The organism is Streptomyces albipurpureus (genome assembly GCF_023701525.1).
GTDB classification, from domain to species: Bacteria; Actinomycetota; Actinomycetes; order Streptomycetales; family Streptomycetaceae; genus Streptomyces; species Streptomyces albipurpureus.
In genome coordinates this window covers 65,850-115,862 of sequence record NZ_JAMQAW010000057.1, presented here as the reverse complement: position 1 = coordinate 115,862, position 50,013 = coordinate 65,850, and the positions used below count along the sequence as shown (strand labels likewise).

Annotated in this window: 58 protein-coding genes and 1 pseudogene; 8 read left to right on the top strand and 51 right to left on the bottom strand. The window is 65.8% G+C overall.

The features are described 5' to 3' along the window. Positions 1 to 579 precede the first annotated feature (579 nt). The 4 genes from glmM to NBG84_RS33610 form a co-directional block, all read right to left on the bottom strand. Complete coding sequence (gene glmM, locus NBG84_RS33625) at positions 580 to 1,938, bottom strand: phosphoglucosamine mutase (RefSeq protein ID WP_250923461.1); 1,359 nt, start codon at positions 1,936 to 1,938, stop codon at positions 580 to 582. 162 nt (positions 1,939 to 2,100) lie between these two features. After that, positions 2,101 to 2,619 (bottom strand): 30S ribosomal protein S9, encoded by a 519-nt coding sequence (gene rpsI / locus NBG84_RS33620; RefSeq protein WP_250923460.1) that lies wholly within the window; start codon positions 2,617 to 2,619, stop codon positions 2,101 to 2,103. Positions 2,620 to 2,660: 41 nt separating this feature from the next. Further along, positions 2,661 to 3,104 (bottom strand): 50S ribosomal protein L13, encoded by a 444-nt coding sequence (rplM, locus tag NBG84_RS33615; RefSeq protein ID WP_250923459.1) that lies wholly within the window; start codon positions 3,102 to 3,104, stop codon positions 2,661 to 2,663. Positions 3,105 to 3,679: 575 nt separating this feature from the next. Next, the gene (locus tag NBG84_RS33610; protein ID WP_250923458.1) at positions 3,680 to 5,302 is read right to left on the bottom strand and encodes an ABC-F family ATP-binding cassette domain-containing protein; all 1,623 of its coding nucleotides are present in this window, start codon (positions 5,300 to 5,302) and stop codon (positions 3,680 to 3,682) included. Between the two features lie 55 nt (positions 5,303 to 5,357). Between NBG84_RS33610 and NBG84_RS33605 the strand changes: the two genes are divergently transcribed. Beyond that, a complete protein-coding gene (locus NBG84_RS33605; RefSeq protein WP_250923457.1) occupies positions 5,358 to 6,299 on the top strand; it encodes a hypothetical protein in 942 nt (313 codons plus the stop codon). On the opposite strand, the gene truA is transcribed toward NBG84_RS33605, so the two are convergent. From truA to NBG84_RS33430, 35 genes are all read right to left on the bottom strand, one after another. Beyond that, positions 6,270 to 7,139 (bottom strand): tRNA pseudouridine(38-40) synthase TruA, encoded by an 870-nt coding sequence (gene truA / locus NBG84_RS33600; RefSeq protein ID WP_250923456.1) that lies wholly within the window; start codon positions 7,137 to 7,139, stop codon positions 6,270 to 6,272. The two genes, NBG84_RS33605 and truA, sit on opposite strands and share 30 nt — an antisense overlap. Positions 7,140 to 7,238: 99 nt before the next feature. Beyond that, positions 7,239 to 7,733 (bottom strand): 50S ribosomal protein L17, encoded by a 495-nt coding sequence (gene rplQ / locus NBG84_RS33595; RefSeq protein ID WP_250923455.1) that lies wholly within the window; start codon positions 7,731 to 7,733, stop codon positions 7,239 to 7,241. Between the two features lie 138 nt (positions 7,734 to 7,871). Then, positions 7,872 to 8,894: a DNA-directed RNA polymerase subunit alpha gene (locus NBG84_RS33590; protein WP_003956430.1), complete on the bottom strand. Its 1,023-nt coding sequence runs from the start codon at positions 8,892 to 8,894 to the stop codon at positions 7,872 to 7,874. 125 nt (positions 8,895 to 9,019) lie between these two features. Continuing rightward, complete coding sequence (gene rpsK / locus NBG84_RS33585; RefSeq protein ID WP_003956432.1) at positions 9,020 to 9,424, bottom strand: 30S ribosomal protein S11; 405 nt, start codon at positions 9,422 to 9,424, stop codon at positions 9,020 to 9,022. Positions 9,425 to 9,523: 99 nt separating this feature from the next. Further along, positions 9,524 to 9,904 (bottom strand): 30S ribosomal protein S13, encoded by a 381-nt coding sequence (gene rpsM, locus NBG84_RS33580; RefSeq protein WP_250923454.1) that lies wholly within the window; start codon positions 9,902 to 9,904, stop codon positions 9,524 to 9,526. Between the two features lie 196 nt (positions 9,905 to 10,100). Further along, the gene (gene rpmJ / locus NBG84_RS33575) at positions 10,101 to 10,214 is read right to left on the bottom strand and encodes a 50S ribosomal protein L36 (protein WP_003956441.1); all 114 of its coding nucleotides are present in this window, start codon (positions 10,212 to 10,214) and stop codon (positions 10,101 to 10,103) included. A 55-nt stretch (positions 10,215 to 10,269) separates the two neighbouring features. Continuing rightward, complete coding sequence (gene infA, locus NBG84_RS33570) at positions 10,270 to 10,491, bottom strand: translation initiation factor IF-1 (protein ID WP_003956442.1); 222 nt, start codon at positions 10,489 to 10,491, stop codon at positions 10,270 to 10,272. A gap of 349 nt (positions 10,492 to 10,840) precedes the next feature. Further along, positions 10,841 to 11,677 (bottom strand): type I methionyl aminopeptidase, encoded by an 837-nt coding sequence (gene map / locus NBG84_RS33565; protein WP_250923469.1) that lies wholly within the window; start codon positions 11,675 to 11,677, stop codon positions 10,841 to 10,843. A 115-nt stretch (positions 11,678 to 11,792) separates the two neighbouring features. Next, complete coding sequence (locus NBG84_RS33560) at positions 11,793 to 12,461, bottom strand: adenylate kinase (RefSeq protein WP_250923453.1); 669 nt, start codon at positions 12,459 to 12,461, stop codon at positions 11,793 to 11,795. After that, on the bottom strand, positions 12,461 to 13,780 hold the full coding sequence (gene secY / locus NBG84_RS33555) for a preprotein translocase subunit SecY (RefSeq protein WP_250923452.1): 1,320 nt from the start codon (positions 13,778 to 13,780) through the stop codon (positions 12,461 to 12,463). The genes NBG84_RS33560 and secY overlap by 1 nt, the downstream gene beginning before the upstream one ends. Before the next feature lie 232 nt (positions 13,781 to 14,012). After that, entirely contained in the window at positions 14,013 to 14,468 is a 456-nt protein-coding gene (rplO, locus tag NBG84_RS33550) for a 50S ribosomal protein L15 (RefSeq protein ID WP_250923451.1), read from the bottom strand. 1 nt (position 14,469) lies between these two features. Further along, the gene (gene rpmD / locus NBG84_RS33545; protein WP_250923450.1) at positions 14,470 to 14,652 is read right to left on the bottom strand and encodes a 50S ribosomal protein L30; all 183 of its coding nucleotides are present in this window, start codon (positions 14,650 to 14,652) and stop codon (positions 14,470 to 14,472) included. Beyond that, the gene (rpsE, locus tag NBG84_RS33540; protein WP_005313527.1) at positions 14,652 to 15,257 is read right to left on the bottom strand and encodes a 30S ribosomal protein S5; all 606 of its coding nucleotides are present in this window, start codon (positions 15,255 to 15,257) and stop codon (positions 14,652 to 14,654) included. Before rpsE ends, rpmD begins: the two co-directional genes overlap by 1 nt. 46 nt (positions 15,258 to 15,303) lie before the next feature. After that, positions 15,304 to 15,687, bottom strand: a complete 384-nt coding sequence (rplR, locus tag NBG84_RS33535; RefSeq protein ID WP_250923449.1) for a 50S ribosomal protein L18 — start codon at positions 15,685 to 15,687, stop codon at positions 15,304 to 15,306. Positions 15,688 to 15,690: 3 nt separating this feature from the next. Further along, positions 15,691 to 16,230, bottom strand: coding sequence for a 50S ribosomal protein L6 (rplF, locus tag NBG84_RS33530; protein WP_250923448.1), 540 nt, complete (start codon positions 16,228 to 16,230; stop codon positions 15,691 to 15,693). A 20-nt stretch (positions 16,231 to 16,250) separates the two neighbouring features. Continuing rightward, positions 16,251 to 16,649: a 30S ribosomal protein S8 gene (rpsH, locus tag NBG84_RS33525; RefSeq protein WP_250923447.1), complete on the bottom strand. Its 399-nt coding sequence runs from the start codon at positions 16,647 to 16,649 to the stop codon at positions 16,251 to 16,253. A gap of 266 nt (positions 16,650 to 16,915) precedes the next feature. Then, positions 16,916 to 17,101, bottom strand: coding sequence for a type Z 30S ribosomal protein S14 (locus tag NBG84_RS33520; protein ID WP_003948630.1), 186 nt, complete (start codon positions 17,099 to 17,101; stop codon positions 16,916 to 16,918). Between the two features lie 3 nt (positions 17,102 to 17,104). Then, a complete protein-coding gene (gene rplE / locus NBG84_RS33515) occupies positions 17,105 to 17,662 on the bottom strand; it encodes a 50S ribosomal protein L5 (RefSeq protein WP_250923446.1) in 558 nt (185 codons plus the stop codon). Then, positions 17,662 to 17,985, bottom strand: coding sequence for a 50S ribosomal protein L24 (gene rplX, locus NBG84_RS33510; protein WP_250923445.1), 324 nt, complete (start codon positions 17,983 to 17,985; stop codon positions 17,662 to 17,664). Before rplX ends, rplE begins: the two co-directional genes overlap by 1 nt. Before the next feature lie 2 nt (positions 17,986 to 17,987). After that, positions 17,988 to 18,356, bottom strand: coding sequence for a 50S ribosomal protein L14 (gene rplN / locus NBG84_RS33505; protein WP_023539336.1), 369 nt, complete (start codon positions 18,354 to 18,356; stop codon positions 17,988 to 17,990). Between the two features lie 96 nt (positions 18,357 to 18,452). After that, a complete protein-coding gene (rpsQ, locus tag NBG84_RS33500; protein ID WP_250923444.1) occupies positions 18,453 to 18,737 on the bottom strand; it encodes a 30S ribosomal protein S17 in 285 nt (94 codons plus the stop codon). Next, positions 18,737 to 18,961 (bottom strand): 50S ribosomal protein L29, encoded by a 225-nt coding sequence (gene rpmC, locus NBG84_RS33495; protein ID WP_250923443.1) that lies wholly within the window; start codon positions 18,959 to 18,961, stop codon positions 18,737 to 18,739. The genes rpsQ and rpmC overlap by 1 nt, the downstream gene beginning before the upstream one ends. Beyond that, positions 18,961 to 19,380, bottom strand: a complete 420-nt coding sequence (gene rplP / locus NBG84_RS33490) for a 50S ribosomal protein L16 (RefSeq protein ID WP_072485538.1) — start codon at positions 19,378 to 19,380, stop codon at positions 18,961 to 18,963. The genes rpmC and rplP overlap by 1 nt, the downstream gene beginning before the upstream one ends. A gap of 5 nt (positions 19,381 to 19,385) precedes the next feature. After that, positions 19,386 to 20,216: a 30S ribosomal protein S3 gene (gene rpsC, locus NBG84_RS33485; RefSeq protein WP_250923442.1), complete on the bottom strand. Its 831-nt coding sequence runs from the start codon at positions 20,214 to 20,216 to the stop codon at positions 19,386 to 19,388. Next, complete coding sequence (gene rplV / locus NBG84_RS33480; protein ID WP_016645177.1) at positions 20,216 to 20,563, bottom strand: 50S ribosomal protein L22; 348 nt, start codon at positions 20,561 to 20,563, stop codon at positions 20,216 to 20,218. Before rplV ends, rpsC begins: the two co-directional genes overlap by 1 nt. 51 nt (positions 20,564 to 20,614) lie before the next feature. Continuing rightward, on the bottom strand, positions 20,615 to 20,896 hold the full coding sequence (gene rpsS, locus NBG84_RS33475) for a 30S ribosomal protein S19 (RefSeq protein WP_030351437.1): 282 nt from the start codon (positions 20,894 to 20,896) through the stop codon (positions 20,615 to 20,617). A 12-nt stretch (positions 20,897 to 20,908) separates the two neighbouring features. Further along, positions 20,909 to 21,745 carry a 50S ribosomal protein L2 gene (gene rplB, locus NBG84_RS33470; protein ID WP_250923441.1) on the bottom strand — a complete coding sequence of 279 codons (837 nt, stop codon included), beginning with the start codon at positions 21,743 to 21,745 and terminating at the stop codon, positions 20,909 to 20,911. Between the two features lie 39 nt (positions 21,746 to 21,784). Further along, entirely contained in the window at positions 21,785 to 22,123 is a 339-nt protein-coding gene (rplW, locus tag NBG84_RS33465; RefSeq protein WP_250923440.1) for a 50S ribosomal protein L23, read from the bottom strand. Beyond that, entirely contained in the window at positions 22,123 to 22,776 is a 654-nt protein-coding gene (gene rplD / locus NBG84_RS33460; protein ID WP_250923439.1) for a 50S ribosomal protein L4, read from the bottom strand. Before rplD ends, rplW begins: the two co-directional genes overlap by 1 nt. 5 nt (positions 22,777 to 22,781) lie before the next feature. After that, positions 22,782 to 23,426: a 50S ribosomal protein L3 gene (gene rplC, locus NBG84_RS33455; RefSeq protein WP_250923438.1), complete on the bottom strand. Its 645-nt coding sequence runs from the start codon at positions 23,424 to 23,426 to the stop codon at positions 22,782 to 22,784. Positions 23,427 to 23,440: 14 nt separating this feature from the next. Continuing rightward, positions 23,441 to 23,749: a 30S ribosomal protein S10 gene (gene rpsJ, locus NBG84_RS33450; RefSeq protein ID WP_003948644.1), complete on the bottom strand. Its 309-nt coding sequence runs from the start codon at positions 23,747 to 23,749 to the stop codon at positions 23,441 to 23,443. Positions 23,750 to 24,178: 429 nt separating this feature from the next. Further along, positions 24,179 to 24,697: a hypothetical protein gene (locus tag NBG84_RS33445; RefSeq protein ID WP_250923437.1), complete on the bottom strand. Its 519-nt coding sequence runs from the start codon at positions 24,695 to 24,697 to the stop codon at positions 24,179 to 24,181. Between the two features lie 98 nt (positions 24,698 to 24,795). After that, a complete protein-coding gene (locus NBG84_RS33440) occupies positions 24,796 to 26,619 on the bottom strand; it encodes an alpha/beta hydrolase (protein ID WP_250923436.1) in 1,824 nt (607 codons plus the stop codon). After that, complete coding sequence (locus NBG84_RS33435) at positions 26,616 to 27,083, bottom strand: hypothetical protein (protein WP_250923435.1); 468 nt, start codon at positions 27,081 to 27,083, stop codon at positions 26,616 to 26,618. The genes NBG84_RS33440 and NBG84_RS33435 overlap by 4 nt, the downstream gene beginning before the upstream one ends. A gap of 704 nt (positions 27,084 to 27,787) precedes the next feature. Then, positions 27,788 to 28,258 carry a Uma2 family endonuclease gene (locus tag NBG84_RS33430; protein ID WP_250923434.1) on the bottom strand — a complete coding sequence of 157 codons (471 nt, stop codon included), beginning with the start codon at positions 28,256 to 28,258 and terminating at the stop codon, positions 27,788 to 27,790. Between the two features lie 241 nt (positions 28,259 to 28,499). Here NBG84_RS33430 and NBG84_RS33425 point away from each other — a divergent pair, with 241 nt between their 5' ends. The 3 genes from NBG84_RS33425 (at position 28,500) to NBG84_RS33415 (ending at position 33,480) form a co-directional block, all read left to right on the top strand. Next, a complete protein-coding gene (locus tag NBG84_RS33425; RefSeq protein ID WP_250923433.1) occupies positions 28,500 to 30,176 on the top strand; it encodes an RNA ligase family protein in 1,677 nt (558 codons plus the stop codon). Next, complete coding sequence (locus NBG84_RS33420) at positions 30,163 to 32,316, top strand: RNA repair domain-containing protein (protein WP_250923432.1); 2,154 nt, start codon at positions 30,163 to 30,165, stop codon at positions 32,314 to 32,316. Before NBG84_RS33425 ends, NBG84_RS33420 begins: the two co-directional genes overlap by 14 nt. 153 nt (positions 32,317 to 32,469) lie before the next feature. Continuing rightward, positions 32,470 to 33,480, top strand: coding sequence for an RpnC/YadD family protein (locus NBG84_RS33415; RefSeq protein WP_250923431.1), 1,011 nt, complete (start codon positions 32,470 to 32,472; stop codon positions 33,478 to 33,480). 254 nt (positions 33,481 to 33,734) lie between these two features. On the opposite strand, the gene NBG84_RS33410 is transcribed toward NBG84_RS33415, so the two are convergent. The 8 genes from NBG84_RS33410 to NBG84_RS33375 all read right to left on the bottom strand — a co-directional run bounded on the left by NBG84_RS33410 (position 33,735) and on the right by NBG84_RS33375 (position 42,032). Then, positions 33,735 to 34,322, bottom strand: coding sequence for a hypothetical protein (locus tag NBG84_RS33410; RefSeq protein WP_250923430.1), 588 nt, complete (start codon positions 34,320 to 34,322; stop codon positions 33,735 to 33,737). 141 nt (positions 34,323 to 34,463) lie between these two features. Further along, positions 34,464 to 34,898 carry a DUF7919 family protein gene (locus NBG84_RS33405; RefSeq protein ID WP_250923429.1) on the bottom strand — a complete coding sequence of 145 codons (435 nt, stop codon included), beginning with the start codon at positions 34,896 to 34,898 and terminating at the stop codon, positions 34,464 to 34,466. 11 nt (positions 34,899 to 34,909) lie between these two features. Beyond that, positions 34,910 to 39,673, bottom strand: a complete 4,764-nt coding sequence (locus NBG84_RS33400; protein WP_250923428.1) for a putative T7SS-secreted protein — start codon at positions 39,671 to 39,673, stop codon at positions 34,910 to 34,912. Next, positions 39,673 to 40,311, bottom strand: a complete 639-nt coding sequence (locus NBG84_RS33395) for a hypothetical protein (protein WP_250923427.1) — start codon at positions 40,309 to 40,311, stop codon at positions 39,673 to 39,675. Before NBG84_RS33395 ends, NBG84_RS33400 begins: the two co-directional genes overlap by 1 nt. Continuing rightward, on the bottom strand, positions 40,308 to 40,703 hold the full coding sequence (locus NBG84_RS33390; protein WP_308312145.1) for an SseB family protein: 396 nt from the start codon (positions 40,701 to 40,703) through the stop codon (positions 40,308 to 40,310). The genes NBG84_RS33395 and NBG84_RS33390 overlap by 4 nt, the downstream gene beginning before the upstream one ends. Before the next feature lie 184 nt (positions 40,704 to 40,887). Next, the gene (locus NBG84_RS33385) at positions 40,888 to 41,160 is read right to left on the bottom strand and encodes a DUF397 domain-containing protein (protein WP_250923426.1); all 273 of its coding nucleotides are present in this window, start codon (positions 41,158 to 41,160) and stop codon (positions 40,888 to 40,890) included. A 27-nt stretch (positions 41,161 to 41,187) separates the two neighbouring features. Then, a complete protein-coding gene (locus NBG84_RS33380) occupies positions 41,188 to 41,397 on the bottom strand; it encodes a DUF397 domain-containing protein (RefSeq protein WP_250923425.1) in 210 nt (69 codons plus the stop codon). Further along, positions 41,394 to 42,032, bottom strand: a complete 639-nt coding sequence (locus NBG84_RS33375; protein ID WP_250923468.1) for a DUF5753 domain-containing protein — start codon at positions 42,030 to 42,032, stop codon at positions 41,394 to 41,396. Before NBG84_RS33375 ends, NBG84_RS33380 begins: the two co-directional genes overlap by 4 nt. On the opposite strand from NBG84_RS33375, the gene NBG84_RS33370 reads away from it, so the two are divergent. The 3 genes and pseudogenes from NBG84_RS33370 to NBG84_RS33360 all read left to right on the top strand — a co-directional run bounded on the left by NBG84_RS33370 (position 41,925) and on the right by NBG84_RS33360 (position 44,389). After that, a complete protein-coding gene (locus NBG84_RS33370; protein WP_250923467.1) occupies positions 41,925 to 42,404 on the top strand; it encodes an ATP-binding protein in 480 nt (159 codons plus the stop codon). The two genes, NBG84_RS33375 and NBG84_RS33370, sit on opposite strands and share 108 nt — an antisense overlap. Before the next feature lie 117 nt (positions 42,405 to 42,521). Beyond that, positions 42,522 to 43,484 (top strand): helix-turn-helix domain-containing protein, encoded by a 963-nt coding sequence (locus NBG84_RS33365; protein WP_250923424.1) that lies wholly within the window; start codon positions 42,522 to 42,524, stop codon positions 43,482 to 43,484. A gap of 7 nt (positions 43,485 to 43,491) precedes the next feature. Continuing rightward, positions 43,492 to 44,389 (top strand): annotated as a pseudogene (locus NBG84_RS33360) (hypothetical protein). Between the two features lie 75 nt (positions 44,390 to 44,464). Here the strand turns inward: NBG84_RS33360 and NBG84_RS33355 are convergent. From NBG84_RS33355 to NBG84_RS33340, 4 genes are all read right to left on the bottom strand, one after another. After that, the gene (locus tag NBG84_RS33355) at positions 44,465 to 44,974 is read right to left on the bottom strand and encodes a hypothetical protein (RefSeq protein WP_250923423.1); all 510 of its coding nucleotides are present in this window, start codon (positions 44,972 to 44,974) and stop codon (positions 44,465 to 44,467) included. Between the two features lie 78 nt (positions 44,975 to 45,052). Continuing rightward, positions 45,053 to 45,568 carry a hypothetical protein gene (locus NBG84_RS33350; protein WP_250923422.1) on the bottom strand — a complete coding sequence of 172 codons (516 nt, stop codon included), beginning with the start codon at positions 45,566 to 45,568 and terminating at the stop codon, positions 45,053 to 45,055. Next, a complete protein-coding gene (locus NBG84_RS33345; RefSeq protein WP_250923421.1) occupies positions 45,565 to 47,016 on the bottom strand; it encodes a hypothetical protein in 1,452 nt (483 codons plus the stop codon). Before NBG84_RS33345 ends, NBG84_RS33350 begins: the two co-directional genes overlap by 4 nt. Positions 47,017 to 47,066: 50 nt before the next feature. Further along, complete coding sequence (locus NBG84_RS33340; RefSeq protein ID WP_250923420.1) at positions 47,067 to 47,504, bottom strand: hypothetical protein; 438 nt, start codon at positions 47,502 to 47,504, stop codon at positions 47,067 to 47,069. 350 nt (positions 47,505 to 47,854) lie between these two features. On the opposite strand from NBG84_RS33340, the gene NBG84_RS33335 reads away from it, so the two are divergent. After that, positions 47,855 to 49,978 (top strand): PIG-L family deacetylase, encoded by a 2,124-nt coding sequence (locus tag NBG84_RS33335; RefSeq protein ID WP_486679383.1) that lies wholly within the window; start codon positions 47,855 to 47,857, stop codon positions 49,976 to 49,978. Positions 49,979 to 50,013 lie beyond the last annotated feature (35 nt).

The window sequence follows — 50,013 nt, the reverse complement described above, 5'->3', positions numbered from 1 at the left end:
CGAAACCCACACCACACCAACCCACCCTGACCAGCTAACCAACCACCCCCACACAACGGGGGAACCTCACCCCCGGGCGCCTCCCCCATACAGGTACCTAAGGGGCAGGGGATGCAAGTCTCGGCGTGGGGGCGCGCAGGGGGTGTCCCCGGAAGCGATCGACGGCAAGACCCGCATGCCGGCTCGGAGCCGCTTCAGGCCGTCGACGCTGAGGAGTCACCCCCGATAGCACCCCCAACCCCAGCAAAAAAAGCTCCCTCAGCCCGGGCAGCCCAAGACCCAGACCCCGGGCGACCCAGCCAACAGAGAGCACCTCACCCAGGGCCAACTTCAGCCCGTCCGGCGCTTGAGGACGGAACCCTCCACCCCGGGTGGGGACACGCAACACGGGTGGCGTCGAGCCCAAGCACCCCATGCCTCAACCGCAGGCAACCCCGCCGAAACGAGCACCCCGCCAAGGGACACCCCCAGCCCGTCCGGCGCTTGAGGACGGACCCCCCACCCCCGGTGAGGACACCAAAACAGGAGCGCCCACCTCAAGCACCAAAGACCCCGGCCCCAGCGCCCCCCGGCGCATCCTCACCCCAGCGTCGACTTCACCGTGTCCGCCAACCGCTCCGCCACCGAGCGGGCCTGCTCGATGTCCGCGGCCTCCACCATCACCCGTACCAGCGGTTCCGTCCCCGACGGGCGCAGCAGCACGCGCCCGGTGGCGCCGAGCTCCCGCTCGGCGTCGGTGACCGCGTTCGCCAGCTCCGCCGAGGTGTGCACCCGTGCCTTGTCGACGTCCGGCACATTGATCAGGACCTGGGGCAGCCGGTCCATCACGGCCGCGAGCTCCGCCAGGGAGCGCTTGGTCGCGACCACGCGGGCCGCGAGCATCAGACCGGTCAGGGTGCCGTCCCCGGTGGTCGCGTGGTCAAGGACGATCACATGCCCGGACTGCTCGCCGCCGAGGGCGTACCCGTGTTCCTTCATCGACTCCAGGACGTACCGGTCGCCGACCGCGGTCTGGACGATCTCCAGCCCTTCGCGCTCCATCGCCAGCTTGAAGCCGAGGTTGGACATCACCGTGGCGACGACGGTGTTGCCCCGCAGGGTTCCCGCTTCGCGCATCGCAAGGGCCAGCACGGCGAGGATCTGGTCCCCGTCGACCTCTTCGCCGGCGCCGTCCACGGCCAGGCAGCGGTCCGCGTCACCGTCGTGGGCGATACCGAAGTCGGCTCCGTGCTCGACGACCGCGGCTTTCAGCAGCTGGAGGTGGGTCGAACCGCATCCGTCGTTGATGTTGAGCCCGTCGGGGTCCGCACCGATGGTGACGACCTCAGCTCCGGCCCGTACGAAGGCCTCGGGCGACACCTTCGCCGCCGCGCCATGTGCCTCGTCGAGGACGACCTTCAGCCCGTCGAGGCGGTTGGGCAGTACGGAGAGCAGATGCCCGATGTACTTGTCGAAGCCCTCGTCGTAGTCCCGTACCCGGCCCACACCCGCCCCGGTGGGCCGCTCCCAGGGGTCACCGGTGCGGTGCTGCTCGTAGACCGACTCAATGCGGTTCTCCAGATCGTCGGCGAGCTTGTGTCCGCCGCGCGCGAAGAACTTGATGCCGTTGTCCGGCATGGCGTTGTGGCTGGCGGAGAGCATCACCCCCAGGTCGGCGCCGAGCGCACCGGTGAGGTAGGCCACCGCGGGCGTGGGCAGCACGCCCACCCTCAGCACATCCACCCCCGCGCTCGCGAGACCCGCCACCACTGCGGCCTCCAGGAACTCTCCCGACGCACGCGGATCACGTCCCACCACGGCGGTCGGCCGGTGCCCCGCAAAGGTTCCCGCCTCAGCGAGCACATGCGCCGCGGCCACCGAGAGACCGAGCGCCAGCTCCGCCGTCAGGTCTGCGTTGGCGACACCGCGCACACCGTCCGTGCCGAAGAGTCGTCCCACAACTGTCCTCCGAAATACTCCGTGAAGCTTCGTAATGCTCCGAGAATGCAAGCATATGAACGCTTCATGCCCGTTCTACGCCCTGCGGTCATGGAAAAACGTACGCCCCCGCGGCACTGGGTGCCGCCGGGGCGTACGTAACAGAACAGATCGAGCAGACGATTAACGCTTGCTGTACTGCGGAGCCTTACGGGCCTTCTTGAGACCGGCCTTCTTGCGCTCGACCGCACGGTCGTCGCGGCTGAGGAATCCAGCCTTCTTCAGCGGGGCACGGTTGTTGTCCACGTCCGCCTCGTTCAGCGCACGGGCCACACCGAGGCGCAGGGCGCCGGCCTGACCGGAGACGCCGCCACCCGAGATGCGGGCGACAACGTCGTAGCGGTTGTCGAGCTCAAGCACCTTGAAGGGCTCGTTGACTTCCTGCTGGTGCACCTTGTTGGGGAAGTAGTCCTCAAGGGTGCGACCGTTGATCTTCCACTTGCCGGTGCCCGGAACGATCCGGACGCGAGCAATGGCGTTCTTGCGACGACCCAGGCCGGCAGCCGGCTGCGGGTCGCCAAAGCGGGATGCGAGGGACTCGGAGGTGAACTCGCCCTCAACGGGCGTCTCCGACTCGAAGGTGGTGACCTCTGCGTAGGTCTCTTCGCCCTCGACGGGGATTTCAGTGGTGGTCTCGGCCACGATGCGCCTCAGATTCTTTTCGTCTTAGGGGGTGGCCGGAACTACTGCGCGACCTGGGTGATCTCAAACGGAACAGGCTGCTGAGCAGCGTGCGGGTGGTTCTCGCCCGCGTAGATCTTCAGCTTCGACAGCATCTGACGACCCAGGGTGTTCTTGGGGATCATGCCCTTGATGGCCTTCTCAACGGCCTTCTCCGGGCTCTTCGCCATCAGCTCGTCGTAACGGACGGAACGCAGACCGCCCGGGTAGCCGGAGTGGCGGTACGCCATCTTCTGGGTCTTCTTGTTGCCGGAAAGGTGAACCTTCTCGGCGTTGATGATGATGACGAAGTCGCCCATGTCCATGTGGGGGGCGTAGATCGGCTTGTGCTTGCCCCGGAGGAGGTTCGCTGCCGTTGTCGCCAGACGGCCCAGGACGATGTCCTGCGCGTCGATGATGTGCCACTGGCGCGTGACATCGCCGGGCTTGGGGCTGTACGTACGCACGGTCGTAGCCTTCGCTTCTTCAGTGAGTGGGTCTCCCTGGGCCCGAAGGCACGGGGAGTGGGTCCTGACAAGGCCGCCCGGGCAATAACAACAGCTCTGGCCGCACCGCGGGGACGCAACCCGAGTGCCTGCCGCTGGTCATCGACCGGTGGACCGGCGTAAGGGCCCCTCACGTGAGATAGAGCAAGCCAATACGCATAACGAAGCAGCAGCTTACCCGGGGCCCGCCTGAAGGGTCAAAACGCGGCCCCCGAGGACCGCCGGAAACCGCCCGTGGACCGCCCCCATCGGCGGCACCCACCAGCGATAACGAGAGTACCGACCACTTCGCACGGCGGGATCGGCCCGTGCCCACCGTGGATCCGGATGGGGGGCACACGCGACCGCTACCACGTCCGGATCCACGACCCGGCGCTCGATCGCAGCCTCGCCCTGGCCGTGGCCCTGGACGCCTTCCAGTCGCGCTGATCGCCCGGGGGCCTGGAAATGGGGCCGGAACCGGGGCCCCGGGCCCCAGAGGCACCCGTGAGGCCCGGGGCGGCCCCTTCCGCGCGCACCCGACCCCCGCCCAAGCGCTACCGCGCCCGCTCCACCCGCCGCTCGTCCCACACCGGACCGGTGGTCTCCCGCACCACACCGTCCGAGCCGAAGACCAGATAACGGTCGAAGGACTTGGCGAACCAGCGATCGTGGGTCACGGCCAGCACGGTCCCGTCATATACCTCAAGCCCGTCCTGAAGCGCCTCCGCCGACTCCAGGTCGAGGTTGTCCGTCGGTTCGTCCAGCAGCAGCGCCGTCGTTCCCTCCAGCTCAAGCAGCAGGATCTGGAAGCGCGCCTGCTGTCCGCCCGAAAGCTTGTCGAACGGCTGATCGCCCTGCTGCTCCAGCTCATACCGCCGCAGGACCGACATCGCCCCGCCCCGGTCCTTGGCGTGCCGGGTCCACAGGATGTCCACCAGGGTCCGGCCCAGCAGCTCAGGATGGGCATGGGTCTGCGCGAAGTGTCCGGGGACCACCCGGGCGCCCAGCTTCCAGGCGCCCGTATGGGCCACCGACTGATCGCCCGCCAGCAGCCGCAGGAAGTGGGACTTGCCCGAGCCGTTGGAGCCGAGGACGGCCACCCGCTCGCCGTAGTAGACCTCCAGGTCAAACGGCTTCATCAGACCAGTCAGCTCAAGGTTTGTGCAGGTCAGCGCCCGTACACCGGTCCGCCCGCCACGCAGCCGCATCCGGATCTCCTGCTCGCGCGGCGGCTCAGGCGGCGGACCCGCGTCCTCGAACTTCTTGAAACGGGTCTGCATCGCCCGGTAGCGGGAGGCCATGTCCGGGCTGTTCGCGGCCTGCTGCCGCAGCCGCAGCACCAGCGCCTTCAGCCGGGCGTGCTCTTCGTCCCAGCGGCGCTTGAGCTCCTCGAACCGGGCGAAACGCTCCTTGCGGGCATCGTGATAGGTCGCAAAACCACCGCCGTGCACCCAGACGTCCGAACCCGCCGGGCTCGGCTCCACACTGACGATCTTCTCCGCCGTACGGGAGAGCAGCTCGCGATCGTGCGAGACGAAGAGGACCGTCTTGCGGGTCTCCTTCAACCGGTCTTCGAGCCATCGCTTGCCGGGCACATCCAGATAGTTGTCCGGCTCATCCAGCAGCAGGACCTCATCGGGGCCGCGCAGCAGCGCCTCCAGCGCCAGCCGCTTCTGCTCCCCGCCGCTCAGCGTCCCCAGCAGCCGCCACTGCGCCTTGTCATACGGCACGCCCAGGGCGGCCACGGTGCACATGTCCCAGACCGTCTCGGCCTCATAGCCCCGCGCCTCCGCCCAGTCACTGAGCGCTTGGGCGTACGCCATCTGTGCGGCCTCATCGTCGACCGTCATGATCGCCTGCTCGGCCTGGTCGACCGCCGCGGCGGCCTCCCGCACCCGGGGCTGGGACAGCGAGACCAGCAGATCCCGCACCGTGCGCTCATCCCGGACCGAGCCGATGAACTGGCGCATCACGCCGAGGCCACCACTGACCGACACCGAGCCACCGTGTGGCTGGAGCTCTCCGGCGATCAGCCGCAGCAGTGTCGTCTTACCCGCGCCATTCGCTCCGACCAGGGCGACCACCGCGCCATCGCCCACCCGGAACGAGGCATCTGCGAGCAGCACCCGCCCATCGGGCAGGTAGTACTCCAGGTGTGCTGCTTCGAGATGTCCCATCTCCCCATACTGACGGCCGGCCCCGCTCATCCCCAACCGGTTTAGGATTCGCGGCATGAGCCTTGGCCAGGGGGGACCTCAGTGGGGGTCCGGCGGACAGCATCAAGACCCGTACAACTCCCGTCAGGGAGCACCGGATTCCTTCGATCCCTTCGGCGGGCAGCGGGGGGCGGGAGACCCCGACACGCCCGACTGGGCGGCTCTCGCCGAGGCATCGGCGGCCCGGGCCCGACGCAAGCGTTGGCTGCTCATCGGCGGTGGCGCACTCGCCACCGCCGCGGTCGCGGGGATCGTGGCGACGGCGATCGTCAGCTCGAACGACGACAGTGACAACCGGTCGAAGGAGAAGAGCTCCAGCCAGCTGCCCGCGCCCGAGAACCTGCCGAGCGACACCAACGCACCCGAGCCCTCGTTCTCCTCGGTCGCCCCGGCGCCGCCGCCGAACCCCAAGGACTTCGTCTCCAGCGAGCAGAAGGACAAGGCCCCGCTGACCGTCGACACCCTCTTCCCCGGGAAGAAGCTGACGATGGCCGGCCGGTCCTACGCCAAGGGGGCCACGGCCCGCGCCGCCACCTGTACCGCCGCGGTACAGGGCGGTCTCGGGCCGGTACTCGAACGCAACGGCTGTGACCAGGTCTTCCGCGCCACCTACAGCAAGGACGGGGTGGCCGTCACCGTCGGTGTCGCCGTCTTCGGCCTGGAGAGCGAGGCGAAGAAGGCGGTGGAGGAGCGTCGGCGGGGGCAGAACCTGGCCCCGCTCCCCGGTTCGGGTGTCAGCGCCTTCTGCAAGGCCGGCCCGGTCTGCCGCTTCACGGCCAACTCCTACGGCCGGTACGCCTACTTCACCACCACCGGCTACACCAACGGCAAGAACGTCGAGACGGGCGACACCAAGGCCTTCCAAACCGGTGATGACCTCGCCGAGTTCACCTTCCGGCAGATCGTGGGCCGAGGCAACGCACAGGCCTCAGCAGCAGTTGCCGACCCCGCCGGCTGAGAGCGGCAGCGAACGCTTGTTGCGCGCCGCCAGGTTGCGGGAGGCCAGCAGTTCGTCGGCGGGGTAGCCGACCTCTTCAAGCGTCAGACCGTGCGGCCGTACGACATGGACGGCCGAGTCCCTCACCCCCACCGCCAGCACCTTCGCCGGCCACTCCACCGGGCGGTGCCCATCGCCGACGAACAGCAGCGCGCCCACCAGGGAGCGCACCATGTTGTGGCAGAAGGCATCGGCCCGGACGGTGGCCGTGATGACTCCCGCGGTGTCCCGCTCCCAGGAGAGCTGCTGGAGCGTACGGATGGTGGTGGCGCCCTCGCGCTTCTTGCAGTAGGCGGCGAAGTCGTGCTCGCCCACCAGTCGGCCCGAGGCCTCGTTCATCGCGGCCACGTCCAACGGCCAGTCATGCCAGAGCACATGACCGCGCAGCAGTGGATCGACCCCACCGGGATTGTCGGTGACCCGGTACGCGTACCGCCGCCAGATCGCCGAGAAGCGTGCGTTGAACCCCGCGGGAGCCTCGGCGACCCGCCAGATCCTTACATCGCGATCCAGCCGCCCGGCGAGCCGCTTCAGCAGCTTCTCCCGGTGCTCGGCCCAGAGCTCCTGCGGAAGGTCGACATGCGCCACCTGCCCCCGCGCGTGCACCCCCGCGTCGGTGCGGCCGGCGACGGTCAGTTCATAGCTCCGACTCGACCGGGTCACCGTCCGTAGCGCGTCCTCGATCTCGCCCTGGACGGTACGCCGGCCGCCGGCCTGCTTGGCCCATCCGGAGAAGTCCCTGCCGTCGTACGACAGGTCCAGCCGCACCCGGACCCAGCCGGGTTCCACCTCGTCACTCACGTGTTGCATCCTCTCAGAGCCCTCGATGCCGCCGGAGAGCACCGGACAGACGGAACGGGCCCGCTCCCCGGAGGGAACGGGCCCGTCAGTAGAACGCGATCAGGCGTTCTTGGACTCCTCGGCGGCCTCAACCGGCTTGGCGTCCTCAACCGGAGCGGCGTCCTTCTTCAGGGCGTCCTCCTTGACGGCGCGCTTGGCCGCGGCCTCGGCCTCGGCAACGGTCGCCTTCTTGGCGATCTCGCCCTCGACGAGCTCGATCACGGCCATCTTCGCGTTGTCACCACGGCGGTTGCCGACCTTGGTGATACGGGTGTAGCCACCCGGACGCTCGGCGTACCGCGGCGCGATCTCGGTGAAGAGCGTGTGCACGATGCCCTTGTCCGTGATCGTCTGAAGAACGAGGCGACGGTTGTGGATGTCGCCCTTCTTCGCCTTGGTGATCAGGCGCTCGGCGACCGGACGCAGGCGGCGGGCCTTGGCCTCGGTCGTGGTGATGCGGCCGTGCTCGAACAGCTGCTTCGCGAGGTTCGCGAGAAGCAGGCGCTCGTGCGCGGCGCTGCCGCCCAGACGGGCACCCTTGGCGGGCTTCGGCATGGTGATTCTCCTTGTGTGCTGCACCGGCCGTACCAGGTACCGGTGTCAGTTCCCCCGAAGCGGCTGCCACGGGGAAGTCATCCACCCCCCCGGGTCGGGACACCGCGAAGGTGTCCCGGCCGGGCGGCGATGTGGTGCTTAGTACTGCTCGGTCTCGACGAAACCGGCGTCCGCGTCGTCGTCGGCGCCGAAGGCGTCAGCGGCGGCGGTCGGGTCGAATCCGGGCGGGCTGTCCTTGAGCGCCAGGCCCATGCCGGCCAGCTTCGCCTTGACCTCGTCGATCGACTTGGCACCGAAGTTGCGGATGTCGAGCAGGTCCGCCTCGGAGCGGGCCACCAGCTCGCCCACCGAGTGGATGCCTTCGCGCTTGAGGCAGTTGTAGGAGCGAACCGTCAGCTCCAGCTCCTCGATCGGCAGGGCCAGGTCCGCGGCGAGCGCGGCGTCCGTCGGGGACGGACCCATGTCGATGCCCTCGGCGTCGATGTTCAGCTCGCGCGCGAGACCGAACAGCTCGACCAGGGTCTTACCGGCGGAGGCCATGGCGTCACGCGGACGCATCGCCTGCTTGGTCTCCACGTCGACGATCAGCTTGTCGAAGTCGGTGCGCTGCTCGACTCGGGTCGCCTCGACCTTGTAGGTGACCTTGAGGACGGGCGAGTAGATGGAGTCGACCGGGATGCGCCCGATCTCCTGTCCGACCTGCTTGTTCTGCACGGCGGAGACATAGCCGCGACCGCGCTCGACGGTCAGCTCCATCTCCAGCTTGCCCTTGCCGTTCAGCGTGGCGAGGACCAGGTCGGGGTTGTGCACCTCGACACCGGCCGGGGGCGCGATGTCGGCGGCGGTGACCAGACCCGGGCCCTGCTTGCGCAGGTACATCACGACCGGCTCGTCGTGCTCCGAGGAGACGACCAGCTGCTTGATGTTGAGGATCAGGTCGGTGACGTCCTCCTTGACGCCCGGCACGGTGGTGAACTCGTGCAGGACACCGTCGATGCGGATGGACGTGACCGCCGCACCCGGGATCGAGGAGAGGAGCGTACGGCGGAGGGAGTTGCCGAGGGTGTAACCGAAGCCCGGCTCCAGCGGCTCGATGACGAACCGGGAGCGGTACTCGTCGACGACCTCTTCGGTCAGCGACGGACGCTGAGCGATCAGCATGGGGAAATCCTTCAGTCGTGGGCGCCCGCTATTTGACGCCCGACGGATGTCTTACAAGGGTACGGGCGGTACGCCCCGAAGGAGCCGTACCGCCCGAAAACCCAACTGCTCAGCTCAAGCGAGCGTCAGACGCGACGACGCTTGGGCGGACGGCAGCCGTTGTGCGGGGTGGGGGTGACGTCCTGGATCGAGCCGACCTCAAGGCCAGTGGCCTGGAGGGAGCGGATCGCGGTCTCACGGCCGGAGCCGGGACCCTTGACGAAGACGTCGACCTTGCGCATGCCGTGCTCCTGCGCGCGACGGGCGGCCGACTCAGCGGCCATCTGCGCGGCGAAGGGGGTGGACTTGCGCGAGCCCTTGAAGCCGACGTGGCCGGCGGAGGCCCAGGAGATCACGTTGCCGGACGGGTCCGTGATCGAAACGATGGTGTTGTTGAACGTGCTCTTGATGTGCGCGTGGCCGTGAGCGACGTTCTTCTTTTCCTTGCGGCGCACCTTCTTGGCAGCGCCCTGACGACCCTTGGGGGGCATCTATATCTCCTACGGGAGGTGGTCGGTCCTACAGCGAAGACCGCTTGGCTGTGCGGGGCCCGGGGGCAGCCCCCGGGATTCCGCAGCGTCCGCTGAGGACTACTTCTTGCCCGGCTTCTTCTTGCCGGCGATGGCGCGACGCGGGCCCTTGCGGGTACGAGCGTTGGTGCTGGTGCGCTGACCGTGGACCGGAAGGCCACGGCGGTGACGCAGACCCTGGTAGCAGCCGATCTCAACCTTGCGGCGGATGTCGGCCTGGATCTCGCGGCGGAGGTCACCCTCGGTGCGGAGGTTGCCGTCCACGTACTCGCGGATCTTGACCAGGTCCTCTTCGGCCAGGTCACGAACGCGGGTGTTCGGGTTCACGCCGGTGGAGTCGAGGATCTCCTTGGACCGGGTACGCCCGATACCGAAGACGTAGGTGAGTGCGATCTCCACACGCTTTTCGCGCGGGATGTCAACACCGGAAACGCGTGCCATTCAATGGCTCCTGTGTGATCGGGGGTCTTCCGCAGAACCGTTCCCTGGCCGCCGACTCCGTGCTGGAGTGGTACGACCGGGTCTCCGGCCCCCGCCGGAGGTGTCGCCGACCCTGTTGGGCTGGGCGGGCTCTGCGTATGTACGTATTCGCTTGCGTCGCGCGAAGAACTGCGAGTGGTGCAGAGGTCGGCGTGCGTCAGCCCTGGCGCTGCTTGTGGCGCAGGTTGTCGCAGATGACCATGACCCGACCATGACGGCGGATCACCTTGCACTTGTCGCAGATCTTCTTGACGCTCGGCTTGACCTTCATGAAATGTCAGGTTCTCCGGGTCAGTGCCATCGCCTCGCAAGAGGCACGGCAAGATCTACTTGTACCGGTAGACGATCCGGCCACGCGTTAGGTCGTACGGAGACAGCTCCACAACGACCCTGTCGTCCGGGAGGATACGGATGTAGTGCATCCGCATCTTGCCGGAGATGTGCGCGAGGACCTTGTGACCGTTCTGAAGCTCCACCTTGAACATCGCGTTCGGGAGGGACTCGATCACGGTGCCCTCGATTTCGATGGCACCTTGCTTCTTGGCCACGCTTCGCCCTTCGAATCGGCTACCTTGATCAACTCTCGCCCTCCGTGTGCGGACACACGGGTACACAAGAGCCGACGCATCAGTCTACGTCAGGCCATCCGAAAAGACGAATCCTGGAAGGATGCCCAATCCGGGAGATCATTACTCAGCCGATTTCTTCCCCGGCTCCGTCGAGAGGCACGCCACCAGGGGTTCATCGGCGGAATTCCCGGCCTTGCTCCCCTAGGGCGAACAGAACCGCGACGACACCGGTACGCGGCGGTCGACCGGCGATCACACCGGTTCGGACTTCAGCCCCATGGCCTAACCGCCGGACCGGCCGTACCGCAGGTCTCGTCGCCGACGGATGTCAGCCCAGCGGGTCGGGTGCCGCGGTGATCCCCAACTCGGCCAGCTTCGCTCGACCGCAGTCCGGAGAGGTGAGGACCAACGGGCCCTCCTCGGTCACCGCGACCGAGTGCTCCCAGTGCGAGGACCAGGTGCCGTCGGTGGTGATCACGGTCCACTCGTCGGCGAGCACCTCGGTCTTCGGCGTTCCCAGCGAGACCATCGGCTCGATCGCCAGACAGAAGCCGGGCACCAGCCGCGGCCCCTTGCCGCGCTTGCGCGAGACGTAGTTCAACAGGTGCGGGTCCATGTGCATCTGGGTGCCGATGCCGTGCCCGCCGTAGTCCTCGATGATTCCGTACCGTCCGCCGCCCGGCTTGGGCTGGCGACGGATGTAGGTCTCGATCGCCCGGGAGACGTCCACCAGCCGGCTGCCGGCCTTCATCGCGGCGACGCCGGCCCACATGGACTCCTCGGTCACCCGGGAGAGCTCGATCAGCTCGGGCGCGTGGCCCGAGCCGACGAACGCGGTGTACGCGGCGTCCCCGTGCCAGCCGTCGACGATCGCGCCGGCGTCGATGGAGATGATGTCGCCGTCCTTCAGGACGGTCTTCTCGTCCGGGATCCCGTGGACGACGACCTCGTTGGCCGAGGTGCAGATGGTCGCGGGGAATCCGCCGTACCCCAGGAAGTTCGACTTGGCGCCGTGGTCGGCGATGACCTTGCGGGCGACCTCGTCCAGATCCCTGGTCGTCGCACCGGGTACGGCTGCCTCACGGGTGGCCGCGTGGATCGCGGCCACGACCAGCCCCGCCTCGCGCATCTTCGCGATCTGCTCCGGGGTCTTGATCTCCACCATGGCCTTGCCTTCCACCTCTGTCACATCCGATACGGCTCTTGCACGGCCTCTCGCTCAACAGTACGGCCGCGGCGTCCGGCGGACACCGCGGCCGTACTGGAACGGCTGAGAGCCGTCAGGCCTGCTCGGCCTGAGCTGTCTTCTTCAGGGCTTCCATCGCGCGCCCGGTCACATCGGTGACCTTGCCGAGGGCCGAGATCGTGACCACGAGGCCCTGGGCCCGGTAGTAGTCGATGATCGGCTCGGTTTGGGTGTGGTAGACCTCGAGTCGCTTGCGTACGGTCGACTCGGAGTCGTCATCGCGCTGATAGAGATCGCCGCCACACACATCGCAGACACCGTCGTTCTTCGGCGGTGAGTAGGTGACGTGGAAAACGTGGCTGGAGTCGTTCCGGCAGATGCGGCGACCCGCGATCCGCTTGACGACCTCGTCCTCGGGAACCTCAAGGTCGAGCACCGCGTCCAATGTCATGGCCTCGGACTTCAGCATCCCGTCGAGAGCTTCGGCCTGAGAGACATTGCGCGGGAACCCGTCCAGCAGGAAGCCGTTGGCGGCATCCGGCTGTTCCATCCGGTCCTTGGCCATGCCGATCGTGACCTCGTCGGGCACCAGCTCGCCCTTGTCCATATAGGACTTGGCTTTCCGACCGAGGTCGGTGCCCTTGCTGATGTTGGCGCGGAAGAGATCGCCCGTAGAGATGTGCGGGATCGACAAGTTCTCGGCAAGGTACGCAGCCTGCGTTCCCTTGCCGGCACCAGGTGGTCCGACGAGGACGATTCGCATTAGCGGAGGAACCCTTCGTAATTGCGCTGCTGGAGCTGGCTCTCGATCTGCTTCACGGTCTCCAGACCCACACCCACGATGATGAGGATGCTTGTCCCGCCGAACGGGAAGTTCTGGTTCGCGCCTCCGAAGCCCGCCAACGCCATCGTCGGAACAAGAGCAATCAGACCCAGGTACAGCGAGCCCGGCCAAGTAATGCGGTTGAGCACGTAGCTCAGATACTCGGCAGTAGGTCGACCAGCCCGGATACCCGGGATGAAGCCACCATACTTCTTCATGTTGTCCGCGACTTCCTCGGGGTTAAACGAGATAGCCACATAGAAGAAGGCGAAGAACACGATCAGGAAGAAGTACACGGTGATGTAGTACGGGTGATCACCCTTGACGAAGTACTGCTCGATCCATGTCTTCCAGGTGGAAGTGCCGCTGGAGAACTGTGCCACCAGCGCCGGGATATAGAGCAGCGACGACGCGAAGATGACCGGAATCACACCCGCCTGGTTGACCTTCAGCGGAATGTAGGTCGAGGTACCGCCGTAACTACGCCGCCCGATCATGCGCTTCGCATACTGAACAGGGATACGACGTTGTGCCTGTTCAACGAAGACGACCAAGGCGACCATCACAAAGCCGATCAGGATGACCGTGCTGAACTCGATCCAGCCCTTGGCGAGCTTGCCGCTCTCCTTGATGGCCCACAGGGCGCCCGGGAAGCCGGCGGCGATCGAGATGAACATCAGGATCGACATGCCGTTACCGATGCCACGGTCGGTGATCAGCTCACCGAGCCACATCACGGCCGCGGTTCCCGCGGTCATGGTGATCACCATGACGACGGTGGTGTAGATGGAGCGGTCCGGCACGATCTGCGTTCCGACCGGGCAGCCGCTGAAGAGCGCACCGCTGCGAGCGGTCGCCACCAGACCCGTGCCCTGGAGCACGGCAAGGGCCACCGTCAGATAGCGGGTGTACTGGGTGATCTTCGACGTGCCGGCCGAGCCCTCCTTCTTGAGGGCTTCCAGCCGCGGAATGACCACGGTCAGCAGCTGCAGGATGATGCTCGCCGTGATGTACGGCATGATGCCGAGCGCGAAGATGGTGATCTGCAGCAGCGCGCCGCCACTGAACATGTTGACCAGGCCGAACAGACTGTTGTTGTTCTCCTGAGCCAAATTGACACAAGTCTGTACGTTCTGGTAATCGATGCCCGGTACGGGGATATGTGACCCGAGTCGATAGAGCACGATGATGGCGAGCGTGAAGAGCAGTTTCTTGCGCAGGTCGGGCGTCTTGAACGCCCGGGCGAACGCGGTGAGCACGGTGCCTCCTGCGACCCCCGCGCTTCTGCGTCAGAGGTGACGGTCTTGAGGATCGACGAATACGAATCGGCAATCCGTACGATCCCCATGGGGCGGACCGTACGGGGTTGTTTACAGCAACATCGCACGCCACCTTACCGGCGGCAGTGCCCCGCTTGGAACGACCAACCGGGGATGCCCCATTTGAGAGGCATCCCCGGTCGGTGTTCAGCTTTCCACCACAGGACTTGTGTCAGACAAGCTCGGTGACGGTGCCGCCAGCGGCGGTGATCTTCTCCTTGGCGGAACCGGAGACGGCGTCAACCGTCACCTGGAGCGCCACGGAGATCTCGCCCTGGCCCAGGACCTTGACGAGGTGGTTCTTGCGGACCGCGCCCTTGGCGACCAGATCGGCCACCGTGACCTCGCCACCCTCAGGGTAGAGCGAGGTGAGCTTGTCCAGGTTGACGACCTGGTACTCGGTACGGAACGGGTTCTTGAAGCCCTTGAGCTTCGGGAGACGCATGTGGAGGGGCATCTGCCCACCCTCGAAGCGCTCCGGAACCTGGTAACGGGCCTTGGTTCCCTTGGTACCACGACCAGCCGTCTTACCCTTCGACGCCTCACCACGACCCACACGGGTCTTGGCGGTCTTGGCGCCCGGGGCAGGACGGAGGTTGTGGACCCTCAGCGGGTTCTGCTCCGCCATATCAGTCGACCTCCTCGACCGTCACGAGGTGGCGGACGGTGTGCACCATTCCGCGGAACTCGGGACGATCCTCCTTGACCACGACGTCGTTGAGCCTCTTCAGGCCCAGCGAACGCAGCGTGTCACGGTGGTTCTGCTTGCTGCCGATGTACGACTTCGTCTGCGTGATCTTGAGGCGGGTCATTACGCACCCGCTCCCGCACGTGCACGAAGCAGAGCCGCGGGGGCGACGTCCTCAAGCGGCAGACCACGGCGAGCCGCGATCTCCTCGGGACGCTGCAGGCCCTTCAGGGCCGCCACGGTCGCGTGCACGATGTTGATCGCGTTGTCGGAGCCGAGCGACTTCGACAGGATGTCGTGAACGCCGGCGCACTCCAGAACGGCGCGCACCGGGCCACCGGCGATAACACCGGTACCGGGGGAAGCAGGCTTGAGCAGAACGACGCCTGCGGCCTTCTCGCCCTGGATCGGGTGCGGGATGGTGCCCTGGATACGGGGGACCTTGAAGAAGTGCTTCTTGGCCTCCTCAACACCCTTGGCGATGGCGGCCGGCACCTCCTTGGCCTTGCCGTAGCCAACACCGACGGTGCCGTCTCCATCGCCCACCACGACAAGCGCGGTAAAGCTGAAGCGACGACCACCCTTCACAACCTTGGCGACGCGGTTGATCGCGACAACGCGCTCAACGTACGCGGTCTTTTCGGCGGCAGCTGCACCGCCGTCACGGCCCTTCCGGTCCCGCCGCTCGCCGCCACCGGCACCGCTTCCGCGGCGCTGGGGTCCAGCCATTGGAATTACCTCTCTCTGTTACGTCCGCTAGCTCCGGAACCGGGGCCTAGAACTTCAGCCCGGCCTCACGGGCGGCGTCAGCCAGAGCGGCAATCCGCCCGGCGTACTGGTTGCCACCACGGTCGAACACAACGGCCTCAACACCGGCAGCCTTGGCGCGCTCAGCGACCAGGGCACCGACCTGCTTGGCCAGGGCGCTCTTGTCGCCCTCGCCGCCGCGGATCGAGGTGTCCAGGGTCGACGCAGACGCCAGCGTGTGGCCGGCGATGTCGTCGATGACCTGCGCCACGATGTGGCGGTTGGAACGCGTCACAACCAGGCGCGGGCGCTCCGGGGTACCGGAGATGCGCTTGCGAACGCGAATGTGGCGGCGCTTGATGGCGGCGCGCTTGTACGCGTCGCCCTTGGCGATCTTCACACCGAATGCCATGGCTTACTTACCCGCCTTTCCGACCTTGCGGCGGATGACCTCGCCCGCGTACTTGACGCCCTTGGCCTTGTACGGGTCGGGCTTCCGCAGCTTGCGGATGTTGGCGGCGACCTCGCCGACCTTCTGCTTGTCGATTCCCTCGACAGAGAACTTGGTCGGCGATTCGACCTTGAACGAGATCCCCTCGGGGGCCTCGACCAGGATCGAGTGGCTGTAACCGAGCTGGAACTCCAGGTTGGAGCCCTTCGCTGCGACGCGGTAACCAACACCGCTGATTTCGAGCGCCTTCGTGTATCCCTGGGTCACGCCGGTGATCATGTTGGCCACCAGCGTGCGGGACAGGCCGTGGAGGGCCTTGTTCTGACGCTCGTCGTTGGGGCGGGAGACGCTGAGAACGCCGTCCTCACCCTTAACGATGTCGATGGGCGCGGCGACGGTGTGGCTCAGGGTGCCCTTGGGACCCTTCACCGCGACCGTGCGGCCATCGATGGTGACGTCCACACCGGCGGGAACCTGGATGGGGAGCTTGCCGATACGCGACATTGCTATTCCTCCGTTCCCGACTACCAGACGTAGGCGAGGACTTCCCCACCTACGCCCTTCTTCTGCGCCTGCTGGCCGGTCAGGAGGCCGTGGGACGTGGAGATGATCGCCACGCCCAGGCCACCGAGAACCTTGGGCAGACCGGTGGACTTCGCGTACACGCGCAGACCCGGCTTCGAGATCCGCCGGATGCCCGCGATGGAGCGCTCCCGGTTAGGACCGAACTTGAGCTCCAGGACGAGGTTCTTGCCGACTTCGGCGTCCTCGACCTTCCAGCCCGTGATGAAGCCCTCCTGCTGGAGGATCTCTGCGATGTGCGACTTGATCTTGCTGTGCGGCATGGTCACGGAGTCGTGGTACGCCGAGTTCGCATTCCGCAGACGCGTCAACATGTCTGCGATGGGATCAGTCATGGTCATGAATTGGCCTTCGGCCTCTCTCGCCGGGGTTTCCTGTATGCGCCATCCCTCTCCCCACACTGGGGCGGGACGGGTGCGGCGCGGGGACCTACGGCGTAGTAAGTCGTTCAGGGCGGCGGACGCCCAACCCTCCTAGCCTAAGCCATGGAAGGAGGGGCCTCCGCCTACCCTCTGCTTACCGAGAGCGTCCGGATATTCCCCATTCCTACCTAGTCACCCGAAGACACCCCTAACGGGGAGTCCTCTGGGTGCTCAGCGGGAAGGGTTTACCAGGAGCTCTTGGTCACGCCCGGCAGCTCGCCACGGTGAGCCATCTCACGAAGGCACACGCGGCACAGGCCGAACTTGCGGTACACGGAGTGGGGACGACCGCAACGCTGGCAGCGCGTGTAGCCACGCACGCCAAACTTGGGCTTGCGGGCGGCCTTGGCAATGAGAGCCTTCTTTGCCACGGCTCACGCCTCCTTGAACGGGAAGCCGAGGTGACGCAGGAGCGCGCGGCCCTCAGCGTCGTTGGTCGCCGTGGTAACCACGGTGATGTCCATACCCCGGACGCGGTCGATCTTGTCCTGGTCGATCTCGTGGAACATGACCTGCTCCGTGAGACCGAAGGTGTAGTTGCCACGGCCGTCGAACTGCTTGGGGGACAGACCGCGGAAGTCACGGATGCGCGGAAGCGCCAGCGACAGGGTGCGGTCCAGGAACTCCCACATGCGGTCGCCACGGAGTGTGACGTGGGCACCGATCGGCTGACCCTCACGCAGCTTGAACTGCGCGATGGACTTGCGGGCCTTGGTGACGGCCGGCTTCTGACCGGTGATCGTGGTGAGGTCCTTGACGGCACCATCGATCAGCTTGGAGTCGCGGGCTGCGTCGCCCACACCCATGTTGACCACGATCTTGACGAGGCCGGGAACCTGCATGACGTTCTCGTACGAGAACTCCTCAAGCAGCTTGCCCTTGATTTCCTCGCGGTACTTCGTCTTGAGACGCGGAGTGGTGGTGGTAGCCATCAGATGTCCTCACCCGTCCGCTTGGCAACGCGGATCTTGTTGCCCTCGTCGTCGAAGCGGAATCCGACGCGCGTCACAACCTTCTTGCCGTCCTTCTCCACGACGAGCTGAACATTGCTCACGTGGACGGGGGCCTCGGTGGTGACAATCCCGCCGGTCTGCGAACCGCGAGCGGTCTGGCCGGCCTTGGTGTGCTTCTTGACCCGGTTGACACCCTCGACCAGGACGCGGTCCTCGCGGGGGAAGGCCTGAATGACCTTGCCCTGCTTGCCACGGTCCTTACCGGTGATGACCTGAACCAGGTCGCCCTTCTTGATCTTCATGCTTACAGCACCTCCGGCGCGAGCGAGATGATCTTCATGAACTTCTTCTCGCGCAGCTCACGACCCACCGGGCCGAAGATACGGGTGCCACGAGGGTCGCCGTCGTTCTTCAGAATGACAGCGGCGTTCTCGTCGAAGCGGATGTACGAGCCGTCCTGGCGGCGACGTTCCTTAACGGTGCGAACGATGACCGCCTTGATGACGTCACCCTTCTTCACGTTGCCACCGGGGATCGCGTCCTTGACGGTGGCAACGATGACGTCACCGATGCCCGCGTAGCGGCGACCGGAGCCACCGAGAACACGGATGCAAAGGATTTCCTTGGCACCAGTGTTGTCGGCGACACGCAGTCGCGACTCCTGCTGGATCACGTGTATCTCCTGTTTGTCTGCCGGTTCCCCGGGGGGCCGCTCAGCGGCCCCCCGGAGCCTGGCGGAACTGACTTGAAGGGTTACCCCATCAAGTAATTACTTGGCCTTCTCAAGGATTTCGACGATGCGCCAGCGCTTCGTCGCCGAGAGGGGCCGGGTCTCCATGAGGAGAACACGGTCGCCAACGCCAGCGGCGTTCTGCTCATCGTGCGCCTTGAGCTTGTTCGTACGGCGGATGACCTTGCCGTACAGAGCGTGCTTCACGCGGTCCTCGACGGCGACGACGACGGTCTTGTCCATCTTGTCGCTGACGACCAGACCCTCACGGGTCTTGCGGAATCCGCGGGCGGTGTTCTCTTCAGTCACATTCGTCTCGCTCATCAGGCGCTCTCCACCATCTCGATGCCCAGCTCGCGCTCACGCATCAGGGTGTAGATCCGCGCGATGTCCTTACGAACGGCCTTCAGCCGGCCATGGTTCTCGAGCTGCCCCGTCGCCGCCTGGAAGCGGAGGTTGAACAGCTCTTCCTTGGCCTCGCGAAGCTTCCCAAGAAGCTCCTCGTTGCCCAGCTCGCGCAGCTCAGACGTCTTGGTTACGGCCGACATCACGCCTCACCTGCCTCGCGCCGAACGATGCGGCACTTCATCGGAAGCTTGTGAGCCGCGCGGGTGAGCGCCTCACGAGCAATCTTCTCGTTCGGGTAGGAGAGCTCGAACATCACCCGACCGGGCTTGACGTTCGCGATCCACCACTCCGGGGAACCCTTACCGGAACCCATGCGGGTCTCAGCGGGCTTCTTGGTCAGCGGGCGGTCCGGGTAGATGTTGATCCAGACCTTGCCGCCACGCTTGATGTGGCGGGTCATCGCGATACGCGCCGCCTCGATCTGGCGGTTGGTCACGTACGCCGGAGTGAGGGCCTGAATGCCGTACTCGCCGAACGCAACCTGCGTACCACCCTTGGACATTCCGCTGCGCTTCGGGTGGTGCTGCTTGCGGTGCTTGACCCTACGGGGGATCAGCATTTCGGTCAGGCCTCCGTTCCGGTGCTCTCAGCCGGAGCAGCGGCCGGAGCGTCGGCCTTGGGGGCCTCGGCTGCGGCGTTCTGCTGCGGCTTACGGCCGCGTCCGCCACGCTCGCCACCGCGGCCACCACGGCCGGCCGGGCGGTCAGCGCCGCCACGGGCCGGGCGGTTGCCGGCACGGGCAGCAGCGTTCTCTGCGCGGACCTCGGCGATGTTCTTGACGTCGCCCTTGTAGATCCAGACCTTCACACCGATACGGCCGAAGGTCGTCTTGGCCTCGAAGAAGCCGTACTCGACGTTCGCACGGAGCGTGTGCAGCGGCACACGACCCTCGCGGTAGAACTCCGAGCGGGACATCTCGGCGCCGCCGAGACGGCCACCACACTGGATCTTGATTCCCTTGGCGCCGGCCTTCATCGCCGACTGCATGCTCTTACGCATGGCACGGCGGAAGGAGACGCGGGAGGACAGCTGCTCGGCAACGGCCTGGGCCACCAGCTGAGCGTCAACCTCGGGGTTCTTGACCTCAAGGATGTTCAGCTGGACCTGCTTGCCCGTGAGCTTCTCGAGGTCGCCGCGGATGCGGTCGGCCTCGGCGCCACGGCGGCCGATGACGATGCCGGGACGCGCGGTGTGGATGTCCACCCGCACGCGGTCACGGGTGCGCTCGATCTCAACCTTCGAGATGCCGGCGCGCTCCATGCCGGACGTCATCATCCGACGGATGGCGACGTCTTCCTTGACGTAGTCCTTGTACAGCTTGTCGGCGTACCAGCGGGACTTGAAGTCCGTGGTGATACCGAGCCGGAACCCATGCGGGTTAACCTTCTGGCCCATTACCGGGTTCCTTCCTTGCTGCTGACGACCACGGTGATGTGGCTGGTCCGCTTACGGATCCGGTAGGCGCGACCCTGCGCACGCGGCCGGAACCGCTTCAGGGTCGGACCCTCGTCCACGTAAGCCTCGCTGATGACCAGCGATGAGGCGTCACTGTGGTCGTAGTTGTGCGCGGCGTTGGCAATGGCGCTGTCCAGCACCTTGCCGACCGGCACGCTCGCGGCCTGCGGGGCGAAACGCAGGACCGCCTGAGCCTCCGTGGCATCCATGCCACGGATGAGGTCCACCACTCGGCGGGCCTTCATGGGCGTGACGCGGATGTACCGCGCTTGGGCCCTGGCTTCCATGGTTGTCCCTTCAGTGTCTGACACGTTCGTCATAGTCGTTTCCACCCCGCGTTAGCGGCGCTTCGACTTCCGGTCGTCCTTGACGTGGCCTCGGAAGGTGCGAGTCGGCGAGAACTCACCGAGCTTGTGGCCGACCATCGACTCGGTGACGAACACCGGGACGTGGATCTTGCCGTTGTGCACCGCGATCGTGTGGCCCAGCATCGCCGGGACGATCATCGAGCGACGGGACCAGGTCTTGATGACGTTCTTGGTACCTGCTTCGTTCTGTACGTCCACCTTCTTGATCAGGTGGTCGTCGACGAAGGGCCCCTTCTTGAGACTGCGCGGCATCTAAACCCGCTCCTAGCGCTTCTTGTTCGTCTTGCGGCGGCGGACGATGTACTTGCTGCTCGCCTTCTTGGGAGAACGAGTACGACCCTCCTTCTGACCCCACGGGCTGACCGGGTGGCGACCACCGGAGGTCTTGCCCTCACCACCACCGTGCGGGTGGTCAACCGGGTTCATCGCGACACCGCGGACGGTCGGGCGTACGCCCTTCCAGCGCATACGGCCGGCCTTGCCCCAGTTGATGTTCGACTGCTCGGCGTTGCCGACCTCGCCGATGGTGGCGCGGCAGCGAACGTCGACCAGCCGGATCTCGCCGGACGGCATACGGAGGTGGGCCATGGCCCCCTCCTTCGCCAGCAGCTGCACGGAGGCACCCGCGGAGCGGGCGAACTTCGCGCCGCCGCCGGGCCGCAGCTCGATGGCGTGGATGGTCGTACCGACCGGGATGTTGCGCAGCGCCAGGTTGTTACCGGGCTTGATGTCGGCGGTCGGGCCGTTCTCGACGCGGTCACCTTGGCTCAGGTGACGCGGCGCGATGATGTAGCGCTTCTCGCCATCCGCGTAGTGCAGAAGGGCGATGCGTGCGGTGCGGTTGGGGTCGTACTCAATGTGAGCGACCTTGGCCGGCACGCCGTCCTTGTCGTGACGACGGAAGTCGATCACGCGGTAGGCGCGCTTGTGGCCACCGCCCTGGTGACGGACGGTCACACGACCGGTGTTGTTACGGCCACCCTTGCTGTGCAGAGGGCGGACCAGCGACTTCTCCGGCGTGGACCGCGTGATCTCGACAAAGTCGGCGACGCTGGAGCCACGACGGCCCGGAGTCGTCGGCTTGTACTTGCGGATACCCATTTCTCAGTCCTCGTCCGATTCCGGACGACTCGACCTCACTTAAGAGGTCGGGCCGCCGAAGATGTCGATACGGTTGCCCTCGGCAAGGGTCACGATGGCGCGCTTGGTGTTGGCACGCTTGCCGAAACCGGTGCGGGTGCGCTTGCGCTTGCCCTGCCGGTTGATCGTGTTGACCCCGGTGACCTTGACCGAGAAGACCGCTTCCACGGCCTGCCTGATCTGGGTCTTGTTGGCCCGCGGGTCGACGATGAACGTGTACTTGTTCTCGTCAAGCAGCGCGTAGCTCTTCTCGGACACGACCGGCTTGACGAGGATGTCACGCGGGTCCGAGTACGTCTTGCTGGTAACGGTCGCCGTGGCGGTCTCGTTCTCAGTCATCAGGCGTCGCTCCCTTCGGTCTCGGTGGCCTTGTCGGGGCCGGACACGAAGGACTCGAAGGCGGCCTGAGTGAAGACCACGTCCTCGGAGCGGATCACGTCGTACGTGTTCAGCTGGCCCGGCTCCAGGATGTGCACCTGGGGCAGGTTGCGGGCGGACAGCCACGCGGCCTCGTCGGCGCGGTCGACGACCAGGAGCAGGTTCTTGCGCTCCGAGATCTTGCCGAACAGCGTCCTTGCGGCCTTGGTGGAGACCTCGCCCTCGATCACGCCGGTGACGACGTGAATGCGGGAGTTGCGGGCCCGGTCGGTGAGGGCACCGCGCAGGGCGGCGGCCTTCATCTTCTTCGGGGTCCGCTGGGAGTAGTCACGCGGCACGGGGCCGTGGACAACGCCACCGCCGACGAACTGCGGGGCGCGGGTCGAACCCTGACGGGCGCGGCCGGTGCCCTTCTGGCGGTACGGCTTCTTGCCACCACCGCGGACCTCGCCACGACGCTTGACCTTGTGCGTGCCCTGACGGGCAGCGGCCAGCTGCGCGACGACGACCTGGTGGATCAGCGGGATGCTGACCTTGGCGTCGAAGATCTCGGCCGGGAGCTCAACGGTCCCGGTCTTGTCGCCTGCGGGCGACAGAATGTCAATGGTGCTCATAGTCCTCAGGCCCCCTTGGCCGCAGTGCGGACCAGGACCAGGCCGCCGTTGGGACCAGGAACCGCACCCTTGATGAGGAGCAGGCCCTTCTCCGCGTCAACAGCGTGAACGGTCAGGTTCTGTGTGGTGACCCGCTCGTTGCCCATACGGCCCGCCATGCGGAGGCCCTTGAACACACGGCCCGGGGTGGCACAGCCACCGATGGAGCCGGGAGAGCGGTGCTTGCGCTGGGTTCCGTGACCGGCGCCGAGGCCCTTGAAGTTGTGACGCTTCATGACACCGGCGAAGCCCTTGCCCTTGCTCTTGCCCGTGACGTCAACCTTGACGCCGGACTCGAACACGGCAGCGGTGATCTCCTGGCCGAGCGTGTACTCGCTGGCGTCGGAGGTACGGAGCTCCACCAGGTGGCGGCGGGGGGTCACGTCGGCCTTGGAGAAGTGGCCCTTGAGGGGCTTGTTCACCTTGCGCGGGTCGATCTCGCCGAAGGCGATCTGGACCGACTCGTAGCCGTCGGAGTCATTCGTACGGACCTGGGTTACAACGCAGGGCCCGGCCTTGACAACGGTCACCGGGACGACACGGTTGTTCTCGTCCCAGACCTGGGTCATGCCGAGCTTCTCGCCCAGGACGCCCTTGATCTGCTTTGCCATCTCTTCCGCGCCTCTCAGAGCTTGATCTCGATGTCAACGCCGGCCGGAAGGTCCAGGCGCATCAACGAGTCAACGGTCTTGGGCGTCGGGTCGAGAATGTCGATCAGGCGCTTGTGCGTGCGCATCTCAAAGTGCTCGCGCGAGTCCTTGTACTTGTGCGGCGACTTGATGACGCAGTACACGTTCTTCTCAGTGGGCAGCGGCACCGGGCCCGCGACCGACGCACCAGTACGCGTCACCGTCTCGACGATCTTCTTCGCCGAGGAATCGATGACCTCGTGGTCGTAGGCCTTGAGCCGGATGCGGATCTTCTGTCCCGCCATGGCTACTTCGTAGTCCTGTCTTTTGTATGGACGCTCTGCCACTCGGCGAGTCCTGCGATCCCCTCCGACCCACGCGGTCGGGCGTGTCGCACACCCTCTACGCAGATATCCCGAAGGATTTCCCAACCAAGGGGGTGCGGGCCTGGCCCGCGAATCGAGGGAGAACACCCACCGAGCGCTTGGCTGGTACCCCGCTGACACTTCCCGGAAGATTCCCGTACGTCCGCTCCAGCGCTGCCCAGGAGGCAGTTGGGGCGACGAGTACTGTGGGACTCGCTTCCGGTCCTCCCGGCGGGAGGCGCGCAGCATCGGCACTCAACCGAGCAACCCGGATAGTCTGCCACACCGGCACGCGGCCTGGCTAATCGAGCCGTAGAGCGTACCCCGGAGGGGTGGCGTGTCAAACAGCGGCACGCGGCGCTTGGGGCGTCAGGGGGTGGGGGACGCCAAGGGGGCCGGGGTGGTGGCGGACCAGAAGGCGGAGTGGACGTGGGGGTCGGGGATGACGGGGCCTTCGAAGGGGGTGCCGGTACCGGGGGTCCTGGGCGGGGAGACCTCGGACTGGATGAAGCAGGGGGTCGTGGCGCGAAGGAAGAACTGCCCCTTCTTTCCTACAGAGACACTCATACGGAGGCCTTCGGGAGTCCGCGCGAAGATCGCGGGCGTCTTCTCGTGCGAGTCCACGCCCGTGATGATGTAGCCCTGCTGCTTCCAGTGACGCTCGATCACTCCCAGCAAGCTCCCTCGCCTGACCTCGGACACGATGGTCATAACAATGACTTTTCGCGACATTGACGCCGCCACGTTGCCATCGATCTTGTAGGAACCGCAGCCGCTGTCTAGTGATGGGCCGTGCACCCAGTTCAGCTCGGGTCGCACGGCCCTCAACGTACCCAGCATGATCGCATCTGCGTCATCCGAGGCCTCCTGCAAGCTGATCTTGCTCACCACCCGCTTCTCGTTTTCTTTGCCATCAGACACCCCAAGAAGGCCACAGCCCGCCAAAACTGGGGCAAGCACGATCGCCAGGACCAGACGCGTTGCCTTCATCGGTGCTCCTGTTTGGTGATTGCGTCGCCGTCACCCACGATAATCTTCGCGATATTTCGGACGGATTCATCGTCTCGATCAGGATTGAAGTAATTCGAGTGAGCAGGGGTCTGTACACCACCATCGAAATGGACGGGTGGACCGTCATCCACCTTAAAACGGTGAGCACCAAAGTCCCTATGAGCCGGGTCTGTACCGTAATAGATTTGATTCTCATCGGTTGCGGCGTCCCCCAAGGCGTAGCCAGCAGCTGCCCCGATTGGGGCCGCCAGCGGAGGGCCCGTAAGTCCCAACTGGGCTCCCAGTATCAGACCTTTCGCCGAGTTCTGGTCGGGAAGTTTAGTGACCGGATCATTCTCCGCTGCACCGACGTACACGTGGTCGCCACTAACCCCCAGGTCTGTGGCAGCCTTAGCACCTGTCCCAGGACTTCCTACCAGAATGATGTCGTCGACTCCCGGGATGCCACCGTCCTGCTGCGCGGCCTGGCCTACTGTCAGCGAGCCGTAGGAGTGTCCAATTGCCGTGAAGTGTGGGTTCGCGTTCTGGTTGGTCGCCCCTAGACCGTCCATAAACTGGTTGTATGCAATAGCGCCCACTCGCGCATCTCGGTCACTCGTAACAGCAAGATTGTCGAGAGGTTTCTCTCCCGAAATCTGTGGCGGATCGTAACCAAGCCACACAATGGACGCGGTAGACGGGTCCTCGTCAATTGCCCACGAAGCAGTATCACGCGCCCGTTTGATGTCGTTGTTGGCGAAGTCTGCGTCCAACGAAGTTGCCAACCCCGGAACGTAGGCAGAAACATTCCTCGCCGTATCCGGATTCCCGAACGAGACAATCGCCCGCCCCAGGCCCTCGTCCCCGATCCCCAGCAGGAGCATGGGCGGCACGCCGGGCTTCGGCTGGGCCCTTAGCTGCTCATCGATGCTCTTCAACCCCGCCAACTGGTTCTGCGACGTCGTATCCGACTGCCCCTCCAGCTTCCCGATCAGCAACTGGAGGTTGTCCCTGTTCGCCGCGTCCCGTACCAACGCCGGGATGCCGTCCAGGTTGCCGATGCGGTCCGGGTAGGTCGCCAGGAGTTCTTCGCGCTGTTCCTGGGTGAGGCTGTCCCACCACTCCTTGCGGTTCGCGGGGCTTCCGCAGTCCGGGATGGCCTCGGGGAGGTAGCCCTTGGCCGCCTTGCGGACGGCTTCGGCGTCCTTGGCCGCGTCCGTCCAAGTGGCCGTGGTCACGGCGAGTCCCGGCGGGGCCTTGAGGGCGGCCAGGATCTTGCTGAAGCGGTTGTCGATCTCGGTGGCGCCCTGGACGGCTCCGCCGATGGTGTCGGCGATTCGCTGGGCTTCGGCCCGGTGGGGGTTGGGGTTGGTCAGAGGGGAAGGCTGTTCCAGGATTCCCCTCCGGCGGGTCGTGCCGCCGGCCACGGGCTTGTCGAGGAGGTTGGTGCCGCCTTCGGGGTAGCTGACCGAGCCATCGGGATGGACCGTGAACTTGCGGCTGGCCGCGTCTTCGAGTGCGCTGTTGAGTCGTCGCTGCTGTTCGCCCAGTTCATGGGCGAGTGAGTTCAGGGTCGTACGGACCAGACCGCATTCCGTGTACGCGTACTCAAAGTTGCGGTCGAGTTGCTTGAGTCGTTCCAGCGCGGTGTCGGCGGCCTCGCTCACCTGGGATTCCGCCAGCGCGTTGATCATCTGGTTGCTGATTCTGTCGCGCGCTGCGTCGGCCTGGTTGCTGGCCACGCCCCAGCCGTCGGCCGCGCCCTCTAACTCGGACAGTTTCAGATCGCGGAGCAGCTGCCATGTCAGCACCCGACTCACCCGCTCTTCTCAGCAGCCGATGGGGCAGCCTGCCGGAAGGAAGACTTCACCGTCTTCTCGTTCTCGCCCTGATCGGTGGCCACACGTTTGAGAACCGGGTCCAGATAGCCGCATTCGTCGCGGACGGCTCCAAGGCGCCTCTCCCACGACGTAAGCACGGTCCTCAGCACGCCGAGGCTGGCAAGTCCCGCGGCACCCGAGTCGACTCCTTCATGAGCCGATGTCAGTTTGGCGTTGGCACTGGCCGTGTTGGTCCGGATCGCGCCGGCCGCGGCAGCAGCGGATGTCCAGGGCTGGGCCTCGTGCTTCAGCACACCCGTTGCGCCCTTCGCCCCAGGGGCCCCCGGCCCACCGGGACTGCCAGCGACGGACGCCAGGGACATTCCCGTACCCGTACGGGCGTCTCTGGGCCGCTCCGCGAGTTCGAACAGCTCCTGCCATGGGTCCGCCCCTGCCCCGGTCATAGCCCTGCCCCCTCATCCGGTGTGCCTTCTGGCGATCACGCTAGAGGGTGCGAACGGGTACGCAGGGTGCAGGAACGCACATTGACGAAAAGAAAAACCGCTGGTCATAACAGATGAATCGACCCCGACACAAGAGTTCTCACCCTCACTCGTGTGGGGGACAAACAGAGCCTCGGGCCTAGCTGACGGCCGGTCAAGACGCCAGGCTTGGCGATGGGTTGCAGGTGGCTAGGAAGCGGCCTCCCCCGGGCCATCGCGGCTGTTGCCTGTCGTGTCTCCCTGCCCTAGCCAAGTCTTTCGTTCCCGCCCGTCCGCCTGGCGGCGGCGGTCAACCGGCTAGGAGCCCAAGCGGAAGCGCTACTGCCCACAAGGCTAGAGCGCGGCCCCTTCGTGTCCGTGACGCAAATCTGCCACTCTCAATGTCACCCCTCTATAGATTCCGGAATACCCGGAAGGGCGACAGGGGAGCTACGGCACCGCGTAATCCCCGCTCCACTATCTACAGATGCACCGGCTAGAAGAGTGCCACTGCGGCAATCACTGACTCTGAATCGATTGCGGCGAAATGAAGAATTTCCGTTTCATCCAGAACTAGTCCCACCTCAAGCATTTCGGGATGGGGCCAGATGTCCAGCACCGAAAACCTGAAAGGGCGCTACGATCGAGATCGTCCCAGAATTAGAGAGTGAGCGCTGCTGGAAATACTAGGGGTACCGGGGCAGGTTCTCCGTGGAGATGACCCACTCTCCGATAGCGATCTCCTCTCGATAGAGGAAATCCTTGCGGGTGGCATAACGTGGCCCGCCCGGTGTCGGGTGAACGTCAGACAGAACAGCCCCTTCGCCCGTACGCGGGTCGAAGGAGCCTTCGACTTCCATATCGGCCTCGGCGATCACAATGATGTCGGGATGACGGAGAACGCCCTGGGAGACATCTTCGACATCGGGTGTCCCCGTGTGAGCCAGCAAGCCTTCCGGCATCACCTTCTCCAGACGGCGGCTGACACGAGCCGCCGTCAGTTCATGAAGACCTTCTGGGGATGACCTGTCGTGGATGACCTCCCCCCTGGTGATCTCCAGTTTCCCCGGCACATTGCCCTGCGTCCGCGCGACTAAATCCCGCACGGCCTGGTACCGAATTACGTCACGGTTCCTGTCATCAGAGGCGATGGTCATGGGGTTCGTTCCTCCCTCTCCGGTCCCATCGCAGTGGGGGAGTTCGGCCTCACACAGCCAAAGTCCCCACCACTGCTTCGAGCTCTCTCTCCAGCCGCTCATCAAGCGCCAGCCTTGCCCAAGTGCCGCTCCCCCAGCACCTACCCTCCGCCCACCCGACCGTAATTCGCTCGATCGACCTGGTCAGCGGCTTCTACAGTGGCCCGGCACAGCCATCGTCAGCGCCGGGGGGCCGATCAACATGCGGACGCACTATCCGCGAACACCGCATCTGCCCTGGTCTCCAGGTGCCACATCCGACGATGTGCGGACCGGTGATCTGTCGCATCTCATCGGGCGGGAAGTCGTCGTCACCGAGAAGCTCGACGGTGAGAACACCACCTTGTACGGGGACGGGCTGCACGCCCGATCCCTGGACTCCGTCCACCATCCCTCCCGGGCATGGGTCAAAGCCCTCCAGAGTCGCATTGCCCAGCACATTCCCACCGGCTGGCGGATATCCGGCGAGAACATGTACGCCCGCCATTCCCTCCCGTACGACCAGCTCGACAGCTACTTCTACGGCTTCTCCGTATGGGACGCGGACGGGCACTGTCTGGACTGGGATCGAACGGTGCCGTTTCTGCGCGGGCTGGGGATTCCGACACCATCCGTTCTCTGGCGCGGGACCTTCGATGAGCGGGCGCTGCGCGCTCTGCGGCTCGACCTGTCCCGGCAGGAGGGCTATGTCGTGCGGACCGCAGAGGGCTTCGCGGACACCGGCTTCCGTCACCGGGTGGCCAAGTGGGTACGGGCCGGGCATGTGCGGACCGATACGCACTGGATGCACTCGGCCGTCGTCGCCAACGGTCTGGGACCTGCCGCCGCGCTCTGGTCCGTACGGTCCGGTGGTCCGGCGAGCGTCGAGGAGTTGGCCCATGCGCTCGGGGTGACCGCCCGGGCGTCGGATGCCGTTGTCGCCGAGGTGGCGGATCGGCTGGGACAGACCGGGGATGGGCGGCTGACCGCGGTCCTTGCCGCGCTGCTGCACGGCGAACGGCGATCCACCCTCACCGCCCGGCTGCGCCCCACCCTGGGGATGCGGCTCGCCCGCCAGGTCGCCGATGTCATCGGCCTCGCCCCCGGCCTGCAGCGCCCCTACCCCGACGAGGAACGCCCGACCGGCCTGCTGCGCCTGTCGTACGCCGCTGACCTCGGCGTCCTGCACACCGTTGCGGCCGCCACGGCGCAGACCACGCAGGAGCGGGAACAGTCCGAATGGTCAGCGCTGTACGCGGAGGAGATCCGGGCCTGGCAGCCGCCGCGGTTCGACGGCTTGGGGCCGGACGCGGCGGACCGTTGCCGGGCCGAGGCGCGGGAGGCGTACGCGGAGGGGCGGATCGGCGGCCCTGAGGAGGCCGCCGCCGCCACCTGGCGTTGGCGCGACGGCGACTTTCCCCAACTGGTCCATATGGTCGGCCCTTCGGGCAGCGGCAAGAGCACCTTCGCCCGCGGGCTACGCGCGGATGTCGTCGTATCGCTCGATGAGCTACGGGAGGCTGCCGGGTCGCGTGCCGATCAGCGGGGCAATGGGGATGTCCTACGGACCGGTCTGAACCAGCTCGATCAGGCACTGGGCGCGGGTGGGACCGTCGTCTGGGATGCGACCTCGCTCAATCGACATCAGCGCGCGCTGGTGCGGAAGGTCGCCCGCCGCCGAAACGCGCTGCTCACCCATGCGGTCATGGTGGTCGACGAGGTGCAGTTGGTACGCCGCAACGCCGGGCGCGCCCACGCCGTACCGCGGGAAGTACTGGAGTCCCAGTTGCGGCGGTACGAGCCTCCGTACCCGGGGCGGGCGCATCGCACCTGGTACATCGGCCCGGACGGAACCATCGAGGACAAGTACGGGGACGGGGACAGCCATGCAGACGAGTGAGGGGCTTTACCACCGGGTGCGCTGGGATGCCCGATTCGATCCGGCCAGGTTTGTGCTGGGCGTGACGCAGCGTGGCGCCGAACCCAAGCGGGTTCCGCTGACCTCGTTCGTACCGGGCGGGGAGGTTCCCTGGCACCGGGTGCTGTTCTTTGAGGCCGATGGGGAGCTGGTGTGGGATCGGCGTACGGGAGTGGACCGTATCGACCTCACCGACGCCGGACGCGCGCAGGACCCTCGCCGGCTGCCCTCCCCCTTCTTCACGCCGATCACTCCCCAGCGCTGGGACGGCACGACCTGGGTCTCCACCGCCATCCCGCGCAGGGGATCCGCCACCCTGCGGGTACTGACGTGGAACACCCTCTGGGACCGGTACGGGGCCGAACTCCTGAACACCGAACGGCGGCGGCCACTCCTCCTGGAGGTGCTGCGTAACGCAGACGCGGATGTGATCGCCCTGCAAGAAGTGACATCCGAGCTGCTGAGGCTCATTCGGGCGACGGAGTGGGTCCGGGAGGGCTACACGCTGACGCCGGGCGGGCGCGATGTGGATGAGTACGGGCTGCTGCTACTCAGCCGCCTGCCGGTGCGGGAGGCCGGGCACCACGTTCTCGGACCGCACAAGGCACTGACCGCGATCGTGGTGGATTCGGACCCGTACGGTCTGGTCACGGTCGCGGCCACCCATCTGACCAGCGATCACACGACGGATGGCGCCACGGTACGCAAGGGTCAGCTGGACCGGATCGCCGAGGGGCTGGCCGCCCTGGCTGGTCCTGTGGTGCTGCTGGGCGACTTCAACGACGTGGGGAAGGCGGCAGAGTCGCGGCTTGAACTCACCGATGCCTGGACCTCCGTCCACGGCGAGGACGACCAGACCCCGACCTTCGACCCACCCCGTAATCCACTGGCCGCGCTCTCCTCTCTCACGGGGCAGGCGGGCAGACTGGACCGGGTGCTGCTGCGGGATGTGGAGGCACGACGAGCCGTGCTCCGGGGGGACACCCCGGACACGGACGGCCTCTTCGCCTCGGACCACTACGGGGTGGAAGCGGACCTCGGCCCGCTGCCCGATCCTTTCGTCGAGGCCACGGCCTCGCAGGTGCGACACGCCCTCGGTGAGGGCGCGGTCCACCTGGTCGGGTCGCGGCGGATGGGATGCGCACTGGCCGACGCTGATCTGGACCTGGTGACCGCGCTCCCGGGCGAGGTCAAGATCGCGGCGGTACGGGACCGACTGGCGGCGGCCCTACCGGACGCCACCGTTCTCCGGGTGGTGGAGGGCGCGCGGGTGCCCGGGGTGCGGTTCCGGGTCAGCGGCCTCGTCGTGGACCTGGTCGTGGTCGGTACGGGCGACATCCCCCCGGAGGAAGCCGTCGCGCGCCGGACCGAACTCGGCGAGTCGGCGGCCGTTGCGCTGAGCGCGGTCAGCGATGCGGAAGCGATCCTGGAGGCGGTGGGTGAGCGGCGGGACGCGTTCGCCCGGCTGGCTCGGGAAGTGAAGGCGTGGGCTCATGCCCGCGGGCTGGGCTCGGCACCCTTCGGCGGGGTGCCGGGCATCGGCTGGGCGGTGCTGGCAGCCCGTACCGTCCGCGAGGCAGGCTCGTTGGAGGGTCCTGAGCTGCTGCGACAGTTCTTCGGCGGCTGGGCGGCCTGGGACTGGCGCACAGCGGTGGGCGGCCCGGACGTCGATCTACCCATGGCGATCATGACCCCGAGCGAGCCGATCCGCCCCTGCACGGAACGGGTGAGCGCCGCTGGCCGGGACCGGCTCGCGGAGGAGTTGTTCCGGGCCTGGGAGACCCTGGAGTCGGCGGCTGATCCCTGGCCTGAACTGCTTGCCGTACCGCCGCTGGAGCAGCGCCACTGCCAGTGGCTGATCGTCACCTCGCCCGAGGACCAGATGGGCCGGGTACGGGGACGGATGCACGGCCTGCTCCGAGCCTTGGAGGAGGCAGGAGCCTCAGACGTCCAGGCCTGGCCGCGGCCCTTCGCGGCAGATCCGGTGCGGTACGCGGTCGGCCTCGGGCGAAGCCCGTTGGGCTCCGCCCGGTTGGCGGATGTGTCAGCGCATTGGGTGCGGGGGCTGTCGGGGGTCAGGCTGAAGCCTTGGGAGGGGACGGGGGCGCCGCAACTGCGGTGAGAAAGCTAGCTGGCGAACCTTCCCAGAGCACAGCCACCTCACCGAGGGAAAGGCACACCCGTTCGCGTCAACCTTTCCGGGGCGTTCACACATTCGGATTGCCATGTGCCATTGACATAATCATGAAGTCGGCAATTCCTTAGCGTGCTGCTCATGGTCACTTCTTCACATGAGGCCGCGCACCGGATCTTCCAGGACCGGCCTGAGTTACTCACCCCGGTATTCGGGGTGTTGGGCATCCCCTTGCCCGCCAAGACCTCCGTCGAGGTCCTGACCGGCGACGCCACCGAGATCCGCCCGCTGGAGCGACGCGTGGACAGCGTGCTGCGGGTGGAAACCTCAGAGGGACAGCGGTTCCTCCTCGCCATCGAAGCCCAGGGCCGTAAGGACCCTGCCAAGGAGACGAGTTGGCCGTACTACACGGCGTATCTCCGGGACAAGCACGACCTCCCGGTACTCCTCCTGGTCGTCTGCAAGGACCGGGCCACAGCGAAATGGGCGGCGGGGCCGTTCACCACGGGGTACGAGAACTGGATCTTGCAGAGCACCCACCCGATGGTCCTGGGTCCTGACAACCTTCCGACGATCACCAGCCCCAGAGAGGCCAGCAGGAATCTGGCGCTCGCGACCCTGGCGGCGATGACTCATAGCAAGGACAGGGACCTCGACGCCATACTGGAAGCGCTGGCGTCGGCGCTCGGCTCTGCCGACAGAGAATCTGCCGACTACTTCTTCGAACTGTTGGAAATCGGCCTGGGAGACACCCCGGCCAGGGAAAACTGGAGGAATCTGATGGCCGTAGGTACCTACTTCCCCGGCCGAGGCACATTGGTCGAGGAGACCTACCTCAAAGCCAAGGCGGAGGGCATGGCTGAGGGCCGGGCCGAGGGCAAGGCCGAGGGCAAGGCTGAGGGCAAGGCTGAGGGCAAGGCTGAGGGCAAGGCTGAGGGTCGGGCCAAGGGGCGAGCAGAAGCCCGGGCAGAAGAGCGTGCTCGCTCGATCATCAGTGTTCTAGAGGCTCGCCAGATCCCCACCCTCGCCGGCCAGCGTCAGCGGATCACCGAGTGCACAGACCTCGACATCCTCGACCTCTGGTTGCGGCGGGCCATCACCGTCACCGACGTCGATGGCCTCTTCGCCGAGGATGAACCGGCCAACGACTGATACCCACACACCGCAACGATGCCCCGCCTTCGACGAAGGCGGGGCATCTGTCGTTGGCGCTCAGGCGTTGGAGGCGTACGAGACGAAGCCAGCCCATACGGCGGGCGTTTCCGCGGGTGGGCGGAGGACCTTCGATGTTCTCGGAGTCCCGGACAGGCACCGTATCGACAACAGGCGTGGCCTCGACACAGCGTTCAATGTCTTCTGTGTCGCTGTAGCTAGTTGAACCTCGCGTGGCCGCACTCACCACGCTCTCACCGGAAGTCTGAGACAGAGTTACCCGGCGCTATCAGCCGCGCTTCCAGCGCGTGGGCATAATCCCTGAACCCTGCTCTGATGGTCTCCGGCGTCCGCGAAGAAGGCGGAAGAACGTGAGGCAAAAACGCCACCCGCCACATCCGGAAAACTTCCGCAGCCGCCATTTCTCGAACACCCTGCAGAAGTTCTGAAGAAATCTGGAGTGCCTCGACGACCAGCCCGGCCTTGGGTGTGCCTGGCAAATCCAGTGACTCGGCAGCCCCAACCAGGGCGTGTAGGAAGTTCGTCAATTGCAGGTCGCTACCCATGCAGAGCATGCGTCGGACCGAATCTCTTTCGCTGATTCTCTCCGAGTACGGCTCGATCGAGCCCGACCAGAGAAGCAGGGTGATCGCCTGGACTTCGTGCTCTCGATGCCACCCCAGTTCATCAACGATGCTCATCGTTTCCGGATGAAATTCACCGATCTCCTGAATGATCTCCATGAGGCGGTGCATCTGATCGCCGCAGGTTGCCATGAAGGCGTTGATGGAGGCGTCATGGACAAGACCTGACTCGGTGGCGGCAACAGTCGCCAGCTCCACAATCCCGCCGAGAGGACCAAAGATCGACCGCGCTAGGGAATCCTCAGAGCTTCTGTGCCGCATAAACTTTACTCAGCATTCCTCGATCGAGAACACGATCAGTTGACCAAAAGCTCCTGCCCGATCGGCAGGAGCGCGCCCTCAATCCAATATTGATGCAGAGGTTTCAAAAAAGTTCCCTTCAAGGACCGCCTCAACAAACACAGAGGGCGGGAGGTAGAGATGGTCCGTAACGTAGTGATAGATGAGATTTGGCGCAACCATGATTACCCCGCCTGCTCCTACGACCCCCACTTCCGCAGACCCGAGCGTAACTGTTCGCCCCCCGCTCCGAACGGAGCAGGGATAGGTCATTACCTGCTCGCCATGAGGAAGCGTACATCCGTGCCAACCACGAGTCCTGCCGATCGAATAATCCTCAATCAATTGCATGAGTTTTCGATGGAACTCAGCCGGCGTTTCGCCAACCGTGAAATCCTTTCCACTCTCAAGCCATCCCACACTGAGAACATTCAGATGTGCGGGAAATTTGTGATCGAAGTACGAATAAGGAGTGAGGTCTTCAAAATACGTCATAGCAAACTCCCTTATCCATGGTTCACAGAGCGACATGCCGCCCAGTGCACCATTCCCATATTCGGCTGGATCAGTTGCGAAAGATAGTAGGGCTGATCAACAGTAAGATTTCTAGGGAGACCTTGAATATTCAGCCCTTCTGGAGGAAACAGGATATAGTCAGGCAACTGCTCGCCACTCCCATACTTCTCCACCGGATTAGCATGGATACCTCCCCTCTCGATCTGATTACCGAGCCAATCAGATATAGGTTCACCGTGCCGAGAGTACATCGATATTTCTGTCCCAGGTGGAACCGTGACAGGGGTTCCGTCCCCCACGAACATTCCACCGTGCCCGCTGTAAACGAACTGACCGTCGGGCCGACCTAGCTCTCTTGCATCCAGCACCCCACCTGCAGAGTCACTGATAAACCCGGGCGCCGTCCCCAATTGCCGCCTAGCCGTATCTTCCGGACCGCATACGGCCAGTCCCAGCGGATCGACGAGCATCGTTGGATTAAAAACATACGACACAGGGTTCGCAGCGGGGAGCAATCCCAGCGGGTCCGGGGAAAGGTAACGCCCAGTCTCCGGGTCGTAGTGCCGGTGGAAGTTGTAGTGGAGACCCGTCTCCGGGTCGAAGTACTGGCCAGGGAAGCGAAGTGGGGTGTAGGCGGTGCTGGTCGTGGACCAGGTGGTGGTGCCCCACAGTGTGCTTCGGGTGTGCCACGCCAGGTCGCCCGACTCGTCGATCAGCTCCGTCGGGGTGCCGACCAGGTCGGTGACGATGCTGAAGAAGCGTTGGTCGATCTCCGACTGGGGCGCTTCCCCCGCAGTGATGCGTTCTGTTTGCGTGAGGGGGCGCAGGCCGTCGTGGTCCCATGTGAGGGTGACGGGATTCGGTAAGTCCTCCGCCGTCGTGGTCTGCTCACAGAGGATCGAGCCGTCCCAGGTGAAGTCGACCTGCTCCAGGATGGTGTCGTCTCGCCCCAGCCGCTGTTTGGCGATGCGACGGCCTAGCGGGTCGTACCGGTAGCGCCAGCGAATGCCGTCCGGGGTCACTGCGGAGGTCAGATGGTTCTCGGCGTCCCAGGTGTACCGCCAGGTGTCCGGCTTGCGCGACAGCCGGGGTTTCTGGCGCAGCGTGATGCGGCCCAGCGCGTCGTGCTCGTAGCGGGCCTCCCCCGCGCGGGTGATGGTGGTACCGCTGTAGGTGCGCGGCCCCGCCGCTTCCTGACCAGGATGGTTGGGCGGCCATGAAGCGTGTGTCTGGTTGCCCGCCTGGTCATATGCGTAGCTCTCGGTCCAGTCCTGGGCGGTGACCGCGGTGACCCTGCCGGCCGCGTCAAGGCTGAAGGCGCGGACTCCGGTGAGCTGATCGTCCACCCCGATGACATGCCCGTCAGCCCGATAGCTGTAGCCGCGGTGCTGGACACTGCGGCCCGCGCTCGTGACCTGCTGGGTCGTGAGCCGTCCCACCAGGTCGTAGGTGTTCGTCAGGGCTAAGGTCTCGCCGACGCTGCGGGTGACTTCCCGACCGGCTGCGTCTCGTTCGAAGGTGAGCGTCCGGCCCGACGCGGTCAGGGTGTTTCGCCGCCCCGCAGCGTCGTAGGTCCAGGTGCTCACGGCACCCGAAGGGGTTGTCCGGGAGACGCGTCGGCCGAGTTCGTCGTAGCCGTAGGAGGTGGTGCGACCGTCGACGGTCTCCGACCTCAGGCGGCCGAACCGGTCACGCAACATGCTGACGTGAGCGTCCGGACCGTTTGCCTCGGCGAGTTGGTCGAGGAGGTCGTACGCGAAGGTCGTCACCGCTCCATCGGCGTCCTTGGAGATGATCCGGTCCAAGGTGTCTCGCTCGTAACGGACCGACTGTCCCAGCGCGTCCGTGCGAGCGATCAGCCGGCCCGCCGCATCGTGCTCATAGCCGAGCGTACGGCCGTCGAAGTCTGTCTCCGAGCTGAGTCGACCCGCGGGATCGTAGGCATAGTCCCAGTGCAGACCCTGCGGATTCACCACCTGGGTAAGGCGTAGCTCTATGTCGTGGGTGAACTCGTATCGAGCGCCGTCCGGCCCGGTCCGGGCCGTCATCAGATCGAAGTGGGTGTACTCGAATCGTGTCTGTGCCCCCAGAGCATCCGTGTGGCAGACGCAGTTTCCCTCGCCGTCGTAGCGCCAGGACTGTTCGCTCCCGTCCGCGTCGATCCGGCGGGCGGGTCTGCCTTCAGGTGTCCACTCCAGTCGCGTCGTCGCCCCCAGTGCGTCGGTCACCACGACCGGCCGTCCGAAACCATCGCGTCCGACGTGGCTGACGGCACCCAGCGGATCGATGATTTCGACGGGGAGGCCTGCCGGGTCGCAGCGTATTCGAGTCGTTTGACCGAGACCGTCCGTCACCGAGGTCAGTCGGCCCTTGTCGTCGTAGGCGAACGAGGTCGAACCGCCCCTGCCAACAACCCGGATGCAGTTCCCACGCCCGTCGTACTCGCGTCGGACCGTGGCCCGGTCCGGGCCGACCACACGTACGGGCAGACCGAGCTCTCCGTATTCCGCGAGCTGTTCTCTGCCGTCCGGCCGGACCACCCGCACTGGGTTGCCCTCGTCGTCGTATGCGAACCGTGTGGTCAGCCCCAGCGGGTCGGTGCGGGACAGCAGTCTGTTGTAGCGGTCGCGCTCATACCGAGTGACCGCGCCGAGCGGGTCCGTCTCCGTGACGATGTGATGAGCGGTGTTGACCTGGTATCGCCGGACTGCCCCGTTGGCACTGGTCAGAGTCGTTGTGCGCAGCCCAGTTTCGGGGTCCGCGGTTCTGTACTCCAGGCATACGGCCATGTGCCCGGCCGCGCCGCCTTCCGCGACGCACCGGTTCTCATCGTCGTAGGCGTAGTCGTAGCGGCTGCCGTTGGTGTCGGTCCATGACGTGACCCGTCCCGACTCGTCATACGCGAACCGCAAGGGCAGACTGGAGGAGTTGATGACCTCTGTCAGCAGGCCGTCGGTGTACCCGTACCGCAGGATCTGCTGATCGGCGCCGCCGGTCGCGGCCGAGGCCAGGCTCAAGGAGCTGATCCGGCCCTGGTCGGTCGCGAGCTTCAGGTGGTAGCCGCCGTGGTGCACGATCGAGGTGGGGGCGCCCTTCTCGTCGTACTCGAAGTCGATCCAGTTGCCGTTGCGGTCCTCTATCCGGGTGAGGAGAGCCAGTTCCCTTTCCGGAGTCGCAAGGTGCCCATAGCCCCGCGTCGTGAAGTGGCGGACCCTACCGGTCCCGTGCTCCGTGACGGTGTAGTCGCCGTCCCGGTCGATGTCGAGGGCGCGCCGGGGCCCATGGCTCGGCAGCACCGGAACGCCCGGCGCGGGATGGGGATAGGCCAGCAGGAGCCCGTCCTCGCAGACCAGCACCACACCCTGAGAATCGATCTCCAGGCGTTGATCCGCCGTCGACGCCCACTGCGGCCCGAACCAGCGTCCCGCCCGGTAGTCCGAAGCCACCCGCCGTCCGAACACGAGAGGCAGCAACCCAGGCAGTGAGACGTCCGTCTGCGGCAGAAACATGACACCGGTCGCCAGATCGATGGGGTCGGTGTGCCCGCTCTCCACGGCATCCCGGGTACGGGACGGCTTCGCCGGATCGTCCACGCTCTGCCGAGCCGCTGAGTCCGTGCCCGTCTTCGCCCCGGCCCGGATGCCTCCCCGGACGACTCCTGCGCCCTTCGTCCCGATCAGTTCCGGGAGCAGGCGGCCGACGAACTCCCCCGGATCGTTCTTCGCCGTCTCCCAGAGGTTTTTCAGCGCCCGGTCCGGGTTGGCCACGGTCGAGACCAGACCGGCGAGGACCGTGCTGGTGCCCTTGTAGTACTCAGCGGGGTGGGTGAGGTTGTAGAGGTCGATCGGGTTGACGGCGCGGACGAAGTTGAGGATTCCCGCTGTCCCTTTGATCACCCCGCTGCCGACGTGCTGGAGTTCGGTGATCTGCGCGATTCCGGTGTCGATCGCGTCGAGTTTCAGCCGCTCGGCGCCCTTGGGTTCCGCCGGGGCGTGTGCGAGGGCCCCGGCAACTGCCGACTTGGCCGTCTCCGCGGCGTCGTCGCGCTGTCTACGGGCCTCGGTGAGGATCTCCCGCGCACGTTCTCGCTGGGACTCACCCGGATCGACGAACGTGTCCGGCTTGGGCAGAGGATCGGGCCCGTTGCGTGCGGCGTTGTACGCCTCCGCCTTGTTGTTGTACGTCTCGATCGCCGTCTTGGAGGTGTCATTCCCCTCTTTGTGGAGGGCGATGGCTTCCCTCGCCTTGCCCTGCGCCCAGGTGACCATCTCGGCGTACGAACCCAGCGCCTTCGCCGCCGCTCCGAATGCGTCCGCCGCCCGGAGCCAGTCCACCGGCAGTACCGAGAACTTCTCCCGGAAGGTGTCTGCCGCCTCACCCTTCCACTGCTGTGAGTCCAGCTGCTTCAGACCCTGCCCGACACTGTCGAACGCGGTCTGGAAGTCCCGCAGGTTCTTCGCCGCTGCGTTGATCCGTCCGGGGTTGCCGTGGATCAGCTCGTTCGCCTCGTCGGTCTGGCCGAGCTGTGCCTCGTCCACCTGCGCGCCGAGCGAGGATGCCTTGCGGTCGCCCCAGTCCTCGAACGAGTCCGCCGCGCCCTCAGCTCCGACCTTGTCCAGCAGATCGGCGCCCGCGTCGGTGGCGGCGTCCACGCCCTCCCCGACGATCTCCTTGCCCTTGTCGATCCCGTCCCGGACCTTGTCATACGCGGAACCGAGCCCATCGAGCGCCTTGCCCCAGTCATCAAGCCCCATCAGCCGCCGTCCCCCTCACGAGCCCGCTGAACAGCCTCCTCAGATGGGTCGTATGTCTCCTGCGCCTGCACCTCCAGGGCCTCACGGAACCGCGGGTCGATCACTCCCGAATCCGTCATCGAATCCATCAGGGCGTCGTTCACGTCATACGTCGTGTCCTGCCAGGTCTGCTTCACCTCGTCATGGGCCTTGGAGAAGGACTCCGCGCTGTAGTCCGGGTTGTCCCAGGCCGCCTGGTTCCGGATCTCGTCCCAGCTCTTCTTCGTGACCTCGTCCTCGCTCAGGTGGGGATTGCCATTGAGGGAGTTGAGTCCGATCTTGAACGAGTCCTTGCGGTACTGCTCCTGTTCATAACTGGCACCCGCCGAAAGACCCAGCTCCCTCGCGAAGCCGTTGCCCCGCTGCATCAGGCCGCGTACACCCCACTCCCAGCGTCGGCAGAAGGTCTTGAACTCCTCGCTGAGCCCCCGGTGCCCCAGATCCAGCCCCGACAGCGCGAGATCCGCGAACCCGCGGTGGGCGGTCGCGTCTCCGACCAGGCCGAGGTCCTTCAGTTCCCCGTACGCCTTGTCTATCCCGCTCGCGATCAGCTCCAGCGCCCCCGGCGGCACCGCCAGGTCCGGATCGGTTCCACTCACGGGGTTCCTCCCCCATCAGCCGCCACCGCGTCCGGCACGATCCCCACGACAGGTGGGAAGAGCACTCCCCCAGCACTGCCCGCATCCAGCGCCACCCCAGCCGGCCCTTCGAGGGTCGGCACCAGCACATCGAGCAGCCGTGCGCCGAGAACGGTCTGATACGTCCATTCCTGTTCGGCTTCGCCCCGCGCCAGCGCAAAGCGGGCCAAGGACTCCTCATCGGAGAAGGCGCAGATCCAGCGAACGCCACCCTGGTCCGCCGTCCAGAGGCTGCCGTACGGATCGAACGGAACCAGTACCGCAGTGCGTCTGAACTCCCCCAGCAAGACGGCGAACTCACGTCTCGCCGACGCCACTTGTGTCCCTGACATTCCGCCCCCGCTGTCTGTCATGGACAGCATCGTTCCATAGGGAGTTACTCAGAGCGGGAAAGAGCGCCACGGGGAGCGAGATGCCTTCGGCGGCGAACCTACTTGTCAGGGCCTGGCCTCTGACGGGCTCTGCCTGGCCCAGACGCCTACGGCAGCGTGCCTCGCACTCGGTCGAAGCGGGCACGAGGCACGTTCAGCTACGGGGTCAGTACTTGGACGCGTACGAGACGAACTCGGCCCATGCGAACGGCGTGACGGCGAGCTGGGGGCCCTGGGTGTTCTTCGAATCACGGATGTGGATCGCGACGCAGGTGGGAGTCGTTGCGACCTCGACACAGTCGTTGCCGTTGCTGCTATCGCTGTAGCTGCTCTTGGTCCAGGCAACCTCGATGCAGTCGGCCTCGCTGCTGTTGCTGCTATGGCTGCTCTTGAACCAGGGCAGTGCGTCCGGCCCCCTGGCAAAGGCTTCGCGGATCATAGATCTCCCAGCACTCGCGGCTAGAGGTCAGTGGTCTGATGCGTACGAGACGAAGGCAGCCCATGCGCTGGACGGGACCGCAAGACGAGGGCCCGCGATGTTCTTGGAATCACGGATATGCACTGCGCCGGGGGAAGCGGCGGCCTCGACACAGTCACTGGGGTTGCCGCTGTCGCTGTAACTGCTTTTGAACCAGACAAGCTCGTCGGATTCCCTGACAGAGGCTTCGCGGATCATGTGTCTCCCAGCACTTGCTCGATGAAGGCCAGCGACTCCCCTGGCGAGAGAGCCCGAGCCCGGATGATGCCATAGCGCAGCTCAAGGATTCGTAGCTGTCGCGGATCGGAGACCGGACGACCGCCGAGCTCGTCGTCCGTACGTCCCACCGCAGTGCCGTCTTCGAACTTCAGCATCTGGATCCGCCCGCCCGTCCCAGGGTGATCGCCTCGCGCAGTCGGCATCACTTGGATCTCGACGCTACGCAACCTAGCCACCCCCAACAGGTGTTCGAGTTGCTGGCGCAGGACCATTCTGCCCCCGATTGGGCGCCGAAGCGTCACCTCTTCTTGGACAAAGCTGAGCTCCGGCGCAGGAGAGCGATCAAGCATAGATCGCCGGGCCATCCGCGCGGCAACCGCTCGCTCCAGCTCGTCACAAGACAGAGCGGGCCGCCGCGTTTCCAGAAGCGCCCGCGCGTACTCCTCACTCCTCGCGGCGCCCGCCTCGCCCGCCGACTCGTCACCGAGGGGCTGAGCTCCTGGGGCCTGTCGGATCAGGTGGCCGAAAACGCGGCGCACATCGTCGCCGAGCTCGCCGCGAACGCCGTCACCCATGGCCGGGTGGCCGGTCGTGACTTCCTCCTCGGCCTGCACACCACAGGCGGCGACCGTCCCGCCCTCCGGATCGAGGTCACCGACACTCACACGGGCCGGATTCCCGGCACCAGCCCCCTGGCCCCAGAGCCCGAGAGCGAGTCGGGGCGCGGGCTGCTGCTGGTCGAGGCGTTCGCGGACCGGTGGGGCGTGAAACTGGGCCCGGTACCGCGCAAAACAGTGTGGGCGGAGCTGAATCTCGCACCGGATCAGTGCCCCTCACCGGAGCACGGGCGACCAGGTTCCGGTGGCACGGGCGCTCTCCCCCAGGGAACAGAAGAGAAGAAAGAACCGCACCCAACCCCACCCCCCTTCTCACCGTGCGGGGAGCCTCTCACTCACACGGGTGAACCTCACCAACAGGGCTGGTAATAGCGGGGGTTGAGTGCTCTACGCTCGCGGCAACACAACCGCAGACATACGACGGCCCCCGCCGGGACTGGCATCCCAATGCGAGGGCCTGACCACCAAGGAAGAAGCACCTTCCCGATGGATACGCAGCACCTTAGCGTGCCCTCGCACGCCCCGTCCGGGGATGCCGAGACGCAGCACGACACGATTGATCACCCTGGTGGCGAGCGTCAGCCGTACGGTGTGACGCACGACAACACCCGTCACACCAGCCGCTTCACCATCATCGGCAACCACCTCGCCCAGCACTCCGAGTTATCCCTGCTGGCGATCGGACTGGGAGTACACATCCAGTCCCTGCCGACCGGGGCCCGGGTGGACATCAAATCGCTCACCGCCCGCTTCCCCGAAGGCGCGGCCCGGATCTCCGCAGCACTGCGCGAACTGGAAGCGGTCGGCTATCTACGACGCGTGCGGGAACGGGTACCGGACGGTCGCATCATCACCCGCACGGTGTCCTGCAACCAGCCCGCAGCCCGCCACCGCCCCGGAACCGCCCTTCAACGAGCCTCGCCGGGCCGCACTCGCCAAGCTCCACCCCGTACCCGCAAGTCTCGCCCCGCACCCGCCAACCGGGCACCCTCCGAACGCCCACCAACAGCCCGCCCACCGCGCCGCGAGCCCGCACCCCTGTCCGTACCGCACCCGGGCTTTCCCACCAGGGAGCTACTCAGGGCAGCAACGGACCTCCTGGCCCGCCTGCACCACACCGACCCGCGCCTCCTGCTCTCCGCACGAGACACAGAGCAGCTGGCCCCGGGAGTCGCGGCCTGGCTGGAACACGAGGCCAGCCCCGACTCCGTACGCCACGCACTGACCACCGGCCTGCCCGCCGAGGAACTGCGCCGACCGGCCGGACTGCTGGCCCACCGGCTCACGGCAGGGCTGCCACCTGCGCCGGCCTTCCGACCGCCCACCGAGAGCCCGCCCGAGCGGCACCCGCTCCAGAACTGCGACCGCTGCGACCGGGCGTTCCGCGCCCCGGCCCAAGGGCGCTGCCGCGGCTGCGCCCACACCCATCCGTCCGACCCACAACCGTAGGAAGCACATGGTCAGCTCACCCCACGAGGCGATGCACCGCATCTTCCAGGAGTACCCGGAACTGTTCACCGGGGTCTCCCAGTTACTCGGCCTCACCCTGCCCGCAACTAGCTCTGTCACGGTCCTGCGGACCGACCTCAGCGCGGAACACCCGATCGAACAGCTCGTCGGCACGGTGTTGAGATACGAACACCGCCGACGACCGGCCGTTCCTACTCGTCGTCGATGTCCAAGAGGAGCAAGATCCCGCCAAGCACAGCGCCTGGGCCTACTGCCTCACCTACCTGCATGACACCTACCGGCTCCCGGTCCTGCTCCTGGTGATCTGCCAGGACCACGCCACCGCCGAATGGGCAGCCAGGCCCGTGCCGATCGGGCCCGCTCAGTGGGCCTCGGTCGTCATACAGCCCCTCGTGGCGGGCCCACACAACATGCCTGTGATCACCAACCCGGCAGAGGCCCGTAAGGACCTGGCCCTGGCCACTCTGTCGGCGATTACGCACGCAGCCGATCCGGACGTCGGCGCCACACTGAAGGCGCTGTCCACCGCCCTGCGGGACTCACCGCAAACCACCACAGCTCTCATCGCCAAACTCACCGCACAGGGCCTGGGCAAGCGCCCGGCCGCACAACAGTGGAGGAACCTGGTGGCCGTGGACCTTTCTTTCTACAAGTCGCCTCTCTCTGAGGAAATCCGGGACGAAGGCCGGGCGGAAGGCCGAACAGCAGGCCGGGCAGAGGGCCGGGCGGAAGACATCCTGCTCGTGCTGGAGCTGCGCCAGATCGGCCTCAGCGACGAGGCCCGGGCGCGCATCACGGAGTGCGCCGACCCCGAAATCCTGCGCCAGTGGCTCGCACGCGCCGTCCTCGCCAGCTCAGCCGAAGAGATCTTCGCCGAGGTCTAGTCAGCGTGGCGGGGGCCGGTCGGGCGCCCCGAACCGGCCTCCGCCACCAGCCCACTCGGCTGACCCGAACCAAGGTCAGAAGGCCTTCAGATACACCCTGGCCTTGCCCTGCCCCTGAGACTGCACATACGCCTCGATCCATGAGACTTGGGCTTTCCGCCGCTCGTCTTCCACACACGGCGGACATACCCCGACCCAGCGAACGCCCTTGAGGTTCTCTGACTCATCCAGGCCAAGGTGCCGGAAGTTCTCACCCTTCGGGGCAACGTTGTGGTCCGAGGGAAGCAGCGGCTCTTCCGAGCGCAAGTCCGCCGCTACCTCTGCCGCGTTCTCCTCATCCGTGATGAAGGAGAGTAGATAGGTGTCCTCGCGAGGGTTGACTCGAACGGCCCCCTTCACCTCCGTAGCGCCTACCGGCACCTTCACTTTCATAAAGCCAGCCACCTCAGCTGGGCCCATGTCCTTGTCCCAGTGGGAGTACCGTTCTACGTCCGATTGGCTATCGTCGCTGCCCGCGATGGAGCATGAGGTAAGCAGCGACATCGCAGCAACCGTCATCAGCAAGACGGTGCGCCAGTAACTCATCTGTTCTCCTCATCACCGCGTGAAACGTCCCCGCGAGTAGCCCTCGCCCCTGGAGTCCAGAGTGTCCAGACGGTCTGGTCAGTACGCGGCCAGATAGACGCGCACGCGGTCCCCGGAGTCCTGGCCCACATGGATTTCCATACCCTGGACATTGCTCCGCCGCTCGTCGCCGACACACGGAGGACAGACACCCGTCGTGCGAACACCCTTGATGTCCTGCGGTGATGTGAGTCCCAGGTGCTCGAATCCGTCCCCGCTCAGGGAATCGGTATCAGGATCGGCTTTCAACGGGTGCTCGGAGCGCAGGTCATCCGCGATGGACTCAGCAGTCTCCTCGCTGGTGAGAAAGGACAGAAGGTACACCCGCTCCTGCGGCTGAACGCGCACGGCTCCCTTCACCTGCGTGGCGCTCTGGGGAAGCTCAAGATTCATGAATTCCACAGCATCGGAGGCACCCGCTCCCTTCTCCCAGTACGGGTAGCGGTCGTCGTCGGTTCCCCGGCTCCCTTGTCCCGTCGTACAGCCGGCAGTCAACAGACCGACGACCACAGAGACGGCGGCTAGGCGATTCACCGTTCTACGGGTGTGATTCACCGGTTCTTCTCCTCGCCCCGCGAAACATCGGTACGCGTTCCCTCACGCCCAGACTGATCACCCTTGCCCGGCTCGATGCTAGGGATCGCAGGGCTGTTGAGGTCATAGCTATGGGCACTGCTGCTTCCACGCATATCGAACTCCCGCGCAGAGCCCACCTGATGCAGGCGCCCCATGTCGGAATCCGAGATGGTAACTCCGCCTGTGAACTCCGTAGCCTTGCCAGCATCCCAGTTATAGCGGTCCCACACATTTACCTGATAATCGAGAGAGACGCGCGGCGCACCACCGTCCGAACCTGGCGTGACGGTGACCATTCCAGAAATGTTCTGCGCATGGGACCCGACCGCATGGAACCACTCTTCACTCTGCAAAGTACGGTGCTGGACCTTACTCTCGACCGGAACGACTACGGCCTTGTCTCCCCCAGCCCGATGAAACTCATCCAGCGCTTTCTGGCGCCAAGCGTCCTGACCAGAGGCGAGATGCGTCTCTTCGATACCCGACCGAAAATCTGAGTCGTCTTTCAGCATCTGGTTCACATCAAGATTCAGAGTTTCTCCGGTGGCTCCAAGATAATGAAGCATATTTCGTGAAGCCCCCACTTCACCGATGACATCCCCGCCTGTGGCAATAGCCAGAGCCTGGGCATGGAGCATGATGTCCCTGGGCGTGGACTTCTCCATGTTGAACCCTCCCGATCCTTCGTCCGGGCTCTCCCACCGATACAGGGGATCCATGACCCCTGCCGCCCTCATCTCGTCGCCACGTTCCTGGAGCAGAAGCCATCGGGTAGTCGGATCCAGCGAGCTCCACCATTCAGGAATCTTCGCCCTGTCCTTGGGCATATTGGCAACCTTGCCCATTTCCCCCAAAGAGGGGTACGGACTGTCCACCGGCTTCCGGTTGAAGCCGTTCAACGTGCCGTCCATATAGTCGGAGTCGCGCACCGCAGCCGCCAGGGCAAGGCGCACCCCGTCGTCAGTGTCACTCACCGCCTGGACCGCCTGGTTGATGCGGTCGAACCAAGCCGTCGCCGCCGCGCGCCCGCTCTCCTGGTAGCTGGGGTCATGGACATAAGCGAGGCGCTCCCCCTGAGTGAGACGCTCGGTGTCGAAGGCGACAACGCCCTGTTCCGAGACCCGCATACCGGCCTTGATCGCATCGCCGCGTAAGGCTTTGAGCTTGCTCTGAAGGCTGAGGAGCTGAGTGTGGGCATCCCGCAGAACGGAAGCGACCGCCTTTGCTTCCTGCTGTGCCCCTCGAAACTCCTTCAGCGTCACACTGAATCTGTCGTTCGCGGCTTGGGCGCTCACCCCGAGCCACGATGTGCCGAGCGAGATCCCATGGACGGACCGCTCGTACTTCTCCCCGAGCGTCTTGAACTTGCCCGCAGTCTCATCCCACCGGTCAGCAGCCGTACTGAGTTTGGACAGGTCAGTGCTCATGATTTCGTAATAGGTCGGCACGCATCCCCCGAAGCTACCAATTCAGATGTTCAGACCCCGTTTATTCGGGACTGCCGTGCGACCTTCGCCGCGATATCGAGTTCATTGTTTCGGAAGTCGATTCCCGTTCGGCTCAGCGCGTGTTCCTCCGCAGCCAGTCGGTCAAGCAACATCTTGACCTGCTTCGTCCAGGTCTCCTGTGCCTTCTGTAGGGCGCCGGAAGTGTCCCAGCCGTGGCCGTCCCGGGGGCCGAATTCCTTGATGGCCCCGCGCATGCTGTCAGTGACGTGTTTACCGCCGCTGCGGACTCCAGGCTCCACATCTTCGTTGATCGCCCTCGCCGCGGCCTGCTTGTCCTCCGGGCTCGACGCCAGATCAGGGGTATCTGCGCTGCCTGCGTCCAGTGGAGCCAGCTGATTCAGCCGCGTCTGGGCGTCCTGCCGGGCGTTCGCCTCGGCCTTGACCTGTGCCCACTCTTCCCAGGCCATGGGCCCCCTCCGCCGTGATAGTTCCTCCCATTGCAACGCACAGAACAGACGTACGGGTCTGAACAGGCAAGTCCAGTGGGTGATCTCCAGCCGACCTGGCCAGAACCAGACTGATCACCCCGAAGGGGGCCACCTCACCGGCACCGCCAAGCAACCCCCCATGTCGATAATCCGTCTAGCTGTACGCGAACGGGTCTGACCAGCCCGTTCGCACTCAAAGGAGATTCACAGCACGCAGACGGGGGCGTATCGGCCCAGCCGCTGCGGGGGAAGCGGACGGAGCACACACCCACGTGAACGATGGACTCGCCCATGCCCAGATGACGCACGCCCAAGTGCCGTCCGTGCGGATGCCGAAGAGCAGTCTGCGGCGCCGGAGCATCCTCGCCGCGCTCGGTGGTACCGCCATGGCCGCCGGGGCCGTCAGTGGCTGCACCGTGCCCGCGCCCCAGCGTCCGGTGTCCGCGGCCGACCCTGCTCCCGGGATGCCCATAGCCAGCTCCCGGCGTGCTCAACTGATGCAGATAGTCGCGCACCCTGATGACGATCTGTACTTCATGAACCCGGACACCGAACGGATGCTGGAGTCCGGCGTACCGCTGGTCTCCATCTACGTCAGTGCGGGCGAGCACACCGGCATAAACAAGATCCCCGGACGGCATCACCACGGTCCCGAGGACCGGGCCGGGTACTCATCGGCACGGCATCAGGGGCTTCGGCAGGCGTACGCGGCGATGATCGGGCTCGACAAGTTCAGCGACTGGACCAAGGGTGTCATCTCCCTGCGGGGGGACCGGTTCGCCGAGATCAATACCCTCACCAACGGGAACCGGCGCGTTGAGCTGGTGTTCCTCAATCTGCCGATGCACACAGGCCGTCGCTGGATGGCGCTACCCAGCCTCTGGCGCGACCGGGACGTCGGGGTGTACACGGTGGTGGCCAAGGACTCGCCGCTGCGCAAGACCGTCTCGTACGACCACAAGGCGCTGACCCAGGTCCTCGTGGGGTTGATGGAGCAGTACCGGCCGACCGTCATCCAGACGCTCGACCCCGACCCGGACATCCAGCACAGCGATGAGCGCACGCGCGTACAGGACAGTGAGCAGCCCGGCTACTCCGACCACGGTGATCACACCGCCGTCGCCTGCTTCAGTTGGGCGGCGATGGTGAGCTGGGTGGCCGAGGCGACCGCGCAAGGGGGGCGGGTGCCGGGCTTCACGGTGCAGGCGTTCCGCGGGTACTACAACCGGCACTGGCCCAAGAACCTCCCGCCGAAGGCGCTGAGGGACAAGGCACGGGCTCTCGCTCCGTACGGTGGCGATCCCGATTGGAACTGCGGCAACGCCTCCGGCTGCGGCGACTACGGAGTCAGTGGGAAGCGTCCGCTGACGAACCGGAAGGGGTGGGTGCGCTCCACGCACCACCGGTACCAGGGCGCGCAGCCCGTTCTTGCCGTGGGACGGGACAAGCGGTTGGCCGCGTACGGGGTGTTGGGGCTGCGCGCGGTGCGCTGGCGCGAGACCCGGCCGGGTAGCGGCCGGTGGGGAACGGCGGAAGATCTCGGGGGTGGCCCGTTGGCGCCCGCCCTGGGCTCGGCCGCGTTGAAGGACGGCCGGCAGTTGCTGTTCGGGCTGCGGTTCTCCGCGCTCGGCGGGCGGGGCGCGGCCAACCGCCGCGAGATAGTCCTGCTGGAGGAGCGTTCGCCGGGGCGGGGTTTTCTGGCGTGGCAGGGGCTGGGCAATCCCGAGTACAACGATGACCGCGGCCGGCGCATCGGTGTTCCGGTCGCCGTGACGGCCCCGGACGGCCGGGTGCATCTGTTCGTGCGGAACGCGGACAAACGCATCAGCACCCGTGTACGGGACCTGGACGGGCGCTGGAGCGCCTGGCGGCTCCTGATCGGCGAGGAGGTCCAGGACGGTCTGTCCGCGGTCGTGGACAAGGCAGGTCTGGTGCATGTCTTCGGCGCCGGACGGAGCACCGTGCACCACTGGCGACAGGAGGCCCCCGGCAAGGAGGTCACCTTCCGTACCGTGGTCCCGGACCCGAAGGGCGGCGTCGGCGGTTTCCCGGTGCCAGCCGGACCGGTCGCCGCACTGCCGGACGGTGACGGCATCAAGCTGTACTACCGCAAGCCGGCCAGCGGGGGCCTGGTCACCGTGGATACGGCCCTGACCTCCGTGAAGTCGGACAGCGCCATGCGGGAAGCGGAATTCGAGGGGTACGGGCCGGTGAGCGTGGCTGCCGGCGCGGGCGGACCGGTGATCCTCGAACGGCAGCCCAATGGGCGGGTCGGGTGGCGTAGCACCAGGGTCGGCCAGTCTCGCCAGGAGGACTCCAAGACCCTCGGTTTTCCCAGCCTGCTGGTGACCGCGAAGGGTATGGCGGTGGCCGGATTGAGCGTGGACGGGCAGCCATGGCTCTGGCTGCCCGACCTGAGCCAGGCCGAGAGCCGCCCGGTACGGAGGGTCTGAGGCCTCACCAGGCCTCGTAGCACCGAGAACGCAAA

Excerpts from the sequence above, each read along its gene's own strand:
- rpsC (WP_250923442.1), bottom strand. The coding sequence starts at position 20,216 with ATGGGCCAGAAGGTTAACCCGCATGGGTTCCGGCTCGGTATCACCACG.
- NBG84_RS33435 (WP_250923435.1), bottom strand. The coding sequence starts at position 27,083 with ATGACCGGGGCAGGGGCGGACCCATGGCAGGAGCTGTTCGAACTCGCG.
- rplB (WP_250923441.1), bottom strand. The coding sequence starts at position 21,745 with ATGGGTATCCGCAAGTACAAGCCGACGACTCCGGGCCGTCGTGGCTCC.
- rplV (WP_016645177.1), bottom strand. The coding sequence starts at position 20,563 with ATGGAAGCCAGGGCCCAAGCGCGGTACATCCGCGTCACGCCCATGAAG.
- rplO (WP_250923451.1), bottom strand. The coding sequence starts at position 14,468 with ATGGCGGAGCAGAACCCGCTGAGGGTCCACAACCTCCGTCCTGCCCCG.
- NBG84_RS33560 (WP_250923453.1), bottom strand. The coding sequence starts at position 12,461 with ATGCGAATCGTCCTCGTCGGACCACCTGGTGCCGGCAAGGGAACGCAG.
- NBG84_RS33610 (WP_250923458.1), bottom strand. The coding sequence starts at position 5,302 with ATGGGACATCTCGAAGCAGCACACCTGGAGTACTACCTGCCCGATGGG.
- rpsS (WP_030351437.1), bottom strand. The coding sequence starts at position 20,896 with ATGCCGCGCAGTCTCAAGAAGGGGCCCTTCGTCGACGACCACCTGATC.
- NBG84_RS33605 (WP_250923457.1), top strand. The coding sequence starts at position 5,358 with ATGAGCCTTGGCCAGGGGGGACCTCAGTGGGGGTCCGGCGGACAGCAT.
- NBG84_RS33345 (WP_250923421.1), bottom strand. The coding sequence starts at position 47,016 with ATGAGCACTGACCTGTCCAAACTCAGTACGGCTGCTGACCGGTGGGAT.
- NBG84_RS33420 (WP_250923432.1), top strand. The coding sequence starts at position 30,163 with ATGCAGACGAGTGAGGGGCTTTACCACCGGGTGCGCTGGGATGCCCGA.
- NBG84_RS33335 (WP_486679383.1), top strand. The coding sequence starts at position 47,855 with ATGCCGAAGAGCAGTCTGCGGCGCCGGAGCATCCTCGCCGCGCTCGGT.
- rplE (WP_250923446.1), bottom strand. The coding sequence starts at position 17,662 with ATGGCTACCACCACCACTCCGCGTCTCAAGACGAAGTACCGCGAGGAA.
- rpsM (WP_250923454.1), bottom strand. The coding sequence starts at position 9,904 with ATGGCACGCGTTTCCGGTGTTGACATCCCGCGCGAAAAGCGTGTGGAG.
- rpmD (WP_250923450.1), bottom strand. The coding sequence starts at position 14,652 with ATGACCCGCCTCAAGATCACGCAGACGAAGTCGTACATCGGCAGCAAG.
- rplW (WP_250923440.1), bottom strand. The coding sequence starts at position 22,123 with ATGACTGAGAACGAGACCGCCACGGCGACCGTTACCAGCAAGACGTAC.
- NBG84_RS33430 (WP_250923434.1), bottom strand. The coding sequence starts at position 28,258 with ATGACCATCGCCTCTGATGACAGGAACCGTGACGTAATTCGGTACCAG.
- NBG84_RS33400 (WP_250923428.1), bottom strand. The coding sequence starts at position 39,673 with ATGGGGCTTGATGACTGGGGCAAGGCGCTCGATGGGCTCGGTTCCGCG.
- NBG84_RS33385 (WP_250923426.1), bottom strand. The coding sequence starts at position 41,160 with ATGATCCGCGAAGCCTTTGCCAGGGGGCCGGACGCACTGCCCTGGTTC.
- NBG84_RS33365 (WP_250923424.1), top strand. The coding sequence starts at position 42,522 with ATGGATACGCAGCACCTTAGCGTGCCCTCGCACGCCCCGTCCGGGGAT.
- NBG84_RS33390 (WP_308312145.1), bottom strand. The coding sequence starts at position 40,703 with ATGACAGACAGCGGGGGCGGAATGTCAGGGACACAAGTGGCGTCGGCG.
- rplP (WP_072485538.1), bottom strand. The coding sequence starts at position 19,380 with ATGCTGATCCCCCGTAGGGTCAAGCACCGCAAGCAGCACCACCCGAAG.
- map (WP_250923469.1), bottom strand. The coding sequence starts at position 11,677 with ATGGTGGAGATCAAGACCCCGGAGCAGATCGCGAAGATGCGCGAGGCG.
- rpmC (WP_250923443.1), bottom strand. The coding sequence starts at position 18,961 with ATGTCGGCCGTAACCAAGACGTCTGAGCTGCGCGAGCTGGGCAACGAG.
- rplD (WP_250923439.1), bottom strand. The coding sequence starts at position 22,776 with ATGAGCACCATTGACATTCTGTCGCCCGCAGGCGACAAGACCGGGACC.
- NBG84_RS33355 (WP_250923423.1), bottom strand. The coding sequence starts at position 44,974 with ATGAGTTACTGGCGCACCGTCTTGCTGATGACGGTTGCTGCGATGTCG.
- rpsE (WP_005313527.1), bottom strand. The coding sequence starts at position 15,257 with ATGGCTGGACCCCAGCGCCGCGGAAGCGGTGCCGGTGGCGGCGAGCGG.
- NBG84_RS33415 (WP_250923431.1), top strand. The coding sequence starts at position 32,470 with ATGGTCACTTCTTCACATGAGGCCGCGCACCGGATCTTCCAGGACCGG.
- NBG84_RS33590 (WP_003956430.1), bottom strand. The coding sequence starts at position 8,894 with ATGCTGATCGCTCAGCGTCCGTCGCTGACCGAAGAGGTCGTCGACGAG.
- rplC (WP_250923438.1), bottom strand. The coding sequence starts at position 23,426 with ATGGCAAAGCAGATCAAGGGCGTCCTGGGCGAGAAGCTCGGCATGACC.
- rpsH (WP_250923447.1), bottom strand. The coding sequence starts at position 16,649 with ATGACCATGACTGATCCCATCGCAGACATGTTGACGCGTCTGCGGAAT.
- NBG84_RS33425 (WP_250923433.1), top strand. The coding sequence starts at position 28,500 with ATGCGGACGCACTATCCGCGAACACCGCATCTGCCCTGGTCTCCAGGT.
- rplR (WP_250923449.1), bottom strand. The coding sequence starts at position 15,687 with ATGGCATTCGGTGTGAAGATCGCCAAGGGCGACGCGTACAAGCGCGCC.
- NBG84_RS33340 (WP_250923420.1), bottom strand. The coding sequence starts at position 47,504 with ATGGCCTGGGAAGAGTGGGCACAGGTCAAGGCCGAGGCGAACGCCCGG.
- NBG84_RS33405 (WP_250923429.1), bottom strand. The coding sequence starts at position 34,898 with ATGACGTATTTTGAAGACCTCACTCCTTATTCGTACTTCGATCACAAA.
- rpsQ (WP_250923444.1), bottom strand. The coding sequence starts at position 18,737 with ATGAGCGAGACGAATGTGACTGAAGAGAACACCGCCCGCGGATTCCGC.
- rpsJ (WP_003948644.1), bottom strand. The coding sequence starts at position 23,749 with ATGGCGGGACAGAAGATCCGCATCCGGCTCAAGGCCTACGACCACGAG.
- NBG84_RS33380 (WP_250923425.1), bottom strand. The coding sequence starts at position 41,397 with ATGATCCGCGAAGCCTCTGTCAGGGAATCCGACGAGCTTGTCTGGTTC.
- rplQ (WP_250923455.1), bottom strand. The coding sequence starts at position 7,733 with ATGCCGAAGCCCGCCAAGGGTGCCCGTCTGGGCGGCAGCGCCGCGCAC.
- rplX (WP_250923445.1), bottom strand. The coding sequence starts at position 17,985 with ATGAAGATCAAGAAGGGCGACCTGGTTCAGGTCATCACCGGTAAGGAC.
- rpsK (WP_003956432.1), bottom strand. The coding sequence starts at position 9,424 with ATGCCCCCCAAGGGTCGTCAGGGCGCTGCCAAGAAGGTGCGCCGCAAG.
- rpmJ (WP_003956441.1), bottom strand. The coding sequence starts at position 10,214 with ATGAAGGTCAAGCCGAGCGTCAAGAAGATCTGCGACAAGTGCAAGGTG.
- rplF (WP_250923448.1), bottom strand. The coding sequence starts at position 16,230 with ATGTCGCGTATCGGCAAGCTCCCCATCCAGGTTCCCGCCGGTGTGGAC.